The 57,671-nt window shown below is 63.4% G+C and carries 46 protein-coding genes and 1 riboswitch (1 of these 47 running past the window's edge); of the genes, 31 read left to right on the forward strand and 15 right to left on the reverse strand.

All coding sequences use genetic code 11. The features are described from left to right. Positions 1 to 224 precede the first annotated feature (224 nt). The 4 genes from U873_RS0122605 to U873_RS0122620 form a co-directional block, all read right to left on the reverse strand. The gene (locus U873_RS0122605; RefSeq protein ID WP_025130403.1) at positions 225 to 1,649 is read right to left on the reverse strand and encodes a glycerol kinase; all 1,425 of its coding nucleotides are present in this window, start codon (positions 1,647 to 1,649) and stop codon (positions 225 to 227) included. A gap of 27 nt (positions 1,650 to 1,676) precedes the next feature. Next, a complete protein-coding gene (locus U873_RS0122610) occupies positions 1,677 to 2,912 on the reverse strand; it encodes an NAD(P)/FAD-dependent oxidoreductase (RefSeq protein WP_025130404.1) in 1,236 nt (411 codons plus the stop codon). Then, positions 2,899 to 4,305, reverse strand: a complete 1,407-nt coding sequence (locus tag U873_RS0122615) for an NAD(P)/FAD-dependent oxidoreductase (protein ID WP_025130405.1) — start codon at positions 4,303 to 4,305, stop codon at positions 2,899 to 2,901. The genes U873_RS0122610 and U873_RS0122615 overlap by 14 nt, the downstream gene beginning before the upstream one ends. Before the next feature lie 176 nt (positions 4,306 to 4,481). Beyond that, complete coding sequence (locus U873_RS0122620) at positions 4,482 to 5,246, reverse strand: DeoR/GlpR family DNA-binding transcription regulator (RefSeq protein ID WP_025130406.1); 765 nt, start codon at positions 5,244 to 5,246, stop codon at positions 4,482 to 4,484. Positions 5,247 to 5,625: 379 nt separating this feature from the next. On the opposite strand from U873_RS0122620, the gene eutH reads away from it, so the two are divergent. The 3 genes from eutH (at position 5,626) to U873_RS0122635 (ending at position 8,194) form a co-directional block, all read left to right on the forward strand. After that, positions 5,626 to 6,861 carry an ethanolamine utilization protein EutH gene (gene eutH / locus U873_RS0122625; RefSeq protein WP_025130407.1) on the forward strand — a complete coding sequence of 412 codons (1,236 nt, stop codon included), beginning with the start codon at positions 5,626 to 5,628 and terminating at the stop codon, positions 6,859 to 6,861. Positions 6,862 to 6,897: 36 nt separating this feature from the next. Then, positions 6,898 to 7,254, forward strand: a complete 357-nt coding sequence (locus U873_RS0122630; RefSeq protein WP_025130408.1) for a DUF1937 family protein — start codon at positions 6,898 to 6,900, stop codon at positions 7,252 to 7,254. Positions 7,255 to 7,357: 103 nt separating this feature from the next. Next, on the forward strand, positions 7,358 to 8,194 hold the full coding sequence (locus U873_RS0122635) for a 23S rRNA (adenine(2030)-N(6))-methyltransferase RlmJ (RefSeq protein WP_025130409.1): 837 nt from the start codon (positions 7,358 to 7,360) through the stop codon (positions 8,192 to 8,194). Between the two features lie 77 nt (positions 8,195 to 8,271). On the opposite strand, the gene msrA is transcribed toward U873_RS0122635, so the two are convergent. The 4 genes from msrA to aceE all read right to left on the reverse strand — a co-directional run bounded on the left by msrA (position 8,272) and on the right by aceE (position 16,613). Then, complete coding sequence (gene msrA / locus U873_RS0122640) at positions 8,272 to 8,922, reverse strand: peptide-methionine (S)-S-oxide reductase MsrA (protein WP_025130410.1); 651 nt, start codon at positions 8,920 to 8,922, stop codon at positions 8,272 to 8,274. A 73-nt stretch (positions 8,923 to 8,995) separates the two neighbouring features. Next, positions 8,996 to 11,689 (reverse strand): GGDEF and EAL domain-containing protein, encoded by a 2,694-nt coding sequence (locus U873_RS0122645; RefSeq protein ID WP_025130411.1) that lies wholly within the window; start codon positions 11,687 to 11,689, stop codon positions 8,996 to 8,998. 311 nt (positions 11,690 to 12,000) lie between these two features. Further along, complete coding sequence (aceF, locus tag U873_RS0122650) at positions 12,001 to 13,956, reverse strand: dihydrolipoyllysine-residue acetyltransferase (RefSeq protein WP_025130412.1); 1,956 nt, start codon at positions 13,954 to 13,956, stop codon at positions 12,001 to 12,003. 11 nt (positions 13,957 to 13,967) lie between these two features. Beyond that, the gene (aceE, locus tag U873_RS0122655; RefSeq protein WP_025130413.1) at positions 13,968 to 16,613 is read right to left on the reverse strand and encodes a pyruvate dehydrogenase (acetyl-transferring), homodimeric type; all 2,646 of its coding nucleotides are present in this window, start codon (positions 16,611 to 16,613) and stop codon (positions 13,968 to 13,970) included. A 383-nt stretch (positions 16,614 to 16,996) separates the two neighbouring features. Here aceE and glnE point away from each other — a divergent pair, with 383 nt between their 5' ends. The 15 genes from glnE to U873_RS0122730 all read left to right on the forward strand — a co-directional run bounded on the left by glnE (position 16,997) and on the right by U873_RS0122730 (position 35,425). Then, positions 16,997 to 19,936 carry a bifunctional [glutamate--ammonia ligase]-adenylyl-L-tyrosine phosphorylase/[glutamate--ammonia-ligase] adenylyltransferase gene (gene glnE, locus U873_RS0122660; RefSeq protein WP_025130414.1) on the forward strand — a complete coding sequence of 980 codons (2,940 nt, stop codon included), beginning with the start codon at positions 16,997 to 16,999 and terminating at the stop codon, positions 19,934 to 19,936. A gap of 133 nt (positions 19,937 to 20,069) precedes the next feature. Next, entirely contained in the window at positions 20,070 to 21,104 is a 1,035-nt protein-coding gene (gene waaF, locus U873_RS0122665; RefSeq protein ID WP_025130415.1) for a lipopolysaccharide heptosyltransferase II, read from the forward strand. A 1-nt stretch (position 21,105) separates the two neighbouring features. Further along, positions 21,106 to 22,167, forward strand: coding sequence for a lipopolysaccharide heptosyltransferase I (waaC, locus tag U873_RS0122670; protein WP_025130416.1), 1,062 nt, complete (start codon positions 21,106 to 21,108; stop codon positions 22,165 to 22,167). Next, entirely contained in the window at positions 22,167 to 23,291 is a 1,125-nt protein-coding gene (locus tag U873_RS0122675) for a glycosyltransferase family 4 protein (protein ID WP_025130417.1), read from the forward strand. Before waaC ends, U873_RS0122675 begins: the two co-directional genes overlap by 1 nt. After that, a complete protein-coding gene (gene rfaP, locus U873_RS0122680) occupies positions 23,288 to 24,094 on the forward strand; it encodes a lipopolysaccharide core heptose(I) kinase RfaP (protein WP_025130418.1) in 807 nt (268 codons plus the stop codon). The genes U873_RS0122675 and rfaP overlap by 4 nt, the downstream gene beginning before the upstream one ends. Further along, the gene (locus U873_RS0122685) at positions 24,094 to 24,828 is read left to right on the forward strand and encodes a lipopolysaccharide kinase InaA family protein (protein WP_025130419.1); all 735 of its coding nucleotides are present in this window, start codon (positions 24,094 to 24,096) and stop codon (positions 24,826 to 24,828) included. Before rfaP ends, U873_RS0122685 begins: the two co-directional genes overlap by 1 nt. Continuing rightward, positions 24,825 to 25,577: a lipopolysaccharide kinase InaA family protein gene (locus U873_RS0122690; protein ID WP_025130420.1), complete on the forward strand. Its 753-nt coding sequence runs from the start codon at positions 24,825 to 24,827 to the stop codon at positions 25,575 to 25,577. The genes U873_RS0122685 and U873_RS0122690 overlap by 4 nt, the downstream gene beginning before the upstream one ends. Beyond that, positions 25,577 to 27,031, forward strand: coding sequence for a lipopolysaccharide kinase InaA family protein (locus tag U873_RS0122695; RefSeq protein ID WP_025130421.1), 1,455 nt, complete (start codon positions 25,577 to 25,579; stop codon positions 27,029 to 27,031). Before U873_RS0122690 ends, U873_RS0122695 begins: the two co-directional genes overlap by 1 nt. Positions 27,032 to 27,265: 234 nt before the next feature. Further along, a complete protein-coding gene (locus U873_RS0122700; protein WP_025130422.1) occupies positions 27,266 to 29,023 on the forward strand; it encodes a carbamoyltransferase in 1,758 nt (585 codons plus the stop codon). Beyond that, on the forward strand, positions 29,007 to 30,137 hold the full coding sequence (locus U873_RS0122705; RefSeq protein ID WP_025130423.1) for a glycosyltransferase: 1,131 nt from the start codon (positions 29,007 to 29,009) through the stop codon (positions 30,135 to 30,137). Before U873_RS0122700 ends, U873_RS0122705 begins: the two co-directional genes overlap by 17 nt. Continuing rightward, positions 30,137 to 31,033, forward strand: a complete 897-nt coding sequence (locus U873_RS0122710; RefSeq protein ID WP_025130424.1) for an antimicrobial resistance protein Mig-14 — start codon at positions 30,137 to 30,139, stop codon at positions 31,031 to 31,033. The genes U873_RS0122705 and U873_RS0122710 overlap by 1 nt, the downstream gene beginning before the upstream one ends. Before the next feature lie 8 nt (positions 31,034 to 31,041). Beyond that, on the forward strand, positions 31,042 to 32,454 hold the full coding sequence (locus U873_RS0122715; RefSeq protein ID WP_025130425.1) for a PIG-L deacetylase family protein: 1,413 nt from the start codon (positions 31,042 to 31,044) through the stop codon (positions 32,452 to 32,454). Between the two features lie 54 nt (positions 32,455 to 32,508). After that, positions 32,509 to 33,393, forward strand: a complete 885-nt coding sequence (locus U873_RS0122720; protein ID WP_025130426.1) for a DUF6625 family protein — start codon at positions 32,509 to 32,511, stop codon at positions 33,391 to 33,393. Continuing rightward, positions 33,390 to 34,541, forward strand: coding sequence for a glycosyltransferase family 4 protein (locus U873_RS0122725; protein ID WP_025130427.1), 1,152 nt, complete (start codon positions 33,390 to 33,392; stop codon positions 34,539 to 34,541). Before U873_RS0122720 ends, U873_RS0122725 begins: the two co-directional genes overlap by 4 nt. Further along, positions 34,541 to 35,425: a glycosyltransferase gene (locus U873_RS0122730; protein ID WP_025130428.1), complete on the forward strand. Its 885-nt coding sequence runs from the start codon at positions 34,541 to 34,543 to the stop codon at positions 35,423 to 35,425. The genes U873_RS0122725 and U873_RS0122730 overlap by 1 nt, the downstream gene beginning before the upstream one ends. A gap of 90 nt (positions 35,426 to 35,515) precedes the next feature. On the opposite strand, the gene U873_RS0122735 is transcribed toward U873_RS0122730, so the two are convergent. Then, positions 35,516 to 37,375, reverse strand: coding sequence for a bifunctional O-antigen ligase/aminoglycoside phosphotransferase family protein (locus tag U873_RS0122735; RefSeq protein ID WP_025130429.1), 1,860 nt, complete (start codon positions 37,373 to 37,375; stop codon positions 35,516 to 35,518). A gap of 158 nt (positions 37,376 to 37,533) precedes the next feature. On the opposite strand from U873_RS0122735, the gene msbA reads away from it, so the two are divergent. The 4 genes from msbA (at position 37,534) to hldE (ending at position 42,374) form a co-directional block, all read left to right on the forward strand. Further along, on the forward strand, positions 37,534 to 39,339 hold the full coding sequence (msbA, locus tag U873_RS0122740; protein ID WP_025130430.1) for a lipid A export permease/ATP-binding protein MsbA: 1,806 nt from the start codon (positions 37,534 to 37,536) through the stop codon (positions 39,337 to 39,339). A 190-nt stretch (positions 39,340 to 39,529) separates the two neighbouring features. Continuing rightward, complete coding sequence (locus U873_RS0122745) at positions 39,530 to 40,234, forward strand: sulfotransferase family 2 domain-containing protein (protein WP_025130431.1); 705 nt, start codon at positions 39,530 to 39,532, stop codon at positions 40,232 to 40,234. Beyond that, complete coding sequence (gene cysC, locus U873_RS0122750; protein WP_025130432.1) at positions 40,227 to 40,838, forward strand: adenylyl-sulfate kinase; 612 nt, start codon at positions 40,227 to 40,229, stop codon at positions 40,836 to 40,838. Before U873_RS0122745 ends, cysC begins: the two co-directional genes overlap by 8 nt. 102 nt (positions 40,839 to 40,940) lie before the next feature. Next, entirely contained in the window at positions 40,941 to 42,374 is a 1,434-nt protein-coding gene (hldE, locus tag U873_RS0122755) for a bifunctional D-glycero-beta-D-manno-heptose-7-phosphate kinase/D-glycero-beta-D-manno-heptose 1-phosphate adenylyltransferase HldE (RefSeq protein ID WP_025130433.1), read from the forward strand. Positions 42,375 to 42,424: 50 nt separating this feature from the next. Here hldE and U873_RS0122760 read toward each other — a convergent pair whose 3' ends face one another. From U873_RS0122760 to U873_RS0122775, 4 genes are all read right to left on the reverse strand, one after another. After that, positions 42,425 to 43,396 carry a hypothetical protein gene (locus U873_RS0122760; protein WP_025130434.1) on the reverse strand — a complete coding sequence of 324 codons (972 nt, stop codon included), beginning with the start codon at positions 43,394 to 43,396 and terminating at the stop codon, positions 42,425 to 42,427. Between the two features lie 207 nt (positions 43,397 to 43,603). After that, complete coding sequence (locus U873_RS0122765; RefSeq protein ID WP_025130435.1) at positions 43,604 to 44,425, reverse strand: aldo/keto reductase; 822 nt, start codon at positions 44,423 to 44,425, stop codon at positions 43,604 to 43,606. Continuing rightward, positions 44,422 to 45,597: an FAD-binding oxidoreductase gene (locus U873_RS0122770; RefSeq protein ID WP_025130436.1), complete on the reverse strand. Its 1,176-nt coding sequence runs from the start codon at positions 45,595 to 45,597 to the stop codon at positions 44,422 to 44,424. Before U873_RS0122770 ends, U873_RS0122765 begins: the two co-directional genes overlap by 4 nt. Before the next feature lie 118 nt (positions 45,598 to 45,715). Then, the gene (locus U873_RS0122775; protein WP_025130437.1) at positions 45,716 to 46,048 is read right to left on the reverse strand and encodes a multidrug efflux SMR transporter; all 333 of its coding nucleotides are present in this window, start codon (positions 46,046 to 46,048) and stop codon (positions 45,716 to 45,718) included. A 109-nt stretch (positions 46,049 to 46,157) separates the two neighbouring features. Between U873_RS0122775 and U873_RS0122780 the strand changes: the two genes are divergently transcribed. Then, positions 46,158 to 47,042, forward strand: coding sequence for a LysR family transcriptional regulator (locus U873_RS0122780; protein ID WP_177330306.1), 885 nt, complete (start codon positions 46,158 to 46,160; stop codon positions 47,040 to 47,042). Between the two features lie 22 nt (positions 47,043 to 47,064). Further along, positions 47,065 to 48,342, forward strand: a complete 1,278-nt coding sequence (waaA, locus tag U873_RS0122785) for a lipid IV(A) 3-deoxy-D-manno-octulosonic acid transferase (RefSeq protein WP_025130439.1) — start codon at positions 47,065 to 47,067, stop codon at positions 48,340 to 48,342. Positions 48,343 to 48,472: 130 nt separating this feature from the next. Here the strand turns inward: waaA and U873_RS0122790 are convergent, their stop codons facing one another. Further along, positions 48,473 to 49,903: a TolC family outer membrane protein gene (locus U873_RS0122790; protein ID WP_025130440.1), complete on the reverse strand. Its 1,431-nt coding sequence runs from the start codon at positions 49,901 to 49,903 to the stop codon at positions 48,473 to 48,475. Between the two features lie 196 nt (positions 49,904 to 50,099). After that, a riboswitch (TPP riboswitch) is annotated at positions 50,100 to 50,204 on the forward strand. 164 nt (positions 50,205 to 50,368) lie between these two features. Between U873_RS0122790 and thiC the strand changes: the two genes are divergently transcribed. Continuing rightward, positions 50,369 to 52,258 (forward strand): phosphomethylpyrimidine synthase ThiC, encoded by a 1,890-nt coding sequence (gene thiC / locus U873_RS0122795; RefSeq protein ID WP_025130441.1) that lies wholly within the window; start codon positions 50,369 to 50,371, stop codon positions 52,256 to 52,258. Positions 52,259 to 52,370: 112 nt separating this feature from the next. After that, complete coding sequence (cytX, locus tag U873_RS0122800) at positions 52,371 to 53,663, forward strand: putative hydroxymethylpyrimidine transporter CytX (RefSeq protein ID WP_025130442.1); 1,293 nt, start codon at positions 52,371 to 52,373, stop codon at positions 53,661 to 53,663. On the opposite strand, the gene U873_RS0122805 is transcribed toward cytX, so the two are convergent. After that, complete coding sequence (locus U873_RS0122805; RefSeq protein WP_025130443.1) at positions 53,632 to 54,378, reverse strand: RsiV family protein; 747 nt, start codon at positions 54,376 to 54,378, stop codon at positions 53,632 to 53,634. The genes cytX and U873_RS0122805 overlap by 32 nt on opposite strands. 224 nt (positions 54,379 to 54,602) lie before the next feature. Between U873_RS0122805 and U873_RS0122810 the strand changes: the two genes are divergently transcribed. The 5 genes from U873_RS0122810 to parE form a co-directional block, all read left to right on the forward strand. Continuing rightward, positions 54,603 to 55,220 (forward strand): NUDIX domain-containing protein, encoded by a 618-nt coding sequence (locus U873_RS0122810; protein ID WP_025130444.1) that lies wholly within the window; start codon positions 54,603 to 54,605, stop codon positions 55,218 to 55,220. Beyond that, positions 55,211 to 55,663, forward strand: a complete 453-nt coding sequence (locus tag U873_RS0122815) for a DUF1249 domain-containing protein (RefSeq protein ID WP_025130445.1) — start codon at positions 55,211 to 55,213, stop codon at positions 55,661 to 55,663. The genes U873_RS0122810 and U873_RS0122815 overlap by 10 nt, the downstream gene beginning before the upstream one ends. A gap of 100 nt (positions 55,664 to 55,763) precedes the next feature. Next, entirely contained in the window at positions 55,764 to 56,579 is an 816-nt protein-coding gene (gene cpdA, locus U873_RS0122820) for a 3',5'-cyclic-AMP phosphodiesterase (RefSeq protein ID WP_025130446.1), read from the forward strand. Between the two features lie 72 nt (positions 56,580 to 56,651). Next, positions 56,652 to 57,260: a YqiA/YcfP family alpha/beta fold hydrolase gene (locus U873_RS0122825; protein WP_025130447.1), complete on the forward strand. Its 609-nt coding sequence runs from the start codon at positions 56,652 to 56,654 to the stop codon at positions 57,258 to 57,260. A gap of 42 nt (positions 57,261 to 57,302) precedes the next feature. Continuing rightward, positions 57,303 to 57,671: the start of a DNA topoisomerase IV subunit B gene (parE, locus tag U873_RS0122830; protein WP_025130448.1), read on the forward strand. Its footprint extends 1,539 nt past the window's final position; 369 of the gene's 1,908 nt are visible here — the first part of the coding sequence; it begins with the start codon at positions 57,303 to 57,305; its stop codon lies off the right edge, out of view.

The following is a 57,671-nucleotide window of genomic DNA, read 5'->3' on the forward strand; positions in this document are numbered from 1 at the left end:
CACCAAGCGGTAACGGACCCTGGTTAATCCATTAATGAGTGCAGCAGGCAGGGTGGGCGCCCGCGCAGCAGTCAGTGGTCCCGTGTGTCTGAGTCGCCAGCAACCGCTTGATGTACCTGCTGCTTGGCCGCAGGCAGGCGCGCCAGTGTCCAACAGGCGTGGCGGATCGGCAAGGGGCAGCCGGCCGCGGGAACGCCAGGGCCATCCTTGGCCCTGGGGTGTTTTCAGCGCGGTTGCGACCAGCCCTGGGAGCGGCTGACCGCGCCGCTGAAGGTCTGGCGCCAGGCAGCGGCGGTGGCCGGGTCGATGCGTGGCCGATAGTCGGTACGGGTGTTGTCCAGGGCCGGCAGCTCCAGGCCCAGGCCGCGGGCGGCAAGGCCGGCGCACCCCAGGGCGGTGAGTTCGTCGAAGCGCTGGGTGACGATGGTGCGCTGCAGGATGTCGGCCAGGAACTGGGCGAAATACGGGCTGCGGGCCAGGCCGCCGTCGATCGACAACTGGTCGGTGACGCTCAAGTGCTCGTCCATGGCGCTGATCACTTCGGCGCTGCGCAGGGCCACGCCTTCCAGTACCGCCTGGCACAGGTCCAGGCGGCTGGTGGCGGCGTTCATGCCGATCCATACCGCGCCGGCGCTGCGGTCCCAGTGGGGGCAGGCGAGCCCGGAGAGCGCAGGCACAAAGGCCAGGTCGCGGGAGATCGCCGGGGGCTGGTCGAAGCTCGCCAGTTCCGAGAAGTCGCTGAACAGGCCCAGGCGCCCGGCCCATTCCACTGCCGCGCTGGCGTCGTACACGCCACCGTCCATGGCGTACACCGGTTGGCCGTCGGCCTGCCAGGCGATGGTCGCCAGCAGGCCTTTTTCCGGGGCGCGGATGATCTGCTCGCCGGTGACGGTCAGGGCGAAGGCGCCGGTGCCGAAGGTGATCTTGGCGTCACCGGGGCGGCGGCAGCCGTGGCCGTAGAGCGAGGCCTGCTGGTCCACCACCGAGGCGTTGATCGGGGTCTGGCCGATGCGCCCGAAGTCGCCGACCGTGGCACGGATCTCGGGCAGTGCCTGCAAGGGAACGCCGAACAGCTCACAGAGTTCGGGGTCCCACTGGCCGGTGGCGAGGTTCATCAGCGAGGTGCGCGAGGCGGTGGTGATGTCGGTGGCGTAGACCCCCGCCAGGCGGTCGAGAAAGTACGCATCGGTGGTGCCCAGGCGCAGGCGTCCGGTATCCAGGGCGGCCTTTGCGGCGGGCAGGTGCTCCAGGATCCAGGCCAGCTTGCTGGCAGAAAAGTAGGCGTCCAGGGGCAGGCCGGCCCGTTCCAGGGTCAAGGCCTCGGCGCCGTTGGCGCGCAACTCCTCGATGCGGGCGGCGCTGCGGTTGTCCTGCCAGACGATCACCGGTGACAGCGGTGCGCCACTGATGGCGTCCCAGGCCAGGCAGCTTTCACCCTGGTTGGCCAGGCCGATGGCATCGACCCGGCCGGTGGCTTCCAGGCAGCGTTGCAGGTTGGCCAGCAATTCCAGCGGGTCGTGCTCGACCCAGCCGGGGCGCGGGTGGTGCTGCTGGTGACGCAGCGACAGTTGGATATCGGCTCGGCCCTGCATGTCCACCACCAGCACGCGGGTGCTGGTGGTGCCCTGGTCAAGTGCGGCTATTCGCATGGTCTTCTCTCTTGTTGTGGGACGGGCCTAGTCGATGCAAATGTCCAGTTGGTCGATGTGCGCCGGCAACTGCAACTCCTTGAGGGGGATCAGCAGGCGGCGCTCAGGCAGGGCGGACACCGGCCGGCTCCAGAGCTCCTTGCCCTGGGCGCTGACCCGCAGCGTGCCGCTGACCGCCCGGCTGACCCGCAGTTGCAGGTGCGCCAGGCCGGGGAGTTCGCCGCGCACCAGTTGCGCCGGCACACCGAGCTTGATCGGCGCGGCGTATTTCAGGCTCAGGGCGTCATGGGCATCAGGCAGTTGGCCACGCAGGGCCAGGGCCATCAGGGCGCCGATGCGCCGCCCCTCACGGTAGGACCAGCCGGCGGTCTCGATGGGCCGCAACAGGTTGCCGGCGGCAAAGTAGGCCGGGTCCGAACAGCGGCCGAACTGATCGATCCTGGGCCCGCCACTGCCGCTGTCCAGTTGCAGGTGGCTCAGGCGCACCAGGCTCGACTCCGGGGTGAACTGGCCGGTGAGCAGAACACCGTCACAGGGCATCTCGCGAACCTCGCCGTCGGCCATGCGCACGGTGGCCGACTCCACGCGGCCGGTGCCGTTGATCGCCAGCAGTTGCGCGCCCAGGTGCAGGGGAATGCCCAGCAACCGTGGGAACAGCGACAGCGGCCAGCGGGCGGTGGCACGGCTATTGGCCTCCAGCACGGCCACCGGGCGGATACCGGCGCGCCGGCAACTGAGCACGGCGGACAGGCTGACCAGTTCGGTGCCGATGATCAGTGGCCGTTCGAAGGGCTTGAGGCGCTGTACATAGAGGAAGTTCTGCAGGGCGCCGGTGTTGATCACCCCCACCGGCCGGTCACCGGACAGCAGGCGTGCCGAGCGCGGGGTTTCCCGGGCACCGGTGGCGATCAGCACCTGCTGTGCCTGGATCGTCAGCGGCCCCTCGGGGCTGGCCAGGCGCAGCAGGCCACCGGGTTCGAGGCTGACCACGCTATGGCGCAGCAGGATCACCACCCCCGCCTTCAGGGCGGCCGCGACGTTGCGCCGGGCATAGGCCGGCCCGCTGAGAATGCGCTGGTACTCGCGCATGCCGAAGGGCGGGTGAGCGCAATGCCGGGGGATGCCGCCGGCTTCGTTCTCACGCTCGATGACGATGACCGGGCCTACGCCCTGGCGCCGTAGCTCGATGGCCGCGGCGAGTCCCGCCGGGCCGCTGCCGATGATGGCCGCTTCGGCCTGGCGCAAAGTTTCAGTGCTGTTCATGGCAACGACCTGTGGCAAGGGGGATGGCCAGGCGACTGGCGCTGAGTTCGGCGACCTGGGCCGAGCAGTAGAAACCCTGGCAGCGCCCCATGCAGGCCCGGGTGCGGCGCTTGAGGCCGCCCAGGTCGCCGGGGGCCAGGGGGCCGTTCAGGGCTGCTTCGATCTCGCGCCGGGTAACCAGCTCGCAGTGGCAGACGATTTCGCCATAGCCGGGCTGCTGCCAGTCACGGGGCAGGTGTTCGGCCAGGTTGGGCAACTGCGGCCAGACCGGCTCGCGCACCGGGTAGTGCTGGCAGCGCTGGCTATAGAGTGAGTAGACATGCCGGGCAATGCCCAGGGCGGCGGTGAGCCCGGTGGAGCGGATACCGCCGACGGTGATCCAGTGCCGGGAGTGGTCGGCCGAGATCCGGTATTCCTTCTTTTCGCTGGCGGGGCGCAACCCGGCGTAGGTGGCGGTCACGGGGATGCCGGCAAGCGCTGGAATCCGTTCCACGGCGGCGTCGATCAGGCTTTGCAGGGTCGCCTGGTCGAGGCCGGCGTGGATCCGGTCCTCCTGTTCTTCGGCAGTCGGGCCCACCAGCAGATTGCCGTACACGGTGCGGGTCAGGACGATGCCCTTGGTCCGCTCGTTGGGCACTGGCAGGACGATGCGCTGCAGCAACTGGGCCGCGGCCTTGTCGAAGACCACGAACTGGCCCTTGCGCGGCATGATCCGGAACCCGCTGTGGCCCAGCAGGTTGTGCTCCAGGGTGTCGCCGAACAGCCCGGCGCAGTTGACCACCTGGGCTGCGCGCAGGGAGCCGAGGCTGGTGTGCAGGGTCCAGCAATCGCCGTCGAACTGGCCTTGCTGCACCTCGCATTGCCGGTGCACCCGGGTGCCATGGGCCATGGCCTGTTGCAGATAGCCCAGGGGCGCGGACCAGGGATCGATCAGGTGTTCATCCGGCACCAGCACCGCGCCGACGGCATGGTTGGCCAGCTGCGGTTCCAGGGCCAGGAGCTCGCCGGGTTCCAGCAGGCGCGCGTTATCGACCCCATTGGCCTGGGCCTGGGCGAGGATGCCGGGAAGCTTGGCCTGGTCCTCGGCGTTCCAGGCCACCACCAGGGCCCCGCTCTTGAGCAGCGGCAGGTTCATCGCGCCGTGGATCTCCAGGTACTCCTGGTACCCGGCCTGCATGCACTGCAGTTCCAGGCTGCCGCTGGGGGCATCGAAACCGGTGTGCAGAATGGCGCTGTTGGCCTTGCTCGCGCCCGAGAGGATGTCGCTGCCTTTTTCAAGCAACACCACCCGTGCCCCCTCCAGGGCAAAGCGTCGGGCCATGGCGCAACCGACAACACCGCCACCGACGACGGCCACATCGAAAGTCACATTGTTCGGATAAAGCTCGGTCATATAAATGCCTGTTTCCTGCGGTAGCACCCAAGGATCGGTGCGACAAGCAAAGCATAATATGGGCCATATTTGTTGATTTAATTTGTTATTCGGTCACTAGTCGGTCATTTATTGTGGTTTTAAGGGCCCCGGCCTGTGCGCTACCCGCTGCCGGCCAGCCTTGCCCAGGCGGCGCTTCAGGCGGGGTTGACCACGTGCACTTCGACCTTGGCCTTTTCCAGCGCGGCCTGCAGTTGCGGGCCGGGCTGGCGATCGATCACCAGGCGGTCGATGCGCTCCAGCGGGAATACCTTGAACAGGCCGCGGCGCTCCAGCTTCGACGAGTCGGCGATCACTGTCAGCTGGCGGGCCTGGGCAATCATCCCGCGGGCGATCTCGGCTTCTTCGATGGAGAAGTCCATGGCGCCGTCTTCATTCAGTGCGCCGATGGTGATCACGGCATGTTCAGCGTTGAACCGGGTGATCTGCTCCAGGGCCAGGGTGCCGACGTTCTGGGTCGAGTCGGGGCGGTATTCGCCGCCAATCATGAACACCCGATTGCCTGATTCGCCAATGCAGCCAGCGATTGGCAGGGAGTTGGTGATCACCGTCAGGCGCGTGTGCTGCGCCAGCTCCCGGGCGAAGAACAGGGTGGTGGTGCCGGTGTCGATGAAGATGCTGTCGCCGGCGCAGAACAGCCCGGCGGCATAGCGGGCAATCGCGCGTTTCTCCTGGGCATGCTCGTTCATCCGGGTCTGGAAGGTGTTCTCGTGTTCGCCAGTGGGAGGCAGTGCGGCGCCCCCGTGAAACTTGGTGACCAGGCCGCTTTCCGCCAGTTCGCTGAGGTCGCGGCGGATGGTTTCCTGGGAGGTGGCGGTGATGCGAGCCAGCTCCTCCACGGAGATCCGTTCGCGCTGGCGCAGGAGTTCGAGAATGTGCTGTCGGCGTTCGTTGGGGCGCATGGTGGTTTTCCGTCAGTGGTACTTCGCCACACAAATGGGCAGTTTCTGTTACTTACGCACACCTTTGGCGCAACAGGATGCGGATTCGGTCAAGTTCTCTGGAAAAGTTAAGCATTTAGTTGCCCATTTAACAATGGGTCGCGGTCACCATCCAAGCCATTGCTAGCGGATATCATTGAAAGAACTCAAGATTTTATTGACCGTTACTGAGTTGTTTTTCGGTAATAACCACAACTAATACACATTGTGGCACAGGAAATGCCCTGTATTTCGTTACCGGATCCATCACTTGCCTGTGCGCAGGGGTGGCCGGGCTGGCCTCAACAAGAACGTCCCCGGCGGGGGAACTTATAAATGACGCTCAGAGAGATGAACCCACATGGCTGAATTTGGAAACTACGTCATTTACCTGATCATGCTCGGCGCGGTGCTCGGCGCCCTGTCATCCATCATCAAGCCCGAGAGTGGCCTGGGTAAGGAGTTCGTCAACGGCATCCACTCCATCGGCCCGGTGTTCCTGGCCCAGGCCGGGATCATGGTGGCGATTCCCTACCTGTCCCAGGGTATTTCCCACGCCCTGGGGCCGTTCTTCAACGCCCTGGGCTCGGACGTCTCCATCGCCGCGCTGTCGATCATCGCCGTGGACATGGGCGGCTACCAGTTGGCCAATGCCCTGACCGCCAACCGCGACCTGTGGATCACCGCGATGCTGGTGGGCTACACCTCGGGGGCGACCATCGTCTACCTGATCCCCGTGGGCCTGACCATGCTCGAGCGCAAGGACCACAAGTACCTGGCCCTGGGCGCCATGGCCGGGCTGATCAGCATTCCGTTCGCGGTGCTGATGTCGCTGCTGATCATCACCGCCACTAATCTGCCGGTGCGGGATATCGTTTCCACCAACTCCGAGGCGCTGTACTACCTGTCCCTGGGCTTCGTCGACATGCTCAAGCTGCTGGCGCCGCTGTTCGTGTTCTGCTTCCTGCTGGCGGCGGGGCTGCGCTACCGGCCGCAGATGATGGTCAGGGGCTTTCTGGTGTTCGGCAAGATCATGGATGCGGCGATCAAGCTGATCCTGGCCCTGAGCATCGTCGAGCACTTCACCAAGTTCTTCAGCATCACCTTCGGCGGCTGGGGCTTCGACCCGATGTTCGCCGATGAAAAGGAGCTGTTCCGGGCCATCGAGATCGCCGGCTACATCGGCATCATGCTCGCCGGCACCTTCCCCATCTGCTACCTGTTCCAGCGCTACTGCAAGAAGCCCATGGCGCTGCTGGGGCGCCATCTGAACCTGTCGAGCACCGGTGCCGCGGGGTTCATCATGGTGTTTGCCAACATCATTGCCACCTTCCACCTGTTCAAGCACATGACCGCCCGCGACAAGGTGCTGTGCGTGGCCCTGGGGGTCTGCGCCCAGGCACTGATCGGCGACCACCTGGCGTTCACCGCGAATTTCCAGCCGAGCCTGATCCTGCCGATTCTGCTCGGCAAGCTGTTCGGCGGCTTGCTGGCGGTGGCGATCGCCATCCGCATCTCGGTGCCGGCCGCCCAGCGCTATGAGCAGCAAGAGCAGGAGCAGGCCGCGGCCTTTGCCCTGCAACCTGCGCGGGCCTGACGGCCCGCGTCACCTATCCCTGAAGTCGAGGTAACGATGCGCAAGATTTTCCTGGCCTGCCCCTACAGCCATTCCGAGCCGGCCGTCATCAACGAACGTTTTCTCCAATGCAACCAGGTCGCGGCGCAGATACTGGAAGCCGGCCATGCGGTGTTCAGCCAGGTGAGCATGTCCCACCCGATCAACCTGTGCCTGGCGGGCAAGGACAATGCCGCCATCGGCAAGCTCTGGGCGCCGGTGGATGCCTTGTACATGGCGATGATGGAGGAGCTGATCGTGCTCGACCTGCCGGGCTGGAAGGACAGCGGCGGGATCAAGCGCGAGATCGAGGTGTTCGAAACGTCCGGGCGGCGGGTCAGCCTGTGGTCGCAAGTCCGCCACGAGTTTGCCTGAAGCCCTGGCCGTGCCCGTCGTCGCCTGCGCCGGGTGCGGCCCCGCTCTGAACTGACGACAGCCTGCGCACAGGGTAAACTTGCCCCCCTGCGCAGGAGCAACCATGAACTATCGTCACGCCTTCCACGCCGGCAATCACGCCGACGTCTTCAAACACCTGACCCTGACCCGCCTCATCGCCCTGATGTCGCGCAAGGAACAGCCGTTCGCCTACCTCGACAGCCATGCCGGCATTGGTCTGTATGACCTCAAGGGCGACCAGGCCACGCGCACCGGCGAGTACCTGGAAGGCATCGCACGGCTGTGGGGTGACGAGGATCTGCCGGCACTCACCGCCGACTACATGGCGGTGGTGCACAAGATGAACCCCGATGGCGAGTTGCGTTACTACCCGGGCTCACCGGAGCTGGCGCGGCGCCTGACCCGTTCCCAGGACCGGGTGCTGCTCAACGAGAAACACCCGGAAGACGGCGTGCTGCTCAAGGACAACATGAAGGGTGATCGTCGAGTGGCGGTGCACCTGGGCGAAGGCTGGCACCTGGCACGGGCCCTGCTGCCGGTGGCGGAGAAGCGTGCAGTGATGCTGATCGACCCGCCTTTCGAACAGCTCGATGAGATGCAGCGTTGCGCCGCGTCGTTGAAAGAAGCCATCGGCCGCATGCGCCAGACCGTGGCGGCCATCTGGTACCCGGTCAAGGACCAGCGCGCGCTGCGGCGTTTCTACCAGGACCTGGCCGGCACCGGCGCACCGAAATTGCTGCGGGTGGAATTGCTGGTGCATCCCCTGGACACCCCCAACAGTCTCAACGGTTCGGGCCTGGCGATCGCCAACCCGCCTTGGGGGCTTGAAGAAGAACTGCGCGAGCTGCTGCCCTGGCTGTCGAAGAAGCTCGGCCAGACCCAGGGCGGCTGGCAAATGGACTGGCTGATCGCGGAGTAGCAGCCACAAGCTATAAACCTCAAGCCTCAAGCCTCAGCCGACCACTTGCAGCTTGAGGCTTGCCGCTTGTAGCGGCGTCAGATAGGGCAGGTGACGCCAGTGCCGCCGATGCCGCAGTAGCCCTCTGGGTTCTTCGCCAGGTACTGCTGGTGGTACGCCTCGGCGAAGTACACGGTCGGGGCTTCTTCGATTTCAGTGGTGATGGTGCCTAGGCCAGCCTTGGTCAGTTCGGCCTGGAACACCTCCTTGCTGTGCAGCGCCTGCTCCAGCTGGGTCGGATTGGTGGTGTAGATCACCGAGCGGTACTGGGTGCCGATATCATTGCCCTGGCGCATGCCCTGGGTCGGGTTGTGCAGCTCCCAGAACATTGCCAGCAGTTCTTTGTAGCTGACCTTGGCCTTGTCATACACCACGAGCACCACTTCGGTGTGGCCGGTTAAGCCCGAGCAGACCTCTTCATAGGTCGGATTCGGGGTGAAGCCGCCGGCGTAACCGACAACGGTGCTGACCACGCCCTCGCGCTGCCAGAAACGGCGTTCGGCGCCCCAGAAACAGCCCAGGCCGAAGATCGCGAAGTCGACGTCCTGGAAGAACGGGCCAAGCAGCGGGGTGTCTTCGAAGACAAAGTGCTTTTCAGGCAGAGTCATCGGGGTTTCGCGGCCAGGCAGAGCTTGTTCTTTGGTCGGTAGCACGTTTTTGTTCACCAGAATTTCCGAGCGTAGAACCATGATCAGTCCTCTCAGTCAGGGTGGGATCGAGTAATTAATCAGACACGCAGTTTGCCCGAGTGTTACAGCGCTGTCAGGCAATTGGACCACGAGGATAACGCTTGAGCTTGGCAATCAGCTCGGAGCCGGGAATCGGCCGGTCGAACAGGTAACCCTGGCCGACGTCGCAGCGATGGCGGCGCAGGAAGGCCAGTTGCTCGGCGGTCTCGATGCCTTCGGCCACCACCTTGATCTTCAGGTTGTGGGCCATGGCGATCACCGCGGAGGTGATTTCCATGTCGTCCTGGTTGTCGGGGATCTCGTGGATGAAGCTGCGATCGATCTTGATGATGTCGATGGGGAATTTTTTCAGGTAGCTCAGGGACGAGTAGCCGGTACCGAAATCGTCCATGGCCAGGGTCAGGCCGAGTTTTTTCAGCTGTTCGAGCTGCTGGTGGGTGTCGTCGGTGGCTTCCAGCAGCAAGCCCTCTGTCAACTCAAGTTCCAGCAGTGAAGAGGGCAGCTGCTCTTCCTTGAGGATGCTGGCAATGGAGGCCACCAGGTCCGGGTCGGAAAACTGTTTGGGCGATAGGTTGATCGCCACGTGCAGATTGCCCATGCCGGCAGCCGTCAGTTGCTTGCTCATGCGGCAGGCCTGGCGGGCGATCCATTTGCCGATGGGGATGATCAGGCCGGTTTCTTCCGCCACGCTGATGAACTGGTCGGGGCGGATCATGCCTTTTTCCGGGTGGTTCCAGCGCAGCAGCGCCTCCATGCCCAGCAGGCGACCGCTGCGCAGGCACAGCTTGGGCTGATAGAACACATCCAGCTCGTTCTGGGTCAGGGCGCGGCGCAGGTTGTTCTCGACGAACAGCTTGTAGCTGGCCTCGGCGTTCAGGGCTTCGGTGAACACCTGCACCTGATGCTTGCCGTTGGCCTTGGCCTTGTGCAGCGCCAGGCCAGCGTTGCGCATCAGGGTCTGCGGGTCGCGGCCATGCAGCGGCGCGCTGGCCAGGCCCACGGACCCCGTGACGCTGATCAGCTGGTTGTCGACGAACATCGGCTTGTCCAGGGTCATCAGCAATTGGCTGGCGATCTGCTGGCCGGTTTCCAGGTCGGTGTTGTCCAGCAACACGGCGAACTCGTTGCTGGCGAAACGCGCCAGGCTGCCGCTGGGGCTCAGGCTGTTGCGCAGGCGTCGGGCCAGGCTGATCAGCAGTTTGTCGCCGGTCTGATGGCCGAGGCTGTCGTTGATCCGCTTGAAGTTGTCGATGTCCACCAGCAACAGGCTGATCGGGGTATCGCTGTCTCGGGCAAAGCGCTCGTCGAGATTGCGGATGAACGCCGGGCGATTGCCCAGGTTGGTCAGGTTGTCGGTGTAGGCCAGGCGCTCGATGCGCTGCTGGGCGAGCTTGGTCTGGGTGATGTCTTCGTAGATGCCGATGTAGTGGGTCAGCTCGCGATTGTCGCCATACACCTTGGAGATCGACAGCTGGCCCCAGTAGGGCTCGAGGTTCTTGCGCCGGCTCTTGAACTCGCCCTGCCAGCTGTTGCTCTTGGCCAGGCTGGAGGGGGCGTCGAACAGCAGCTCGCTGAGGTTCTCCAGGGCCGGCAGCTCGGATAGCCGGTGGCCGTGGACCTCTTCAGTGCTGTACTGGGTGATGGCGGTAAAGCTTGGATTGACGTATTCCACCACGCCGTCGCAATTGACCAGCAGAAAGGCGTTGGCGCTCTGTTCCACGGCGCGCTGGAACAGGTGCAGGGCGCTGGTGGCGGCCCGTCGGTTGTGGTTGTTGATGACTTGGGCGAACTGGTCGGCCAACTCGCCGGCGAAGGCGATCTCGTCGGACTGCCAGGCCCGAGTCATGCCGGTCTGTTCCAGGCACAGCACGCCGACCACCTGGCCGTCGATGCGGATGCTGGCGTCGAGCATGGCGTTCACATCCCGCGGGCGCAGGCTCTCGGCCATTTCCCGGGTGCGCGGGTCGCGCATGGCGTTCTGGGCGTCGATGGCACGGCAACTGTGCAGGGCTTCCAGGTAGTCGGGAAAGTTGCTGGCGTCGATGGGCTCCGGCATTTGGTATTCCTGGGTGCCGCGATGGTAGGCGGCAATCGGCACCAGTTGCTGCTCTTCCAGGTTCCAGATGCTCGCGCAATCGATCTGGTAGATGTCGCAGGCGCAGCGAGTGATCAGTTCGGCGGCCTCCTTCAGGGAGTTGCCGCTGCTGTAGCGCTGGCGGGTCAGGAGCAGGATCAGGTCCTGCTGCGCACGTACCCGCTCCAGGTGCTGCAGTTGTTCCTGCTGCGCCCGCTGGTTGAGCTCCAGGGCGATCTGCAGGCGGGTGTTCTGAGTCTCGAGGTCCAGGGTCGGCAGGGGCGAGGCGTTGCTGAACAGCCCTTCGACCACCAGCAGATAACCGCGCAGCAGGTGCCGGTTGTGCTGTTTGTAGGCCTCGCCCAGCTCGAGGATGCTCAAGGGGCCCTGGCCGGTATGCAGGGTATAGCGGATCAGGTAATGGGGGTTGTGGCTCAGTTGCTCCTGGATGGCGTCATGCAACTGATAGCGCGCCTCGGGCTCCATCAGGCTGGCATAGGGAGAGCCGACCAGGGCGCAGAGTTCGACGGCGGGCAGGCCGAACTGGCGTTCGCAATTGGGATCGAGAAACAGCAGCGCCCAGCTCGCTTCATTCAGCCGCTCGAAACGCAACATGCCGAGCCGCGAGGGCACGGGCAACTGCGTCACTACCTCGGCCGCCATACGGCTGGCGGCATCGGGTTGGCTTTTCATGGGGAAACTCGCTTCGAAATTGCTGATCGCGCCGGGCTCACGCCCTCTTTACTGTTGCCTGCGGCAAGGTTGCATCATGGCGCATCGACTGACAAGTAAGATGAAGGCTAAGTGCTATAAACCTGTATCGGCAGGCCGAAGGATTTCTGAAAAGTAACTTTTCAGTGCTTTTGGCTCGGCGACCGGCGGGCAATTGGCGGCGTTTTTCTGGCAAAAAAAGCCCCGCCAAATTGACGGGGTTGAGGTACGAGCGTGGCGCTCGGAAAGGGTGCGCAACCGGCCCGCCCATGACGGGAGGGCCGGCTCGCGGGTTACAGCAGGATGGTGCGGATGTCTGCCAGCAGGTCGCTCAGGCGCTTGGTGAAGCGTGCGGCGGCCGCGCCATTGATCACGCGGTGATCGTAGGACAGCGACAGGGGCAGCATCAGCTTCGGCTGGAAGGCCTTGCCGTCCCAGACGGGCTGGATGGTGGCCTTGGAAACACCGAGGATCGCCACTTCCGGCGCGTTGACGATCGGCGTGAAGCCGGTGCCGCCAATGTGGCCGAGGCTGGAAATGGTGAAGCAGGCGCCTTGCATGTCGTCAGCGGTAAGCTTCTTGTCGCGGGCCTTGGCGGCCAGCGCAGCGGCTTCGGCTGCCAGTTGCAACAGGCTCTTCTGGTCGACGTTCTTGATCACCGGTACCAGCAGGCCATCCGGGGTGTCGACGGCGAAGCCGATGTTCACGTACTTCTTGCGGATGATCGCTTTGCCGCTGGGCGCCAGCGAACTGTTGAAGTCCGGCAGTTCCTTGAGCAAGTGCGCGCACGACTTGAGCAGCAGCGGCAGGATGGTCAGCTTGACGCCGGCCTTCTCTGCAACGGCTTTCTGCGCAACACGGAACGCTTCCAGCTCGGTGATATCAGCCGAGTCGAACTGAGTCACGTGCGGGATGTTCAGCCAGCTGCGGTGCAGGCTCGACGCGCCGATTTGCATCAGGCGGGTCATCGGCACTTCTTCGATTTCGCCGAAGCGGCTGAAGTCGACGGCCGGAATCGGCGGGATGCCCGCGCCACCGGTTGCGCCAGCAGCAGCGGCTGGTGCTTCCTTGGCCTTCTGCATCATTGCCTTGACGTAAGCCTGCACGTCTTCTTTCAGGATGCGACCGTGGGGACCGCTCGGGCTCACCGCGTTCAGCTCGACGCCGAACTCGCGAGCCAGCTGACGCACGGCTGGGCCCGCGTGCACTTTCGCGCCCGGCTTGGCAGGCGCGGCAGCCGGGGCTGCAGCAGGTGCAGCAGCGGCCGGAGCAGCGGCTGGAGCGGCGGCGGGTGCCGGAGCGCTGGCAGCAGGGGCCGCCGGGGCAGCAGCAGGCGCCGCGCCTTTGACTTTCAGCTTGAGGATCAGGTCGCCAGTACCGACTTCGTCGTCCAGCTTGATCAGTACGCTTTCCACGATACCGGCGGCGGGCGATGGAATTTCCATGCTGGCCTTGTCGGATTCGAGGGTGATCAGCGACTGGTCGGCTTCAACGCTGTCGCCGGCCTTGACCAGTACTTCGATGATCTTGGCCTTGCCGGCCGAGCCGATGTCCGGAACGTGGATGTCCTGGACGCTGTCGGCCACAGGCGCTGCCGGGGCTGCGGCCGGAGCAGGCGCAGCGGCAGCGGCTGGAGCCGCAGCCTGGGCTGGCGCGGCAGCAGGAGCTGCAGCCCCGGCCACTTCCAGGTCCAGGATCAGATCGCCGGTGCCGACTTCGTCGTTGAGCTTGACGTTGATGGCCTTGACCACGCCAGCGGCAGGCGACGGGATTTCCATGCTGGCCTTGTCGGATTCCAGGGTGATCAAGGATTGATCAGCCTCGACGGTATCGCCGACCTTGACCTGAAGCTCGATGATCTGGGCCTTGCCCGACGAACCGATGTCCGGCACGTGCACCTGCTGCACCGAAGCGGCAGCAGGGGCTGCTGGCGCAGCGGCCGGAGCCGGCGCGGCAGCGGCTTTTTCAGCCTTGGCGGCAGGAGCGGCGGCAGGCGCAGGGGCCGCAGCTGCGGCGCCCTCGACTTCCAGTTCCAGCAGTTCGTCGCCTTCTTTCAGGCGATCGCCCAGCTTCACTTTCAGGCTCTTGACCACACCGGCCTTCGGCGCAGGGATTTCCATGCTGGCCTTGTCCGACTCCAGCGTCAGGATGCTCTGGTCGGCTTCGACACGGTCGCCGACCTTCACAAACAGTTCAATTACTTCACCTTCACCGCTGCCGATGTCAGGTACGCGAATGAGTTCGCTCACAAAAAGTCTCCTCAGCAGTCCAGTGGGTTGCGTTTTTCCGGGTTGATACCGAACTTCGTGATGGCTTCAGCCACGACCTTAGGTTCGATGTCACCACGGTCAGCCAAGGCTTCCAGGGCTGCCAACACCACGAAATGACGATCGACTTCGAAGAAGTGACGCAGTTTCTTGCGGCTGTCGCTGCGGCCGAAACCGTCGGTGCCCAGGACCTTGAATTCCTTGGACGGGACCCACTGGCGGATCTGTTCGGCAAACAGCTTCATGTAGTCGGTGGAGGCGATGACCGGACCTTTACGGCCGCTCAGGCATTCCTCGACATAGCTCAGCTTCGGTTTCTGGCCAGGGTGCAGGCGGTTGCTGCGTTCTACGGCCAGGCCGTCGCGACGCAATTCGTTGAAGCTGGTCACGCTCCATACGTCAGCGCCGACGTTGAACTCTTCACGCAGGATCTTCGCTGCTTCACGGACTTCACGCAGGATGGTGCCGGAGCCCATCAGCTGCACGTGGTGCGCGGCTTCCTTGGTGTCTTCCTCGAGCAGGTACATGCCCTTGACGATGCCTTCTTCGGCACCGGCCGGCATGGCTGGCTGCTGGTACGACTCGTTCATCACGGTGATGTAGTAGAAGACGTCCTGCTGCTCTTCGGTCATCTTCTTCATGCCGTCCTGGATGATCACCGCCAGCTCATAGCCATAGGTCGGATCAAAGGTGCGGCAGTTCGGAATGGTGGCCGCCAGGATGTGGCTGTGACCGTCTTCGTGCTGCAGGCCTTCACCGTTGAGGGTGGTACGGCCGGCAGTACCGCCGATCAGGAAACCACGGGTGCGGCTGTCGCCGGCAGCCCAGGCCAGGTCGCCGATACGCTGGAAGCCGAACATCGAGTAGAAGATGTAGAACGGCAGCATCGGCTGGTTGTGGCTGGAGTACGAAGTGCCGGCAGCGATGAAGGAGCTCATGGCGCCCGCTTCGTTGATGCCTTCTTCGAGGATCTGGCCCTTCTTGTCTTCCTTGTAGAACATCACCTGGTCTTTATCGACTGGCTCGTAGAGCTGGCCGACGGACGAGTAGATGCCCAGCTGGCGGAACATGCCTTCCATACCGAAGGTACGGGCTTCGTCCGGGATGATCGGCACGATGCGCGGGCCGATGTCCTTGTCCTTGACCAGTTGTGCAAGGATCCGCACGAAGGCCATGGTGGTGGAGATTTCACGGTCGCCCGAGCCGTCCAGGATAGCCTTGAGGGTATCGAGGGGTGGGGTCGGAATGCCGAAGCTTTGAGCGCGGCGTTGTGGCACGAAACCGCCCAGGGCAGTGCGGCGCTCGCTGAGGTAGCGGGCTTCGGCGCTGTTCGGCTCCGGCTTGAAGAACGGCAGGTTTTCCAGTTCTTCGTCCTTGACCGGAATGTCGAAGCGGTCACGGAACAACTTCAGGCTGTCGACATCGACTTTCTTGGTGTTGTGCGCAGTGTTCTTCGCTTCGCCGGCGCCGGTGCCATAACCCTTGATGGTCTTGGCCAGGATGACGGTTGGCTGCTCTTTGTGGTTGACCGCTTCGTGGTAGGCCGCATAGACCTTGTACGGGTCGTGGCCGCCACGGTTGAGTTTCCAGATCTCGTCGTCGGACAGATCGGCAACCATCGCCTTGAGTTCAGGGGTGTTGAAGAAGTGCTCGCGGACGAACGCGCCGTCCTTGGCCTTGTAGTTCTGGTACTCGCCGTCGATGACTTCGTCCATGCGGCGCTGCAGGATGCCGTCGACGTCCTTGGCCAGCAGTGGGTCCCAGAAACGGCCCCAGATGACTTTGGTGACGTTCCACTGGGCACCACGGAACACGCCTTCGAGTTCCTGGATGATCTTGCCGTTGCCGCGAACCGGGCCGTCGAGGCGCTGCAGGTTGCAGTTGATGACGAAGATCAGGTTGTCCAGCTTCTCGCGGCCGGCCAGGGAGATTGCGCCCAGGGATTCCGGTTCGTCGCACTCGCCGTCGCCCAGGAAGCACCAGACTTTCTGCTTGCCTTCCGGGATGAAGCCACGGGCTTCCAGGTACTTCATGAAGCGTGCCTGGTAGATCGCCTGGATCGGGCCCAGACCCATGGATACGGTCGGGAACTGCCAGAAGTCAGGCATCAGCCAAGGGTGCGGGTAGGACGACAGGCCCTGACCGTCGACTTCCTGGCGGAAGTTGTTCATCTGCTCTTCGGTGATGCGGCCTTCCATGAACGCACGGGCATAGACGCCTGGCGAGGTGTGGCCCTGGAAGTAGATCAGGTCGCCGCCGTGTTCGTCGGTCGGGGCCTGGAAGAAGTAGTTGAAGCCAATGTCATACAGGGTTGCGCTGGAGGCGAAGCTGGAGATGTGACCGCCCAGGTCAGAATCTTTCAGGTTCGTGCGCATAACCATGGCCATCGCGTTCCAGCGAACCAACGAGCGAATGCGGCGTTCCATGAACAGGTCGCCAGGCATGCGTGCTTCGTGGGTGACGGGAATCGTGTTGCGGTACGGCGTGGTGATGGCGTAGGGCAGTTGCGAGCCGCTGCGGGTCGCGAGTTCGCCCATACGGGTCATCAGATAGTGAGCACGGTCTTCGCCTTCTTTATCGAGAACCGATTCCAGGGCGTCCAGCCATTCCTGGGTTTCGACGGGATCGAGGTCTTGCATGGCTTGCTCCAGGGCGGAAAGGCTTCCAGAATCGGTTGCCTGAGTTTGCGACTGGCCTTGTGGGCAGACGATTATAAATTCTTGGATTGCCGGAGGTTGATCCGGCGGCGTGTAGTTTTACTACAAATCGTCGGCCATTTCAGCCTTTCGAATGTATATACGAGTAGTAAAACTACAGAAGAGCGGCTTGTGGCCTCCAGCTGCGTTGTGAGAATAATCGTTACTGTTGGTCGATGACTAACGGGAATAGGTAATAAATTAATGCCAGCTGCTAAAAAAAACCTATTTTCAGCTATTTCTAACTTTTGTTCGACAGTCCATCACGCCGCCTGCCCTCGACATCCGTTCCCGCCCGCGTTTTCCACGCCGATCAAGGATAGCCCATGAGCCTGCCCGCGCTTGCCCCAGTCCCCGCGATTCTCCTGCCACTGGTCAGCCGTGGCGAGCAGTCGTTTCGCAGCGCCGTCGAGGCCCTCGAGGGTGACCCCGGCGTAGCGGACTGGAGCGTCGAGCGCTGGGCCGAGTTTGCCCGGGTGGCGGCCGCCAGCGACTTTTTCATTGAACAGACGCTGCGTGACCCTTTGATGTTGCTGGAGCTGGTACGTTCCGGAGAGTTGGATCGCCGTTTCGCCCCTGGTGAGCTGTGCGGGCAGATTGCCGCCGCGGTGCAGGCCGCCGAGACCGAAGATCAACTGGGGCGCGTGCTGCGCCGCCAGCGTACCCGGCAGCAGGTGCGGATCATCTGGCGCGACCTGACCCGCCAGGCGGACCTGGTGCAGACCTGCCGCGACCTTTCCGACCTGGCCGATGCCTGTATCGATCAGGCCTATCAATGGCTGTACCTGCGTCACAGCCAGCAGTTCGGCATTCCCACCGGTGGCCGCAGCGGCGAGCCGCAGCAGATGGTCATCCTCGGCATGGGCAAGTTGGGGGCGGTGGAGCTCAACCTGTCTTCGGACATCGACCTGATCTTCGCCTACCCCGAGGGCGGCGAGACCGTGGGGGTCAAGCGGCCCCTGGATAACCAGGAGTTCTTCATCCGCCTGGGGCAGCGTCTGATCAAGGCCCTGGATCCGATGACCGTCGATGGCTTTGTGTTTCGTGTCGACATGCGCCTGCGGCCCTATGGTTCCGCCGGCGCCCTGGTGCTGAGCTTCAATGCCCTGGAACAGTACTACCAGGATCAGGGTCGCGACTGGGAACGCTACGCGATGATCAAGGCGCGGGTGGTGGCCGGGGACCAGGTCGCCGGGGCGCAGTTGCTGGATATGCTGCGGCCCTTCGTCTATCGGCGCTACCTGGACTTCTCCGCGATCGAGGCGCTGCGCACCATGAAGCAGCTGATCCAGCAGGAAGTCCGGCGCAAGGGCATGGCCGACAACATCAAGCTGGGCTCGGGAGGCATTCGCGAAGTCGAGTTCATCGCCCAGGCTTTCCAGCTGATCCATGGCGGCCGTGATCTGAGCCTGCAGCAGCGTCCTCTATTAAAGGTGCTTGGCACCCTGGAGGGGCAGGGTTACTTGCCGGCGGCGGTGATTGATGAATTGAGGGACGGCTACGAGTTCCTGCGTTACACCGAGCATGCGATCCAGGCGATTGCCGATCGCCAGACCCAAATGCTTCCGGACAACCCCCAGGATCAGGCGCGGATCGCCTTCATGCTGGGCTTTGCCGACTGGAACGCCTTCCATGAACAACTGATGTACTGGCGCGGCCGGGTGGAGTGGCACTTCCGCCAGGTCATTGCCGACCCGGATGAGGACGAAGGCGCGGAAAGCGAGGTGGTGGTGGGCGGCGAATGGCTGCCGCTGTGGGAGGAGGCCCAGGACGAAGAGGCGGCCTGTCGCCAACTGCAGGAGGGTGGTTTCATCGACGCGCCCAAAGCCCTACGGGCCCTCGCCGGACTGCGCGGCAGCCCGCAATTGCGGGCGATGCAGCGCTTGGGACGTGAGCGCCTGGACGCCTTCATTCCGCGTTTGCTGGCCCAGGCGGTGGAACATGCCAATCCGGACCTGGTGCTGGAGCGGGTTCTGCCGCTGGTGGAAGCCGTGGCGCGGCGCTCGGCTTACCTGGTGCTGCTGACGGAAAACCCTGGTGCCCTGCGGCGCTTGCTGACCCTGTGCGCCGCCAGCCCATGGATCGCCGAGCAGATCACCCGCTTTCCCTTGCTGCTGGACGAGTTGCTCAACGAGGGGCGTTTGTTCAAGCCGCCGCAGGCCCCGGAGCTGGCGGCCGAGTTGCGCGAGCGCCTGACGCGCATTCCCGAGGATGACCTGGAACAGCAGATGGAGGCTCTGCGCCACTTCAAGCTGGCCCACCGCTTGCGGGTGGCCGCCTCGGAGATTGCCGGCAGCCTGCCGTTGATGAAGGTCAGCGACTACCTGACCTGGCTCGCCGAGGCGATCCTGGAGCAGGTACTGGCCCTGGCCTGGCGCCAGACGGTGGCCAAGTACGGCGCGCCTCTGCGTACCGATGGCACCCTGTGTGACCCGGGGTTCATCATTGTCGGCTACGGCAAGGTGGGGGGAATCGAGCTCGGACACGGTTCCGACCTGGACCTGGTGTTCATCCACGATGGTGATCCCCAGGCGGAAACCGACGGCCCCAAACCCATCGACGGTGCGCAGTTCTTCACTCGGCTCGGGCAGCGCATCATCCATCTGCTGACCACCCAGACCAACTCCGGCCAGCTGTACGAAGTGGACATGCGCCTGCGGCCGTCCGGTGCCTCGGGCCTGTTGGTGAGTTCCCTGGGGGCCTTTGCTCGCTACCAAGAGAACGAAGCCTGGACCTGGGAACACCAGGCGCTGGTGCGGGCCCGGGTGCTGGTGGGCAGCCAGGATGTGGGCCAGGCCTTTGAAAAGGTCCGGGCTGCGGTGCTGGGGAAAAGCCGCGACCTGCCCAAGCTGCGCCAGGAAGTCAGCGAGATGCGGGCCAAGATGCGTGACAACCTGGGCAGCCGCCTGACCGCCGCCGGAACCGCGGCCAATGCCTTCGAGGCCACGGCGCCGTTCGACCTCAAGCAGGACGCCGGAGGTATCGTCGATATCGAATTTATGGTGCAATACGCGGCCCTGGCGTGGTCCGAAGAGCACCCGTCATTGCTGCGCTACACCGATAACATCCGCATCCTGGAAGGTCTGGAGCACGTCGGGCTGATGCCGGCGAGCGATGCCAGCCTGCTGCGCGAGGTCTACAAGGCCTACCGCTCCGCGGCTCACCGACAGGCGTTGCAGAATGAGGCCGGAATCATTGCCGGTGATCAATTTGTGACCGAACGACGGGAAGTGTTACGGATTTGGCGTGAGCTGGGGCTAAGCTAATCGGCATAATGCGGCCGCAAATGTATTCGGCGAGCCGCGAAGCTCGCCCCAACCGAACCGACGGTGAAGGCCGCGGTGCTGGATTCTCGAGGCGGGGAGGCGTATGCCTCCCCGGTTCGTTTATGGAAACCACATGAATATTCTGATCGTTGGGCCCAGTTGGGTCGGTGACATGGTGATGGCGCAGACACTCTTCGAGTGCCTGAAACAGCGCCATCCGCAATGCGAGATCGACGTGCTGGCCCCCGAGTGGAGCCGGCCGATCCTTGAGCGCATGCCCCAGGTACGCCAGGCCTTGAGTTTTCCCCTCGGTCACGGCGCCCTGGAACTGGCGACCCGTCGGCGCATCGGCAAATCCCTGGTCGGTCAGTACGATCAGGCGATCCTGCTGCCCAACTCGCTGAAGTCGGCGCTGGTGCCGTTTTTTGCCGGCATTGCCAAGCGCACCGGCTGGCGCGGCGAGTTCCGCTACGGCCTGCTCAACGACGTGCGCAAGCTGGACAAAGAACGCTATCCACTGATGATCGAGCGTTTCATGGCCCTGGCCTATGAGCCGGGCGCCGAGCTGCCCCAGCCTTACCCTCGCCCGAGCCTGCAGATCGATCCGCAAAGCCGTGATGCGGCCCTGGCCAAATTCGGCCTGAGCCTGGACCGGCCGGTGCTGGCGCTGTGCCCGGGAGCCGAGTTCGGTGAAGCCAAGCGCTGGCCGTCCGAGCACTACGCCCAGGTTGCCGAAGCGAAGATCCGTGAAGGCTGGCAAGTCTGGCTGTTTGGTTCGAAGAACGATCATGGCGTCGGCGAAGAGATTCGCGGGCGGCTGATCCCCGGGTTGCGCGAGGAGTCGAGCAACCTCAGTGGCGAGACATCCCTGGCCGAGGCCATCGACCTGCTGTCCTGCGCCGATTCGGTGGTGTCCAACGATTCCGGGCTGATGCACGTGGCCGCGGCGCTGAATCGCCCGCTGGTGGCGGTGTACGGCTCCACCTCGCCGGGCTTCACTCCGCCCCTGGCTGACCAGGTCGAAGTGGTGCGCCTGGGGATCGAGTGCAGCCCGTGTTTCGACCGTACCTGTCGCTTCGGTCACTACAACTGCCTGCGCCAGCTCCTGCCACAGCCGGTGAACGAAGCCCTGCAACGGTTGCAGGGCTCTGTGGTCGAGGTTCAATAAGTTGCGGGTACTGTTGATCAAGACCTCTTCCCTGGGGGATGTGATTCACGCGCTGCCAGCGCTGACCGACGCCGCGCGAGCGATTCCGGGGATCAAGTTCGACTGGGTGGTGGAAGAAGGCTTTGCCGAGATTCCCAGCTGGCACCCGGCAGTGGGCAAGGTGATTCCAGTGGCGATCCGCCGCTGGCGCAAGAACATCTGGCAGACCATCAAGAGCGGTGAATGGCGGCGTTTCAAGCAGAGCGTGCGTTCGACCAAATACGATCTGGTGATTGACGCCCAGGGCCTGCTGAAGAGTGCCTGGCTGACCCGTTATGTCCGTGCCCCGGTGGCGGGCCTGGACAAGGACTCGGCGCGCGAGCCCCTGGCTTCGCGCTTCTATTCCCGGCGCCTGGCAGTGGCCCGTGGGCAGCACGCTGTGGAGCGGGTACGCCAGCTGTTTGCCGTGGCCTTGGGCTACGACCTGCCCCAGGGCCTGGGCGATTACGGGCTGAATGTCGACAAGCTGGTGGAACTGCCGCGCAAGAATCCCTTTGTGCTGTTCTTGCACGGCACCACCTGGGACACCAAGCACTGGCCTGAAGCCTATTGGCGCGAGTTGACCGAGCGCATGGGCATGCTCGGGGTCGAGGTCAAGCTGCCCTGGGGCAATCCTGCGGAAAAGGCCCGTGCCGAGCGCATCGCCAGCGGCCTGAAAAACGCCACGGTCCTGCCCAGGCTGAACCTGGCCGGGGTCGCCCGGGTACTGGCCGATGCCCAGGCCTGTGTGGCCGTGGACACCGGGCTTGGGCACCTTGCCGCGGCCCTGGATGTGCCGACCATCTCACTGTTTGGGCCGACCAATCCGGGGCTGACCGGTGCCTACGGCAAGGTGCAGATCCACCTGGGGAGCAACTTCCCCTGTGCGCCCTGCCTGCAGAAGAAGTGCACCTACCAGCCCACCGCTGTGGACCAGCAGCGTCATGACCTCAAGCGTGAGTGGCCGCTGTGCTTCACGCGCTTGAACCCCGAGCGTGTCGCCAGCCGACTGAGCGCCTTGTTACTGGCTGAGGAGCCGCGCTGATGCAATTGGCTTTTGTCCTTTATAAGTATTTCCCCTTCGGTGGCCTGCAGCGTGACTTCATGCGCATTGCCCTGGAGTGCCAGAGCCGCGGCCATCAGATCCGTGTCTACACCCTGATCTGGGAGGGCGATGTCCCTCCGGGTTTCGAAGTGCTGGTGGCGCCGGTCAAGGCGCTGTTCAACCATCGCCGCAATGAAAAGCTCAGCGCCTGGATGGAGGCCGACCTGGCCAAGCGTCCGGTGGACCGGCTGGTGGGCTTCAACAAGATGCCGGGGCTGGACGTGTACTACGCCGCCGATGGCTGTTTCGAGGACAAGGCGCAGAACCTGCGGCACTCGCTGTACCGTCGCTGGGGCCGCTACCGGCACTTTGCCGAGTACGAGCGGGCGGTGTTCGCCAAGGACGCCAAGACCGAGATCCTGATGATCTCCGAGGTCCAGCAGCCACTGTTCATCAAGCATTACGACACCCCGCTGGAACGCTTCCACCTGCTGCCGCCGGGGATCGCCCAGGACCGTCGGGCACCGGCCAACGCCGCCGAGATCCGGGCGGATTTCCGCCGTGAGTTCAAGCTCAAGGATGATGACCTGTTGCTGGTGCAGATCGGTTCCGGGTTCAAGACCAAGGGCGTGGATCGCAGCCTCAAGGCCCTGGCGGCACTGCCGTCAGCGTTGAAGAAGCGCACCCGGCTATTTGTAATCGGCCAGGACGACCCCAAGGTATTCCAGGTACAGAGCGCTGCGCTGGGCCTGAGCGACCAGGTGCAGTTCATGAAGGGCCGCAGTGATATTCCGCGGTTCCTGCTGGGGGCCGACCTGCTGATTCACCCGGCCTACAACGAAAACACCGGCACCGTATTGCTGGAGGCCCTGGTGGCCGGGCTGCCGGTGCTGGTCAGCGCGGTCTGCGGTTATGCCCATTACATTGCCGAGGCGCAGAGCGGCCTGGTCCTGGATGAGCCGCTGGAACAGTCGCAGCTCAATCAATACCTCACCACCATGTTGACCGACGACGCTGCACGCGCGACCTGGAGCCGTAATGGCCTGGCGTTCGCCGAGACGGCCGACCTCTATAGCATGCCGCAGCACGCTGCGGATGTGATTCTGGCGGAGCAACACCGATGAAGTTGATGCTTGCCGAACCCTTCAAGACCCTCTGGGCCGGACGCGATGCGTTCGCCGAAGTCGAGGGGCTCAAGGGCCAGGTCTACCGCGAGCTGGAAGCGCGCCGTACCTTGCGTACGGAAGTCGACGGCCGCGGTTATTTTGTCAAGATCCACCGCGGTATCGGCTGGGGCGAGATCGTCAAGAACCTGATCACCGCCAAACTGCCGGTGCTCGGCGCCGGCCAGGAGTGGCAGGCCCTCGAGCGCCTGCATCAAGTCGGTGTGCCGACCATGACTGCAGTGGCCTACGGCGAGCGCGGCGCCAATCCGGCAGACCAGCACTCGTTCATCGTCACCGAGGAGCTGGCTCCTACCGTCAGCCTTGAAGACTTCAGCATCGACTGGGTCAAGCAACCGCCGCTGCCTGCGCTCAAGCGAGCGCTGATTGCCGAAGTGGCCCGCATGACCGGGATGATGCACCGCGCCGGGGTCAACCATCGCGACTGCTACATCTGCCACTTCCTGCTGCACACCGACCGGCCGATCACCCCTGCGGGGCTCAAGCTCTCGGTGATCGACCTGCATCGGGCCCAGACCCGGCCGAAGATCACCCAGCGCTGGCGCAACAAGGATCTGGCCGCGCTGTATTTCTCGGCCCTGGACATAGGCCTGACGCGTCGCGACAAGCTGCGTTTTCTCAAGGGCTACTTCCAGCAACCGTTGCGCCAGATCCTGGCCGAAGAGGCTGCGCTGCTGTCCTGGCTGGAAGGCAAGGCGGAAAAGCTCTACGCACGTAAACAACGGTACGGAGACGCGCTCTGATGGCGAGCTGGAACCTGGATCCTGCTTATCAGGCATTGGCGCACGATTTTGGCAGTCTGCAAGCGGTGTTTGAACTTGAGGGCGAGCGCCTGACCCGTGATCCGTTGTCCGAGGTGGTTCGCGTCGAGCGTGATGGGGTCAACTACTACGTCAAGCGCTACACCGGCGCCGGCAAGAACCTGCGGCGCTACCTGGGCAAGCCTCGGGTCAAGTTCGAGTGGCAGAACCTCAAGCGCTTCGCCAAATGGGGCATCCCCACCGCCGATGTGGTGGCCTGGGGCCTGGAGCGGCGTGGCCTGGCCTACTCCCGTGGGGCGATGATTACCCGCGAACTGCCGCGCACCGAAGACTTGTCGGTGCTGGCCGAGCGCGACGATCCGAAGCTCAAGGACCGGCGCTGGGTCGATGGGGTCAGCCGGCAGTTGGCCAGCTACACCCGCATCATGCACGACCATCGTTTTACCCATAACGATTTGAAGTGGCGCAACCTGCTGGTCGACGATCAGGACCGGCTGTACCTGATTGACTGCCCGAACGGTGATTTCTGGCGTGGATTCTGGCTCAAATACCGGATCACCAAGGACCTGGCCTGCCTGGACAAGGTGGCCAAGTATCATCTGTCGGCGACTCAGCGCCTGCGCTTCTATCTGCAATACCGCCAGCGTGACCGTCTGAGCGCTGCCGACAAGGAGCGTATTCGTCACGTGGTGAGATTTTTCGAGGGGCGCGAATGACTGATTTCCTGGCGTCCGAGGAACGAGCGCTGCTGGAGCGCCACGGCCTTGGCACTTTTGACCAGTTGTGGGCGGCGAAGCTGCATGCGGTGGACGAACCCAATACCAGCCGCGGTGGCTACAGCACGGTCTTTCGCCTGGATCTGGAAGGGCAGGGGTTCTATCTCAAGCGCCAGAGCAACTACCTGACCCGGACCCTGCACCGGCCTTTTGGCGAGCCGAGTTTCGCTCGCGAATTCCGCAATATCCGCCGCTATCAGCAGATGGGCATTCCGGCGTTGCAGGCGGTGTTCTTCGGGATGCGCAAGGTGGCCGGAGAGTCCCGGGCGATTCTTTTGACGCGAGCGCTGGATGGCTGGGACGATCTGGACGCTCTGTTGCTGCGCTGGGAACAGCTCGACGAGGCGCAGCGCCAGGCGGTGCTCAAGGCCTGCGGCCTGCTGGCCCGGCAACTGCACGGCCTGCGGCAGGTGCATGGCTGTTTCTATCCCAAGCATATTTTCCTGCAGGCCAGCGGCGAGGGTTATCTGGCGCAACTGATCGACCTGGAGAAAACCCGCCCTTTGCTGTTCGGCCAGCGTGATCGGGTCAAGGACCTTGAGCCTCTGTTGCGCCGGGCCTCGGTGTGGCGTCCCGATGAGGTGCGCAGCCTGCTGGCGGCCTATCTGGATCAGCCGCTGGACAGTTCACTGGTGGATGCCTGGGGTACGCGCCTCAGTGCACGGAGCAGCCACAAGGAGGCCCGCTGATGCGCTTGTCCGAGTTGAAGAACAGCGGGCGCAGCCCGGCCCTGCCCCTGAGTCTGGACCTGGCAGACGCTGCCGGCCCGGCGCAGTTGCAGTTGTTGACCCTGCTGCGGGTATTGCCGGGCCAGCGTTATGTCGGCGCCGGAGTCTGGCGTGGGCGCCCGGTGCTGGCCAAGTTGCTGGTGGGGCCCAAGGCGGCCCGGCATTTCCAGCGCGAGCTTGCGGGGGTCAAGTTGCTGGCGGAGCAGGGGCTGACCACGCCGTTGCTGCTGGCTGATGGCTTGCAGGAAGGCGAGGGCGGCTGGCTGCTGTTCGAGTTCCTGGAGGGGGCGCAGAGCCTGGGTGACGCCTGGAAACAAGTGGAAACACTACGGGTGCTGGCGGATGAACAGGTCGCCGTGCTGGCAGAGGCACTGGGCGCGATCGCCGAGCTGCATGCCAAGGGCCTGTGGCAGGAGGACCTGCACCTGGACAACTTGCTGCGCCATGACGGCAAGCTGTATTTGATCGATGGTGCAGGCATCTGCGTCGAAGCAGCGGGCCAGCCCCTGTCGCGGCCCAAGGTGCTGGAGAACCTCGGGGTGTTCTTCGCCCAGTTGCCCAAAAGCCTGGAGCCCTTCACTGAAGAGTTGCTGGTGCATTACCTGTTGAGCAATGCCGAGCATGCCTTGCCCCTGGAAGCCCTGCAAAAGCAGGTGAACAAGGTGCGTGGCTGGCGCCTGCGGGATTTTCTCGCCAAGGTCGGCCGCGAATGCACGCTGTTCTGCGTGCAGCGGGGGCCGTTTGCCTTACGCGCGATTCGTCGTGAGGAGGCGTCGGCAATGTTGCCGGTACTCGAACAGGCCGATGCCCTGCTGGACCAGGGGCATTTGTACAAGACCGGTGGCGCAGCCAGTGTCGGCCGGGTCGAGGTGGCGGGGCGCAGCCTGGTGATCAAGCGCTACAACATCAAGGGGTTTGCCCATTGGCTCAAGCGCTTCTGGCGGCCAAGCCGGGCGTGGCACTCCTGGCGTGAAGGCAATCGCCTGGCGTTTCTGGGCATAGCCACGCCCAGGCCTCTGGCGGTGCTGGAGCAGCGTTTTTTCTGGTTGCGCCGGCGTGCCTACCTGGTGACCGAGTACCTGCCCGGGCCGGACATCATCGAGCGCTTTGCGCCGTTCGTGGCCAAAGGCGACGCGCCTGAGGCTGAGCTGCAGGCTCTGGACCAGCTGTTTGCGGAGCTGATCAAGGAACGCATCAGCCATGGCGACTTCAAGGGCCACAACCTGTTCTGGCAGGAAGACCGCTGGTCCCTGATCGACCTCGATGCCATGCGCCAGCATTCGAGCCTGGGCAGTTTCGCGCCGGCGTACGCCCGTGACCGCGCGCGCTTCATGCGCAACTGGCCCGAAAGCAGTGCCTTGTACCAGGTGATCGACCAGCGCTTGCCGAAGACGGCACACGCCTCCCAGGCTTGAGCCTGCGACCTGTCGTCGCTGGTTGAGCCGCTGAAACGGCCCGCAGGGGCATACCGAGGGCCGGCCGGTGCGCCTCCTGTACCGGCGGCCCCGACCCTTGCCGCTTGCCGCTAGAGGCTTGCCCCTGCTTTTACGTTATAATCCCGCCCTTTCGTTGTTTCTCGCCCCTTGCGAGCACACATCATTTTCAAGGCGCACTGCGCCCGCATGCAGACTAAACGAGGCTAGACCCCTGTGGCATTGACGATTCTTGGCCTGTCCGGCGCCCTTAGCCATGATCCTTCAGCGGCCCTGTACATCGACGGCAAACTGGTTGCCGCCGCTGAAGAAGAGCGTTTCGTGCGCGACAAGCATGCAAAGAACCGCATGCCCTACGAGTCGGCGAAGTTCTGCCTGGAACAGGCCGGGATCAAACCGTCCGACGTCGACGTGGTGGCGATTCCCTTTGCCCCGATCAGCCTGTTCGGCAAGGCGCGCTGGCACTATGCCAAGCGCTACTGGTACGCCCCGGATCGCGCCCTGGATGCGATCCTGATGGGCAACCGTCGCTACAAGCGCTATCGCAACAAGATCGTCTGGTGCCTGGAGCAACTGGGTTTTGACCCGAAGAAGATCAAGATCGAGCCGGTGGAGCACCACCTGGCCCACGCCTCCAGTGCCTACCACTGCTCGGGCTTCAAGGAGAAGACCGCGATCCTCGGGATCGACGGCAAGGGCGAGTACGCCACCACCTTCTTCGGCTACGGCGAAAACGGCAAGATCCACAAGATCAAGGAATTCTTCGACCCGGACTCCCTGGGCGGCCTGTACGGTGCGATCACCGAGTTCCTCGGCTTCGAGATGCTCGACGGCGAGTTCAAGGTCATGGGCATGGCGCCGTATGGCGATGCCAGCAAATACGATTTCTCGCGCCTGGCCAGCTTTGAAAACGGCGAGCTGGTGATCAACACCGACTACGCCAACGTCATCGGCCTGCGTCGCTACAAAGAGAAAGGCAAGGGGTTCTACTTCTCGCCAAAACTCATCGAGTGGCTGGGTCCCAAGCGCGAAGGCGACATCGCCGACGAGCCTTACATCCACTACGCGGCGAGCATGCAGGCCTTGTTCGAGAAGCTGGCCCTGCAGATGATCGACCACTACCTGGGCGACATCCTCAAGGAAACCGGCAAGCTGGCCTTCGCCGGCGGCTGTGCGCTGAACGTCAAGCTGAACCAGAAGATCATCGCCCGTCCCGAGGTCAAGGAGCTGTTCGTGCAGCCGGCTTCCGGTGACGCGGGTACCGCAGTCGGTGCCGCGGCCTATGTGTCCCACGCTCGCGGTGTGCCGGTAGAGAAGATGGAGCACGTCTATCTCGGCCCGTCCTACAGCAACGAAGACGTGATCGCCGCCTGTGCCCGTCACCCGCACAAGCCGGCCTGGCGCCAGATCGACAACACCCCGGAGCGGATCGCCAAGATCATGGTCGACGGCAACCCGGTGGCCTGGTTCCAGGGCCGCATGGAGTTCGGTCCGCGGGCCCTGGGCGGTCGTTCGATCATTGGTTGCCCGAGCGCCGCAGGCGTGGCCGACCGGATCAACGAGCAGATCAAGTTCCGCGAGCGCTGGAGGCCTTTCTGCCCGTCGATGCTCGACACCGTCGGCCCGCAAATGATCAAGGTCGACCACCCGGCGCCCTTCATGACCTTCACCTTCGAAGTGGCTGAAGAGTGGAAGACCCGAGTGCCGGAAGTGGTCCACGAGGACGGTACGTCCCGGGCCCAGGTGCTCAAGCGCGAGTACAACCCGCGCTACTACGACATGATGAAGGCCCTGGAAGTCCTGACCGGCAACGGCGTGTCGCTGAATACTTCGCTGAACCGTCGTGGCGAGCCGATGATCTGCTCGCCTACCGATGCCTTGAACATGTTCTACGGTTCCGATCTGCAGTACCTGATCATGGAAGACATCCTGGTGGTCAAAGACGGCGTGGATCCTTATGACACGCTCGGCTGAGCGCCATGTGCTGCAGTTCTGCCACGGCTATGACGGGCCGTTCCTGGACTGCGCCCGGCAATACGCCAGCCTCTTCGCGGGCAGCGGCTATCGGGTGACCACGGTGTTTCTCACCGGGGCCGCCGATGCCGATGTCGCCGCCGGTTGCGCGTCCGACGAAGTGCTGTTCATGGAGTACAGCTCCAAGGCCATTCGTGGCCTGAAGCTGGGCGCCATCCGCGACCTGCGCAAGATCGCCGCATCACGCAATTTCAGCTTCTGCATCGCCCACCGGTTCAAGCCGATTTACATCGCCTTGCTGGGCACCGGCTTGCCGGTGATCGGTGTCCATCATGCGTTTTCCGATTACAAGCGCGGCAGCCGCAAGCTCTTCGCCCAGCTGTTCCGCAAGCGCCTGAGCCTGCTCGGGGTGTCCGATGCCGTGCGTGACGACATGCGCACCTGCCTGCCGAAATGGCCGGCGCAGCGGATTCAGACCCTGTACAACCGCATCGACCTGGAGGCCTTGCAGGCCGAGCAACTGAGCGCTGCCCAGGCCCGCAGCGAGTTGGGGCTGTCCGCCGATGCCTGGATTGTCGGCAACGTCGGGCGCCTGCACCCGGACAAGGACCAGGCCACCTTGCTGCGTGGCTTCGCCGCGGCCGTGCCACAGTTGCCGGTACACAGCCAACTGGCGATTCTTGGAACCGGGCGCCTGGAAAAAGACCTGAAATCCCTGGCCCGGGAACTGGGGATTGCCGATCGCGTGTTGTTCCTTGGGCAGGTGGCCCAGGCCCGACGCTATTTCCGCGCCTTCGATGTGTTCGCCCTGAGCTCCGATCACGAGCCATTCGGCATGGTGCTGCTGGAGGCCATGGCCGCTGGCGTGCCGCTGCTGGCCACCGCCTGTGGCGGTGCCCGGGAAGTGGTCGAGGGAGTGGGCATCCTGTTCCCCCTGGGCGACGTCGAGCATATGGCCCAGGGGCTGCAGCACCTGGCCGCGATGGACGATCACCAGCGCCGGGTCTGTGCCGAACTGATGCTTGATCGCCTGCGCGAGCGCTTTTCCGATCGCGCCGTGCGCGACGTATTCTGGCGTTTGCCGCACGTCATCGACCTGACCGCGAGGGGCTGATGCTCAACCGATTTCAAGGCTGGCGCGAACGTGGCTGGTCAGTCATTGACGCCTCGACCTATGCCGATGCCTGGCAGCGTTTCGGGGGCAGTGTGGCCACCCATCCGCTGGTGGTCGAACAACTGGCGGACCTGGCACAGATCCCGGTGCGCTACCTGGCCTGGGAGCACAATGGCCAGTTGCAGGCCGCCATCGCCACCTGGGGACGGGACTTGGCCCTGTCCAAGGATGTGCTCAAGCGTGCCGGCAAGAAGGGTTTGTTCGACATCGGCAATGCCGAGTTGATCCTCCCGGCCGCCGCCGATGCCCAGGCGCCGTTGCGCCATCGCGGGCGTTATCTCTCGGCATTGAACCAGGGCCGTTTCGGCACCCTCAAGCCACAGGCCGAACAGTTGGCCATGGCCCGCACGCCGGAAGAACTGTCGAAAAAGTTTCGCTACAACCAGCGTCGTGAATTGCGCCTGCTGGAAGAGGCGGGCGGTGTGGTGCGTGGGGTCGGAGATTTCACCAGCGCGGAACTGGCAGCTATCTACTGTGACCTGTTCCAGCGCCGCTGGGGCTTTGCCGCCACCGGCGCCGAGCGTATGGCCGAAGTACTGGAGCGCTTGCGCGAGCTGCTGATAGGTTCGGTGATTTTCCTCAATGACGCACCGATTGCCGTGCAGTTGATCTATCGGGTTGAAGCGCCGGAGTGGATCAGCGTCGAATACGTCAATGGCGGGGTCGACCCTGAGACCCGTGAATTCAGTCCGGGTAGCGTGCTGAGCTTTCTCAACACCCAGGGTGCCTGGGAGCAGGCCCGGGCCTTGAACAAGCCGCTGCGTTTCTCCTTCGGTCGTGCCGACCGTGAATACAAGGACCGTTGGTGCAATCCTGTGCCGGTTTTCCAGGTATGAGTCAGCCCATGAGTCGCAAGCAGCAATTGCTCAAGCGCCATCGCCGGAATAAGCGCATTGCCCTGTTGATCGGGCTGGTGCTGTTGCTGCTGGCCGGCGTGCTGCTGGCCTGGTGGCTGCCGATCCTGCTGGCCGTGCTCGGCTGGCTGGCCCATGAAGCCTGGTTTGCCGATCACCTGTTCTACTCGCCCAAGGATGACTACCACTACGACTTCGGCAGCGAGGCGCAGCAGGTGGCGGTGCGTCTGGAGGCGGGGCGCTTGTTGCTGGATTCGGCGCCGCAATGGGCGGGGGACGAGACCCTGGTGCTTGGGGTGCAGGTCAAGAGCTCATGGCTGGGGCGCTTCCTGGATCCGGCCATCGAGGTGCTGGGTGGCCCGAGCGCCGATCGCCAGGCATTCGAGCGCGGGGTCAACGGCCTGCGCTATCTCAATCTCAGTGGTTTGGCGGGCCCCCTGGGCCGTGGCGAGCTGCAGTTGCGCGGGCGTTTCTGCCGGATCCGGATCCAGCCTCAGTTGATGGCCTGGTGTGATCCGGATTATCGGCGCCAGCGGGTGATGGTGATCGCCCCCCATGCCGACGACGCCGAGCTGGCGGCATTCGGCCTTTACAGCCAGGCCGATGAAACCTGGATCGTGACCCTGACCGCCGGGGAAATCGAGGCCGAGCATTACCAGGCCATGGGCCTGGAGGCGGCCGAAGCATCGCGGCTCAAGGGCCGGCTGCGGGCCTGGGACAGTATTGCCGTACCGCACTGGGCCGGCGTCCCGCAAGCCCAGTGCGTGCAGCTGGGGTACTTCTGCCTGCAATTGTCCGCGATGCAGGCTGCGCCAGAGCAGCCGATCGCCTCCCGCGAGGCCCAGCTGAGCGATATCCGCCTGTTCCGCCAGTTCAATCCGTTTGCGCTGCCGGCCGACCAGGATGGATTGCCGACCTGGAACAACCTCCTGGCCGATCTGCGTGCGCTGCTGCTCAAGGCGCGTCCGCAGGTGATCGTGCTGCCACACCCGTCACTGGACCCGCACCCCGACCATATCTGTGCCCAGGCAGCGGTGATGCAGGCCCTGCAAGGGCTGGAGTGGCAGCCGAGCACGGTGCTCGGTTACGCCAATCACCTGCACGACAATGATCGCTGGCCGATGGGTGATTCGGGGGCGGGCATCGCATTGCCGCCGGTATTTGCCTCGACTGCGGTCCTGCGCCCCTGGTGCCTGGCGCTTTCCCCGGCCGAGCAATATGACAAGGCCATGGCCTTGGGCATGATGCATGATTTGCAACCGAGAATGCCGTTCAAGCGCCGCCTGCGCAGGTCGATACAACGGCTTCTGGCTGGTAGGGTGCCCTCGGCGCTGGGGGAGAATGAGTTCTTTCGCAAGGCGGTCAGGCGCCATGAGCTGTTCTGGCTATTGCAACAGCGATAAACCGACATAACCATAGGGGCATTTTGTGCCCCTAATCACGACAGTGAGTCCTTTGTGATCAATCCTCGCCCGCGAATCTTGTTTCTCATGCCCTACTTCGGGCGCTGGCCTTTCTGGCTGCCGTTCTTCCTCGAGAGCTGCCGGCGCAATCCGGATATCGACTGGCTGTTTTTCAGCGACTGCGGGATCCCGGATAACCTGCCGCCGAACGTCATTTATGAAAGCATGAGCTTTGCCGATTACTGCGCCCTGGTATCCCAGCGCCTGGACATCGACTTTGCCCCCGATGCGGCCTACAAGATCTGTGACATCCGGCCGGCAATGGGGCTGATCCATGCTGACCGGCTGGAGGGCTACGACTTCTGGGCCTTCGGCGATATCGACCTGGTCTACGGTGATCTGCGGGCCTATTTCACGGATGACCGCCTGGCACAGTACGACCTGTTCTCCACCCACGAGCGGCGGGTTGCCGGGCACTTGTGCCTGATACGCAACAATGCACGCCAGCGGGAGCTGTTCAGGCAGATCAAGAACTGGCAGGTACGCTTTACCGATAAGCAGCATCACGCACTGGATGAGGGGGCGTTCAGCCGGATTTTCCTCTGGCGCAAGAACTTCCCGGAGCCGCTGTTCAAGCTGGTGGGCAAGTTCAATCCGGCACGCCGTCGCAGTGAGTTCACCGAGGCGTTCAGTACCCCGGGTGGAGTGATCAAGTGGCATGATGGCAGTCGGGATTTTCCCTCGTGCTGGTACTGGAAGGATGGGCGCCTGACCAATGACCGCGACGCCGACCGCACCTTTGCGTATTTCCACTTCGTGTGCTGGAAGCGCAATGAATGGGCGGCCCTGCCGGACCCTGATCCGCAAGCGGTCCAGGCCCTGGCCAGCGAATCGTCCTGGGTCATCGATGCCACAGGTTTTCACCGGGGAGAGTCATGAGCCAGCGCTTCAAGGTCCTGCAATTGCAGCCGGACTACAACGTCAAGTCCCACGACTTCGCAGACCTGGCGGAGCAGATCGTCAAGGCATTGCCGGCGGAACGCTACGAGGTCACCGCGGCCTTTCTGCGGGGGCGCCCTGGGCCTTCCGATCCGGTGAGCCGGGCTGATCATTCGGTGTATTTCGAGTTTTCCGACAAGTCCCTCAAGGGCATGCGCCTGCGGGCCATGTGGCGGCTGTACCAGTTCTGCCGCAAGGAAAAGTTCGATGTGGTGATCTGCAACCGCTTCAAGCCGGTGAACATGATGCTGACCCTCAACCGCTGGTTGAAGGTGCCGCTGTGCATCGGCATCTCCCATGGGTTCGGCGAGTACGATCGGCTGTACCGTCGCCGCCAGACCCAGCGCCTGATCGACCGGCACTGGCGTTTTGTCGGGGTGTCGCCGGCAGTCAAGCAGTACCTGCTGGATTGCCAGTGCGGCTTCACCGACCAGAATACCTGGGCGATCACCAACGCCATCGATATCGAACAGGCCGAGGCCCTGCAGCATTCCCGCGAGCGTTCCCGGGAGTTGCTGGGGCTGGATCCGTCGGTGCGCCTGATCGGCGCCCTGGGTCGCCTGGTGCCGGTGAAAGGCCAGACCTACCTGTTGCAGGCCTTTGCCCAGCTCAAGGACAAATACCCCGAGGCGCAACTGGCGATCATCGGTGCCGGGCGTGAAGAGGCCAATCTGCGTGCCGAGATCGAGCGCCTGGGGCTGCAGGGCCGGGCACACCTGCTGGGGTTCAAGGAAAACGCCCTGCAATACGTGCGGGCCTTCGATATCTGGACCATGCCGTCATTGGCCGAAGGCCTGGGCCTGGCATTGCTGGAAGGCATGAGCGGGCACCTGCCGGTGATTGCCTCGAATGTGCCGGCGATGTTGCCGCTGATCGAGGGGGCTGGCGGCCTGGCGGTGGAGCCGGCCAATGTGCCGGCCCTGGCAGCGGCCCTGGACAACTACCTGGGGCTTAGCGACGAGGCACTGGCCGCCAAGGGTGAGCAGGCTTATCGCTATCTGCAGAACGAACATGATATCGAGGTGTTCCGCGAGGAATACCGGCAATTGATCGACTCGGGATTGAGTCAGGCGGGCAAGGGGCAGTAATGACGGACCAGCAACCTGTGGTGACAGTGATCATCGCTTCCTACAACCACGCGCCCTACATTGAGCAAAGCATCCTCAGCGTGCTCAACCAGACCTATTCGAACATCGAATTGCTGGTGGTCGATGACGGTTCCAGCGACGACAGTGTCGAGCGTATCCGGCGCTTGCAGGAACAGCATGGTTTCGATTTTCGGGTCCAGCAGAACCAGGGCCTGACCAACACCCTCAATGGCGCCATCGCGCGCGCCAAGGGCAGCCTGATCGTGCCCTTCGGCTCCGACGACATCATGCTGCCCGAGCGCATCGCGACTCAGGTGGCCCATATGGACGGCAAGCCCGAAGTCGGGATCTGTGCCGGCAATATCGAGTTGATCGACAGCGAAGGCAATCTGTTTCCCGAGAAACGCCAGCGTCGGGACGTGCCGTTTCGGCGCCTGGACTTCGACGACATGTTCCTTGAGCGCAAGCCTTACCCGCCGGCACCGACCCTGATGATTCGCCGCGAGGCGCTGGACAAGGTCGGTGGTTTCGACCCGAACATCCGCCTGGAAGACTTGCTGATCGAGTTGAAGATCACCCATGCGGGTTATTTCATCGATGGCTTGAATGTGGTGATGGCGCGCTATCGCAAACACGCCACCAACTCCTACAAGAACCACCGCTTCATGATCGACAACATCCTGCGGACCTATGCCCTGTTCAGCGATCACCCGCTGTACGACGAGGTGCGCTACAAGTTCCTCAGCTCGATGTTCCTCAAGGTTTCCAATCGTGATCGCAAGCTGGCCCGCGAGCTGCTGGCGCAGATTCCGTTCAAGGCCTGGAACAAGAAGACCTGGCGTGGTCTGGCCCGCCTGTGCTTCTCGCCTCTGGAAAAAGACTGAGGCAAGGCCCAGCCTCGAAGCGGGGGCGATCCGGATCTACACAACAAGACAGCCCCTCGGGGCTGTCTTGTTGTGTGTCGGGTCTTGATGTCAGTGAAGGCCTTTGGCGGCGCTGGCGGGCATCAGTGGTTTGAGCAGCCCCAGTGCCTGGACCATGGACGTCTGCTGGGCGTAGCCCGCCTGCAATGCCGGCAGATGCTCCTGGAACAGCCATTGGCTGTCTTCGGCATAGCGTTGCATGTGACGCAGGTTGCGCTGGCGCAACGAGGTTCGCAGCGCCGACGGATAAACCCGCAGGTCGGCCAGGTCGATCAGACCGAACTCTCCATTTTCCAGAACCAGCACATTGGCCAGGTGCAGGGAGCGGAAATACACCCCGCGTTGGTGCAGGCTGGCCATGAACGCGCCAAAACGCTCAATCAGTGCACTGCGCTCCTGCGCTGACGCCGCCGACTGCAGGCTCTGGCGCAGGGTCTGCCCCGGCAGTGGCTGATAGCGCACGGCGCTGCTGCCATCGGCGAGGCGGTACAAGGCCAGAGTGGTCGGCGTGACAATGCCCAGGTCGCGCAGTTGTTCGCTGTTCTCGGCGAAACGTTGGGAATAGGGGTTGAAGCCCCCGGAGGTATACCAGCGCCGAGGACGGAACAGTTTGAGGAAGCTGCCGTCTTCCAGGCGCAGGACCTTGGGCCCTAGGCCATCGGATTCGATGACGTGAGCGTTGGCAGTGAGTTGCTCCAGGGCGGCCGGAGTCAGCGCCTGCTGGGGCAGGGGAGGCGAGCGCCGGGCTCTCTGGCTGATGCACAAGGCGGCAATCAGGGCCAGGGGGATCCACAGCAGGAACCAGTGCTCCTTGGGACGAGAAAGGATTCCGCCGCCTTCTGTCAGGCCGGCGCCTATACCGAATATGAGCCAGGTCGAGGCCAGGATGAGCAGCGGGGTGCTACGCAGTTGCCAGCTTTTGAACAATCCCCAGGCTTGCATGAACAGCCAGGGAAGCAAGCCTATGATACCGACGTAGTACAGCACGCCCAGCGTGAAGTTATGAGGTTCCGCCAGCAGATAGCCAATGCCGGCGTCCACTACCAGATCGGCGTTGTAGCCGTGACCAATCCAGGGATGTTCTGCAATGTAGCCAAGCATCAAGGTCCAGATTTCGATGCGATAGGAGTTACGTTCGCCCAGCATATGAGAGAACAGAAACAGCACGGTTGTACCGCAAATCAGCATTGCCGCGATTAAAATTATCGAGCGGCGATTCCAGCAGATGAAGCTGATCCAGGCGGCTGCTAGCGTCAAGGCCACCAATGGTGTTCGTGAACCGGTAGCCAGGACCGTGGCAAACATGATGCCCATGGCCGGAATGGTCAGGAAAAGAACGCGCATGCGCTGACAGGTCATGCTCAGCCATAGCCAATAGACTAAGTAAAAACCGAATAGGTGAGAGCTCAGCAGTGGGTTGTCGAAGGCGCCGCCACCAATCATGCGGGCTCCATGGGTATATACCTTGCTGAATGCATACAGATTGAGAACAGATGCAATGAGCGCCACGGTTGCCGCGCAGAAGAGCAGTGGCTGCAACATCTCCCTACGGTAGTTGACCAGGAGGCTGCAGCCGGCAAAGAGCATCAGCAGGTGCAGAGGTGTTTTGAACTCGCCGGCCACGCTATCGACTGGCGGGCTCCAGGCCAGGCTGATCAGGGCCCAACTGCAAAACAGCAGAACGGCGATGAAAATCGGTTCACGCAACAGGTTCTTGAGTTCACTTGGACGCATGCACAGGGCAATCAAGGTCGGGATACTGAATAGCCCGTAATACAGCTTGTGCAATCCACTGCGCCCTGGAAGGAAGAACAGCGCGCACAGCAGGAGCAGATAGCCGATCGGCAGAATCCACAGGCAAATGAAATCGAATACTCGATTGGACGTATTGCGAAGAGCATTGAGTTGCATGCTTAGACGTTCATCCCGGAAGTTAAGCTGGCCATCATAACGACTATTGTCGGGCCCTGTCGTTTGTCCGTTGAACAATAATCAGCCGTTCGGGGATTCTCGGTGCCGTAGGCAAGCTGTGCTAAAGTCAGCCTCCTTTTTGACGACATTCGCGTGATATGACCGACTCCAGTCCCAGCGCAAGCCCCTCGAGCTTGAAAATCTACTTCCGTCTGCTCGGCTATGTGCGGCCATATATTGGTCTGTTCCTCATCAGCATCGTCGGGTTCCTGATCTTCGCCTCAACCCAGCCCATGCTCGGCTACATTCTCAAGTATTTCGTCGACGGTCTGTCCAATCCCGAGGCGGCGCTGTTCCCCACGGTTCCCTACCTGCGAGACATGCGCTTGCTGCAGGCGGTGCCGCTGCTGATCGTACTGATCGCCGCCTGGCAGGGGCTGGGCTCCTACCTGGGCAACTACTTCCTGGCCAAGGTTTCCCTGGGGCTGGTGCACGACCTGCGGGTGCAGTTGTTCAACAACCTGCTGACCCTGCCCAACCGCTACTTCGACAAGCACAACTCCGGGCACCTGATCTCGCGGATCACCTTCAACGTGACCATGGTCACGGGGGCGGCAACGGATGCGATCAAGGTGGTGATTCGCGAAGGCATGACGGTGATCTTCCTGTTCGGCTCGCTGCTGTGGATGAACTGGCGCCTGACCCTGGTGATGATCGCCATCCTGCCGCTGATCGCCATCATGGTCCGTACCGCCAGCAAGAAATTCCGCAAGCAGAGCAAGAAGATCCAGGCCGCCATGGGCGATGTGACCCACGTGGCTTCGGAAACCATCCAGGGCTATCGCGTGGTGCGCAGCTTCGGTGGCGAGACTTATGAGCAGCAGCGTTTCCTCGCGGCCAGCCAGGGCAACACCGACAAGCAATTGCGCATGACCCGCACCGGAGCCATCTACACCCCGCTACTGCAGTTGGTGATCTACAGCGCCATGGCGGTGCTGATGTTCCTGGTCCTGTACCTGCGCGGCGACGCTTCGGCGGGCGAGATGGTGGCCTACATCACCATGGCCGGCCTGCTGCCCAAGCCGATCCGCCAACTGTCCGAAGTCAGTTCGACCATCCAGAAGGGCGTGGCCGGTGCGGAAAGCATTTTCGAGCAACTGGACGTCGAGCCGGAAATCGATCGTGGCACCGTGGAACATGCGAGCATCAGTGGGCACCTGGAAGTGCGCAACCTGAGCTTCACCTACCCGGGAACCGAGCGCCAGGTGCTCGACGACATCAGCTTCAGCGTCGAGCCCGGAAAAATGGTGGCCCTGGTGGGCCGGTCCGGCAGCGGCAAGTCGACCCTGGCCAACCTGATTCCGCGTTTCTATCACCATGACAAGGGCCAGATCCTCCTGGACGGCACCGAGGTCGAAGACTATCGCCTGCTCAACCTGCGCCGGCATATTGCCCAGGTTACCCAGCATGTCACCTTGTTCAGTGACACCGTGGCCAACAACATCGCTTACGGCGATCTGGCTGGCGCGCCGCGGGCGGACATCGAAAAAGCCGCGACCGATGCCTACGCCATGGACTTCATCAGCCAGTTGCCCGAAGGCCTCGATACCCAAGTGGGGGAGAACGGCGTGCTGCTTTCGGGTGGCCAGCGCCAGCGCCTGGCGATTGCCAGGGCCTTGCTGAAGAACGCGCCGCTGTTGATTCTCGATGAGGCCACTTCGGCCCTGGATACCGAATCCGAGCGGCATATCCAGGCCGCCCTGGACAAGGTCATGAAAGGCCGTACCACGTTGGTCATCGCTCACCGTCTGTCGACCATCGAGAAGGCCGACATGATCCTGGTCATGGATCAGGGACGGATTGTCGAGCGTGGCAGCCATGCCCAGTTGCTGGCGCAGAACGGCTATTACGCGCGCTTGCATGCCATGGGCCTGGATGAGCCCGCACCGAGCGGGATCGCCTGATCCACGACGGGGAGCGAGCAGGCTCGCTCCCCGCAGCTCTCAAGGGGTTCAAGGCTCCTTGCCATCATTTGTAGCGCCCTCCTTACAGTCTTGACCAAGGCTAAATATTTCTGCGTTTCACGCTTGTTATGGTTCCCGCCTGAATCGTCGAATGGATCGAGAAGGCCAATCTTCTCGTGCGAGTGCCGGAATGCTGCAACGCTTTGTGTGGAAGCTATTACCCAAGACCCAGCGCAATTTCCTGCTGGGGCGCCTGTCGGTGGTGGACCGCCAGGTCGTGAACAAATCGATGTCCGCAAACCTGCGCTTTCCAGATGCCTTCGCCCGTCGCTCCTGCCTGTTCATCCATGTACCCAAGTGTGCCGGCAGCAGCATCTGCTCGGCCCTGTTCGACGGCTGGATGCCCGGGCACCTGCCGCTGTACTGGTACGAACAGCAGTTTCCCCAGGCTTTTGCCAGCAGTTTCAAGTTCGCGTTCGTGCGCGATCCTCTGGAACGTGCCTATTCGGCTTACACCTTCCTGCGGGGCAATGCGTTGGGGCGACGGGACCAGGCCGCCCAGGAACTGGTGAGGCATTACCGGGACTTCGATGACTTCGTCGGTCGCTGGCTGCATGCGGAGACCATCCACAAACAGATGCACTTTGCCGCCCAGAGTGACTTTCTCACCGACTCCCTGGGGCGCCTGTGCCTGGATTTCGTGGGTTACCAGGAACATCTGGGACGGGACTTCCAGCTGCTGTGCGAGCAGTTGCAAATCAGCGCCTGCCTGCCGCACGTCAACAGCACCCAGCAACGCCAGGACACCCCCGTCAGGAATTTCTGTTCGGTACGTACCCGGCGCCAGGTGCGTCGTGTCTATCAACGCGACTACGAGATGCTCGGTTATGAATAAGCCTGCCTGGGTAGCTGCAGACCAGCCGCAGATCCGGCCCTACACGCTCTCGCTGTCCAGCGATGCCCGGGCGGCGCTCAAGCATCAGCAGCCATGCTGCCTGTGGTTGACCGGCCTGTCGGGAGCGGGAAAGTCGACCCTGGCCAATCTGCTGGAGTTGCGGCTCAACGAACTGGGGATGCACACCTTCGTGCTGGATGGCGACAACGTGCGCAGCGGGCTGTGCCGCGACCTGGGCATGGGCGCCGAGGCGCGCAAGGAAAATATCCGCCGCATGGCCGAGGTGGCGCGGTTGATGGTGGATGCCGGGTTGCTGGTGATCGTCTCGGCGATCTCGCCCTTTCGTGGTGAGCGCGACGCCGCCCGGGCGCTGTTCGATCCCGGACAGTTTCTCGAGGTGTACATCAGCACCCCGTTCGACACCTGTGCCCAGCGTGACCCCAAGGGGCTGTATCAAGCGGCGATGGCGGGCCGGATCAAGGACTTCACCGGGCTCGATAGCCCTTACGAGGCGCCGCTGTACGCCGAGTGCGAGATCGATACCGCGAGCGTGGCGCTGCCGGAGGCGATCCAGCGCTTGCTGCAGCTTTTGCCGCGTAAATAAGCCGCAAACAATCTTCGTCGGCACCACACAAGGCATAGAACTAGGCAGCGCCCACCCTGTGTTAATATCGCGCCCCTGTTCATTTTGTATGTGGGATGCTCCATGAAGTTGTCCATGCCGCGATTCGATCAAGCCCCTGTCTTGGTGGTCGGCGATGTCATGCTCGACCGTTACTGGCATGGTGGTACCTCACGGATTTCCCCTGAGGCGCCGGTGCCGGTGGTCAAGGTCGAGCAGATCGAGGACCGCCCGGGTGGTGCCGCCAACGTTGCCCTGAATATCGCCGCCCTCGGCGCGCCAGCGTCCCTGGTGGGAGTGACCGGCGATGACGAGGCCGCTGACAGCCTGGCCAACAGCCTGCAAGGCGCGGGCGTGCGTGCCCTGTTCCAGCGCATCAAGCACCAGCCGACCATCGTCAAGCTGCGGGTCATGAGCCGTCACCAGCAACTGCTGCGCATTGATTTCGAAGAACCCTTCGCCACCGATGCCCTGGCCCTGGCGGCCGAGGTCGATGCCCTGCTCGACGGGATCAAGGTGCTGGTGCTGTCCGACTACGGCAAAGGCGCCCTGCGCAATCACCAGGTGCTGATCGCGGCGGCGCGGGCCCGTGGCATTCCGGTGCTGGCGGACCCTAAAGGCAAGGATTTCTCCATCTACCGTGGGGCGAGCCTGATCACGCCGAACCTCAGCGAGTTCGAAACCATCGTCGGCGGCTGCGCCGATGAGCACGAACTGGTGAGCAAGGGCGCCCAGCTCATGCACGACTTGGAACTGGGCGCCTTGCTGGTGACCCGTGGCGAGCATGGCATGACCCTGCTGCGTCCCGATCACCCGGCCCTGCACCTGCCGGCCCGTGCCCGTGAAGTGTTCGACGTCACCGGCGCCGGGGATACGGTGATCTCCACCCTGGCGGCGGCGATCGCCGCCGGCGAGGAGCTGCCGCACGCGGTGGGCCTGGCCAATCTGGCGGCCGGGATCGTGGTCGGCAAGCTGGGGACGGCTGCCATCAGTGCGCCCGAGCTGCGCCGGGCGATCCAGCGCGAGGAAGGTTCCGAGCGCGGTGTGCTGAGTCTCGACCAGTTGTTGCTGGCCATCGATGACGCCCGGGCGCACAACGAGAAGATCGTCTTCACCAACGGCTGCTTCGACATCCTCCACGCCGGACACGTGACCTACCTCGAACAGGCGCGGGCCCAGGGTGACCGGCTGATCGTGGCGATCAATGATGATGCTTCGGTCAGCCGCCTCAAGGGCCCGGGGCGTCCGATCAACAGTGTGGATCGGCGCATGGCGGTGCTCGCAGGATTGGGGGCGGTGGACTGGGTGATCAGTTTCCCTGAAGGCACTCCGGAAAACCTTCTGTCCCAGGTTCGCCCGGATGTGCTGGTCAAGGGCGGCGACTACGCCATCGATCAGGTGGTGGGCGCCGATATCGTCAGTGCCTATGGCGGCACCGTGAAGGTGCTGGGCCTGGTGGAGAACAGCTCGACCACGGCCATCGTCGAGAAGATCCGCAAGACCGACACGGCTCAATAGCCGTACTGGCCATGGCGATCGGCATCCGCCCGGGTGCCGATCCCTGTGGCTCAGCCTTGGCGCCGGGCCTTGGCGGGCACGATCTTGTGCAGGATCTGCCGGGCCTTGCCGGTCAGGCGCGACAGCTTTGAATCCTTTGGTGGCTCGCTCAGGCCACGTTCGCGCAGCCAGTCCTTCCAGCGAATCCTTTCATCACGTACCACCCAGCCATCCTGCTGGGCGAAGCTTTCTGCCAGGTACAGGCCGCGGGTGCTGGCCGGGTGCAGTTGATCCTTCTTCAAGGTATACAGCTCGGCACAGGGCTGGCCGTTGTCCAGGGGCATCAGGTACAGGTCAGGCCGCTTGCGGTCCAGGCGTGCCACCAACTGGTCGCCCTCCAGGCGCTCGTCGACATGGAACAGGCTCAGGGACTTGGCTTCCTTGGGCACATCCAGGCGCAGGTCATAGATCAGTTGCAGCGAGGCCGTGGGCAAATGCACGTAGGCCTGGGGGCGTTCGAGCAATTGCAGGTTGGCGCAGCGAACCGGGCGCGCGGCGCCGGACAGCGGCGTCAGGCGAAAGGGCAAGGCCTCTCGGTAGTGCAGGGCGCCGGCATAGGGCGCAGGCAGCCAGGTGTCGTTGAAGCGTCCGCCGAGCCAGCCTTCCGGGGTTTCCAGCAGGCATTCCTCGGCGATTTCCTGGATGGCGGTGTGCAGCGGCAGGTTCAGCTCGTGGGCCGGCACGTAGCCGGAGATCAGCTTGAGCACCACATCGCCGCGGTCCTGGCGCCGTTGGCGCACCAGCACCCAGTAGTCGCGGTTCTGCCAGTGCAGGGTCAGGCGCACCGAGACCCCGAGGTTGGCCAGCTCCAGGGCGAAACGCTGGTTGTCGGCCACCGTCACGGCGCGCCTGCGCTGCAGGGTCTGGGCGAAGTTCAGCGGCATCCCCACGCTCTGGTAGCTGAGGCCTTCGGGAGTCGCTTCGACGAACAGAGGCAGGGTCTTGAAGTTGCTGGGGTTCTTTCTAATGAGCGGTCGCGACATCTCGGCTCCTTCTTGCGTCGGGGTCGGCCGCGTCGGCGGCATCAGTTGTTGCTTAGGGTCTGTTCCTGTTTGCTGACGAGCCGCGTTGCTGGGCCAAACGGGGCGAGGCAAGGCGCGGGATGGCGCTAATGGTGTGCCCTTGGCAAATCCCGCAACACCGCCTCGTGCCGTTTGGCACCCAACCCGAAGGGCCGCCGTCGCGGCCTGTCACCAACCGGAAGCAGCCCCTATAACCTGTGCCACGGTTGCCACGTTATGGGCCAGGTGCAACGGATTGATGGTCCCGACAATAGCACTGGCGACACCGGGCCGGTCAAACAGCAGTTCGAAGCTGGCCCGCACGGGGTCGGTGCCGGGGCTCAGGCAGGCATGGCCACTGGCGAGGGCCTTTTTCACCAGGATGCCCTTGTGGTGGGCAGCGGCATAGTCAATGACCGCCCGCTCCGCCTGTTCGTTCAGATTGTAGGTAACCATGGCGCAATCGCCTTGCTCCAGAGCCTTCAAGCCGCCATCGACGGTCTTGCCGGAAAAGCCGAAGCCGCGGATCTTGCCTTCTTGCTTGAGCTGCGCCAGGGTCTGGTAGACCTCGCACTGTTCGAGAATCGCCAGGTCGTTGCCGTCGGAGTGCACCAGCACCAGGTCGATGAAGTCGGTTTCCAGGCGTTGCAGGCTGCGCTCCACGGAGCGCCGGGTGTGTGCGGCGCTGAAATCGTGGCGGGAGACGCCGTCGCTGAACTCCTCTCCGACCTTGCTGACGATCACCCACTCCTGGCGCTGGCCCCGCAGCAGCGGCCCCAGGCGTTCTTCGCTGCGGCCATAGGCGGGGGCCGTGTCGATCAGGTTGATGCCCAGGTCGCGGGTCAACTTGAGCAGCATGCGGGCTTCCTGGTCGTCCGGGATCTGGAAACCGTTGGGGTATTTCACCCCCTGGTCGCGGCCCAGCTTGACCGTACCCAGGCCCAGGGGTGAAACCATCAGGCCGGTGCTGCCGAACGGGCGATGCAGGTCGTGCAGGGTTGGCTGGCTCATGGCAGCAGTTGCTCCCAGGCCGGTTGCCCCAGGGGCGGCTTGGGCAGGGAGGGCAGGGCGTCACCGTGGAGCGGGCGGACGCCATCGCGCTCCAGCGCGCTCAACACTCGGTCGGCGAAGTCCGGGGCCAGGGCCAGTTTGGTCGGCCAGCCCACTAGCAGGCGCTCCTGTTCGGCGAGGAAGGCGTTGTCCGGGCGCGTCAGGCCCGATTGCGCGGGCTCGGCACGGTCGACGCGCAAGGTGGCCCATCGGGCGCTGCTCAGATCGATCCAGGGCAGCAACTGGCCCAGTTCCTTCTGTGCTGCGGCGATCTGCTGCGCCGGCTCGCGGGCGACGCCTTCGGCCTCGGCGATGTCCCCGCCCACGTACCAGACCCATTGGCCATCAGCCGCGGGGTGGGTGGTGACGGTGATCCGCGGCTTTGGCCCGCCGCCCAGGCAATGGGCGTACAGCGGTTTCAGGCTCGGCCCCTTGACCAGCACCATGTGCAAGGGTCGCCGCTGCATGGCCGGCTGGCTCAGGCCCAGGGTATCGAGCAGCGCGGCATTGCCGGCGCCGGCACTGAGGACGATGCGTTGCGCGCGGACTTCCCGTCCATCGACGCGCAATCCCAGCAACTGGCCATTTTCCAGCAGCGGCTCGATCTGCTGTCCGGCCAGCAGGCTGTCACCGCCCAGGTCGGCCAGGCGCTCGATCAGGCTTGGCACATCCACCACCAGTTCCGCCAGGCGATAGACCTTGCCCTTGAAGCGCTTGTCCTGCAGGGCCGGGGGCAGTTGCTCGCCCTTGACCTGATCGACCCGGCCACGCACGGCCTTGCTGGCGAAAAAGCTGGTGAGGTTGCCGGCCAGGGTGCCGGGAGACCAGAGGTAGTGGGCTTCAGACAGCAGGCGCACCCCGGACAGGTCCAGCTCGCCCGTGCCTGCCAGCGCTTCGCGCCAGCGCCGAGGCATGTCGGCGATGGCTTCCGAGGCACCGGTGAGGGCGCCATGCAGGGCGTACTTGGCGCCGCCGTGGATGATCCCCTGGGACTTCACGCTCTGCCCGCCGCCGAGGCTGGCGCTTTCCACCAGCACAGTGGAGAAACCCTGGCGGCGCAGACGGGCATTGAGCCAGAGCCCGGCGACGCCGGCGCCGACAATCAGCACGTCAGTGGAAATAGCGGATGGCATGCACGGACCTCGGAGAACAAATCGAAGTCGCAAGTTTCAAGCTTCAAGCCTCAAGCTGCAAGCAACAACCGGTCATCGCGTCCTCTTGCCGCTATCGGCTCAACGCTTGCAGCGGCTTTCAATGGCCTGCGGTTTTCGAGAACAGCTGGATCACCACCACGCCGAGGACGATCAGGGCCATGCCGAGCATGGCCGGGACATCCAGCTTCTGGCCGTACAGGAACAGCGCGGCGATGCTGACCATGACAATGCCCATGCCGGCCCACACGGCGTAGGCCACACCCACTGGAACCGTGCGCACCACCAGGGTCAGCATCCAGAAGGCCACGCCGTAGCCGACGATGATCAGCGCCAGGGGCAGCGGAGTGCTCAAGCCCTTGACCGCTTTCATTGAAACAGTGGCAATCACTTCCGCGCAGATGGCGATAGCCAGGTAGTAGTAAGCGTTCATGGGAGGTTCCTCGTGTCTTGGACTGCTTTCTGAGGTCGGCATTCTAGAGCTTGTTCAGATGGGGTAAAGTCATTACCTATCTGAATTGAAGATAGGTTGGTTCATGAACATGCAGTGGAACCTGGAGCAGTTGCGGCTGTTTGTCAGTGTCGCCGAGTTGCGTTCGTTTTCTGCGGTAGCCCGCCAGCAACGCAAGGCCCAGTCGGCCATCAGCAGTGCCATTGCGTTGCTGGAGGAGGACCTGGGGGTGGGCCTGTTCGAGCGTAGCAGTGGTCGCCAGCCGAAACTGACCGAGGCGGGCAGTGCATTGCTGCAGGAGGCGCGGGAGATCTTGCGTCAGTGCGACCGACTCAACGGCCGGGCACTGGCCCTGATGCGCGGCCAGGAGGCGCGCCTGCGCCTGGCCCAGGACGAGGCGATGCCCTATCAGCCGGTGCTCGATGGCCTGGAAGCCCTGGCGGAACGATTTCCCAGCCTGGAAGTGCAACTGGCCAGCGGCGCCCAGGGTGATGTGGCGCGCAAGCTGGTGGAGCGCCGGGCGGACCTGGGGTTGCTGTTTCACCATGAGCAGATGCCCGAAACCCTGGAGCGTCGGGCCCTGGGCAGCGTTGAAATGGTCACTGTGTGCGGCGTAGGCCATCCGCTGGCCAGCGAAAAGCGGGTCAACCGTCAGTTGCTGGCCCTGCACCGCCAGTTGCTGATCGCTCCGCAACTGAGCGGTTATCCCGGGGGCGAGCAGGTCAGCCCCCAGGTCTGGCGGGCCGACAGCTTCTACGTCATGGCCGAATGGTTGATGCGCGGCCTGGGCTGGGCCTGGCTGCCACGGCATGTGGTGCAGTACCCGGCCTATCAGCAGCAGATGGTGGAGCTGGTTAGCGAATGGACCCCGCCAGCGCTGGTGGTAGAGCTGGTGTGGCGACGTGATGAGCCACTGGGGCTGGCGGCGCGCTGGCTGGCGGAACGTTTTGCGGTGCACTTGAAGGCGATCGGCTAAAAAACCGATAAACTCCGCCGCCATGAATAGAACTCTCTACACCGCACTGTTTTACCTGGGGCTGCCGCTGGTAGCGATTCGGCTGTGGTTGCGCTCGCGCAAGGCGCCGGCCTATGCCAAGCGCATTGGTGAGCGTTTCTCCATCGGCTTGCCACCGCTGCAGAGCGGTGGCATCTGGGTGCATGCGGTGTCGGTGGGCGAAAGCATTGCCGCCGCACCGATGATCCGCGCGCTGCTGGCTCGCTACCCGGGGTTGCCGATCACGGTGACCTGCATGACGCCCACCGGCTCCGAGCGTATCCAGGCGCTGTTCGCCAATGAACCGCGGATCCAGCATTGCTACCTGCCCTATGACTTGCCTTGCGCCGCGGCGCGCTTTCTCGAGCGGGCGCAGCCCAGGCTGGCGGTGATCATGGAAACCGAGCTGTGGCCCAACCACATCGACCAATGTGCCCGCCGCGGGATCCCGGTGGCCCTGGCCAATGCCCGGCTGTCCGAGCGCTCGGCCAAAGGGTATGGGCGCTTTGCCGGCCTGACCGCACCAATGCTGGCGCAGATGAGCCTGTTCGCGGTGCAGACCGAAGCCGAGGCCGAGCGCTTCCGTCAGTTGGGCGCGCGCCCCGAGACCGTGGAAGTGACTGGTTCGATCAAGTTCGACCTGAGCATCGATCCGCTGTTGTTGGCGCGGGCCACCCAGTTGCGCGAGCAATGGCAGGCCATGGAGCGCCCGGTGTGGATTGCCGCCAGTACCCATGAGGGTGAAGACGCGGTGGTGCTCGAGGCCCACCGGCTACTGCTGAGTCAATACCCCAATGCCTTGCTGATTCTGGTGCCGCGGCATCCGGAGCGCTTCAACTCGGTATATGAGCTGTGCCTGCAGCAGGGCTTCGCCACGGTCCGCCGCTCCGCTGACGAGCCGGTGCTTGCCACCACCTCGGTCTTGCTGGGGGACACCATGGGCGAGTTGCTGTTTCTCTATGCCCTGGCCGACAGCGCCTTTGTCGGCGGCAGCCTGGTGCCCAATGGCGGCCACAACCTGCTGGAGCCGGCAGCCCTGGCCAAGCCGGTGATCAGCGGGCCGCACCTGTTCAACTTCCTGGAGATTGCCGCGATGCTGCGTGAAGCCGGGGCCTTGCAGGAAGTGGATGATGCCCAGGGACTGGCCGTGGCGGTACAGCGTCTGTTCGAACTGCCCCAGGATGCACGCAAGATGGCCGACGCCGGGCTCAAGGTACTCAAGGCCAACCAGGGCGCCTTGCAGCGATTGCTCGACGGCCTCGATCGTCTCTTGAAGCACTGATCAGCAGCGCTCTGTAGCCGCTGGCGCAGTCTGCAAACGGCTGCAGAGCCGCCGCAAAGAGCCATGACAGCAGCGCCCTCACGATGCAAAAGGCCACCGGCAAAGGTGGCCTTTTTCATTCCCGCAATCTTCAGGGGCGAGCTTTGAGCTGCTCCTGCGCGGCCTTGGCCAGGTCCGGTGGCAGGAAGTCACGGTCCGGGTTGTAGTCGGCCTTGAGGAAGCGCGACAGGTCCTGCAGGTCCCCGGGGTTGAGGGTGCCGGCCGCCTGCTTCAGGCGCAGGTTGTCGAGGATGTAGTCGTAGCGGCTGTTGTTGTAGTTGCGCACCGAGGTGTACAGCTGGCGCTGGGCGTCGAGTACGTCGACGATATTGCGCGTGCCCACCTGGTAGCCGATTTCAGTGGCTTCCACCGCGCTCTGGTTGGAGATGATCGATTGGCGCCGGGCCTGGACCTGCTCGACATCGGTGTTCACCGCGCGGTGCAGGTTGCGGGTGTTTTCCACCACCTGGCGACGCAGGGATTCGCGTTGCTGTTCGGTCTGGCTCAGGCGCGAGTAGGACTCGCGGACCTGGGAGCTGGTCAGCCCGCCGCTGTAGATCGGAATGTTCAACTGCAGGCCGATGGAGCGCTGCTCGACATCACTGCCGTAGCGCGTCAGCGGGTTGGGATTGCTGAAGCCCAGGGCGTCGTTGTCGCCTTTCTTGTATTGGGCCACGGCGTCCAGGGTCGGGGCGTGCCCGGCCTTGCGCTGCTTGAGGGTTTCCTCGGCGGCGCTGACCGCGTAGTTGCTGGCCAGCAGGTTGAGGTTCTGCCGGGCGGCGGTGTCGACCCAGGCCTTGGCGTCGTTGGGGGTTGGAGCGAGGACGGGCAGGGTATGGACGATGCCCTGGATCGAGTTGTATTCACGGTTGGTCAGGGTGATCAGGGCCTCGAAGGCATCGTCGACCTGGCGCTGGGCGACGATCCGGTTGGCCCGGGCGGTGTCGTAGCTGGCCTGGGACTGGAGCACGTCGGTCTTGTCCGAGAGGCCCACGTCGAAGCGTTCGTTGGACTGATCGAGCTGGCGCTTGAAGGCTGCTTCCTCGGCCTTGGTCGAGGCCAGGTTGTCCTGGGCACGCAAGACTGCGAAGTAGTTCTCGGCGCTCTGCAGGATCAGGTTCTGCTCGGTGGCCGAGAGTTGCAGCGAAGCCTGCTCGTTGATGTCCTTGGCGGCCTGCAACTGGAACCAGCGGTCGGCGCGGAACAGCGGCTGGGCCAGGGTGGCCTGGTAGACGTTACCGCTGCGGGTAGAGGTCATCGAGGGTTCATCGAACTTGGTGCGGGTGTTGTTCATGTCCGCGCCGGCCGACAGGTTGGGCAGCAGCCCGGCGCGGGCCTGGGGTACCACTTCCTTCTGGGCGCCGTACTGGGCGCGCGCAGCGGCCAGATCGGCATTATTGTCTACCGCTTCCTGGTAGACACTGACCAGGTCGGTCTTGGTGGTCAAAGGCGCTTCTGCTGCCCATGCCATTCCATTGGACGCACAAGACACGGCAACAGCCAGTGAGAGTTTGCGCAGCATTCGGCGATCCCTAGAGTTGATATTACGGAGATAATCCAGGCGCCAAGGCTAAGGCGCGACCCACAGAGCGTCAAGGTTCGACACAGGGCAACGAGTGTAGATGCGCTGGGGGGTGGCAACAATCCTGCAATTACGCCATTCATCATGCTGATCGTACGGGGGTTGGCGTTCTGCTGCGGCTTTGTCTAGACTGGCCCGGTTCTTGTCGGGGTGCCTTGCTATGAGGCTGAGATCGGATAATCCGGATCCCGTTGAACCTGATCAGGTTAGCGCCTGCGTAGGGAACAAGATTTCTCGTCACCCGGCGAGTCCTCTTGTGCTTCGTCCGGGATGTTGTTCGACAATCGAACACCCCTCGCGTACCAAGCACTGCACTCCACTAGTTGCTTAGACAGGGTGCGTCCGTCCGTTACAGGTTCACTCCGACAAAATTCCACTGCCTGGATGCTGTCTGGAGAGCCCGTGATGACTACAAAATTAAAAAACGCTAGCAACCTCAGTGAGTCGGCCCAAGTCGACCAACAATCGGTTCAGCCCTTTACCCGCTCGCAAAAAGTCTATGTCCAGGGTTCCCGCCCGGACATCCGCGTGCCCATGCGCGAAATCACCCTGGACGTGACCCCCACCGATTTCGGCGGCGAGATCAACGCACCGGTGACCGTGTACGACACCTCGGGCCCCTACACCGATCCCAACGTGGTGATCGATGTGCGCAAGGGCCTGGGCGATGTGCGCTCGGCCTGGATCGAGGACCGCGGCGACACCGAACGCCTGGCGGGCCTGAGCTCCAATTTCGGCCAGCAGCGCCTGGCCGATCCGGAGCTGACCAAGCTGCGTTTTGCCCACGTCAACAACCCGCGCCGGGCCAAGGCCGGGGCCAACGTCAGCCAGATGCACTACGCGCGTCAGGGCATCATCACCGCCGAGATGGAATACGTTGCCATCCGCGAGAACATGAAACTGCAGGAGGCCCGCGCCGCTGGCCTGTTGAAGCAGCAACACGCCGGCCACAGTTTCGGTGCCAGCATCCCCAAGGAAATCACCCCTGAGTTCGTGCGTGAGGAAATCGCCCGTGGCCGGGCGATCATCCCGGCCAACATCAACCACGTCGAACTGGAGCCGATGATCATCGGCCGCAACTTCCTGGTGAAGATCAACGGCAACATCGGCAACAGCGCCCTGGGTTCGTCCATCGAGGAAGAAGTGGCGAAGCTGACCTGGGGCATCCGCTGGGGTTCGGACACGGTGATGGACCTGTCCACCGGCAAGCACATCCACGAAACCCGCGAATGGATCATCCGCAACTCGCCGGTGCCGATCGGCACCGTGCCGATCTACCAGGCCCTGGAGAAGGTCAACGGGGTGGCCGAGGACCTGACCTGGGAACTGTTCCGCGACACCCTGATCGAGCAGGCCGAGCAAGGCGTGGACTACTTCACCATCCACGCCGGGGTGCTGCTGCGCTATGTGCCGCTGACCGCCAAGCGGGTCACCGGCATCGTGTCCCGGGGCGGCTCGATCATGGCCAAGTGGTGCCTGGCGCACCACAAGGAGAACTTCCTCTACACCCATTTCGACGAAATCTGCGAAATCATGAAGGCCTACGACGTCAGCTTCTCCCTGGGAGACGGCCTGCGCCCGGGATCGATTGCCGACGCCAACGACGAAGCCCAGTTCGGTGAACTGGAAACCCTGGGCGAGCTGACCAAGATCGCCTGGAAGCACGATGTGCAATGCATGATCGAGGGCCCCGGCCACGTGCCGATGCAGTTGATCAAGGAGAACATGGACAAGCAGCTGGAGTGCTGCGACGAGGCGCCGTTCTACACCCTCGGCCCGCTGACCACCGACATCGCTCCGGGCTACGACCACATCACTTCGGGGATCGGCGCGGCGATGATCGGCTGGTTCGGCTGCGCCATGCTCTGCTACGTCACGCCCAAGGAACACCTGGGCCTGCCGAACAAGGATGACGTGAAGACCGGGATCATCACCTACAAGATCGCCGCCCACGCCGCGGACCTCGCCAAAGGTCACCCTGGCGCGCAGATCCGCGACAACGCCCTGTCCAAGGCACGTTTCGAGTTCCGCTGGGAAGACCAGTTCAACCTCGGCCTGGACCCGGACACCGCCCGTTCGTACCACGATGAAACCCTGCCCAAGGACTCGGCCAAGGTCGCGCATTTCTGCTCCATGTGCGGGCCGAAGTTCTGCTCGATGAAGATCACCCAGGAAGTGCGTGAGTACGCGGCCAACCAGCGCATCGAAGCGGTGGATGTGGACGTCGCCAAGGGACTGGCGGAACAGGCCGAGCGCTTCAAGCAGGAAGGCAGCCAGCTGTACAAGAAAGTCTGACCCCCCTGTAGGAGCGGGCTTGCCCGCGAACCAGGCGCCGCGCCCTCACCGGTGCGACGCCTTCGCCGGCAAGCCGGCTCCTACAAGGCCCCATTTCTTCGAGAGATCAACATTGAGCACTTCAACCAGTACCTACTCTCCCGAACTCGCGGTGCCGGCCGACAAGCGCGTATTCGGTGCTCGCGATCTGTTTTCCCTGTGGTTCTCCCTCGGTATCGGCCTGATGGTGCTGCAGACCGGCGCCTTGCTGGCGCCGGGCCTGGGGCTGGCCCATTCGCTGCTGGCGATCCTGCTCGGCACGGCGGTCGGCGTTTTGCTGCTGGCGGCGGTGGGGGTGATCGGCAGCGACACCGGCCTGTCGTCCATGGCCGCCCTCAAGCTCAGCCTGGGGCAGCGCGGCGCCAGCCTGCCGGCATTGCTCAACCTGCTGCAGTTGGTGGGCTGGGGCTCGTTCGAGATCATCGTCATGCGCGATGCAGCGAGCCTGCTGGGCACCCGGGCCTTCAGCGAGGGCAGCCTGTGGGCCAACCCGCTGCTCTGGACCCTGTTTTTCGGTGCCCTGGCCACCTTGCTGGCGGTCAGCGGGCCCCTGACTTTCGTGCGTCAGATCCTGCGCAAGTGGGGCATCTGGCTGTTGTTGGCGGCGTGCCTGTGGCTGACCTGGAACCTCTTCGCCCGGGCCGACCTGGCGGCGCTCTGGGCCCAGGCCGGGGATGGCTCGATGCCGTTCGCCGTGGGTTTTGATATCGCCATCGCCATGCCTTTGTCCTGGTTGCCACTGATCGCCGACTACTCGCGGTTCGGCAAGCGTGCCAAGAGCGTGTTCGGCGGCACGGCCCTGGGCTTTTTCATCGGCAATTTCTGGTTGATGAGCCTGGGCGTCGCCTACACCCTGGCGTTCGCTCCCAGTGGTGAAGTCAATGCCTTGCTGCTGGCGCTGGCCGGGGCCGGGCTGGGGATTCCGCTGCTGCTGATCCTGCTGGACGAGTCGGAGAATGCCTTTGCCGATATCCATTCGGCGGCGGTCTCCAGCGGCATCCTGCTGCGTCTGAAGGTCGAGCACCTGGCCTTGGCCATCGGCGTGCTCTGCACCCTGATCGCCTGCCTGGCGCCGTTGGCCCAGTACCAGAACTTCCTGTTGCTGATCGGCTCGGTATTCGCGCCGTTGTTTGGCGTGGTGCTGGTGGATCACTTCATCCTGCGTCGGCGCTTGGGGCAGAACTCGGTGTCGGCCTTGCGCTGGCCGGCGCTGCTGGCCTGGCTGGGTGGGGTGAGCACCTATCATCTGCTGGCCAATCTGTACCCGGATATCGGTGCAACCCTGCCGTCACTGGTGCTGGCAGGGCTGCTGCAATGGCTGCTGGGCCGGGCGTTCAGTTACCGCCAGGAAACAGCTCGGGCTTGAGTACGCCCTTGAGGCGGTCGTAGGGGATCTGCAGCTCGACGTGGCCTAGCACCGAGGGGGCGATGGTGGTGACGTCGTACTTGAGGGTCACGGCGTTGCGGGTCAGCGCCACGTTCTGGGTCTTCTGGAAGGGCCAGGTCTTCACGAATTCGGCCTCGCGATCCAGGTGGGTGCTGATCAGCCAGTTGTTGTGGGCGACCCGTGCGGCCTTCCAGAACATGTCTTCCTGGCCGGGCAGCAGCATGTCTGACAGGTTCAGGGCCTTGTGCTGCTGACGCGAATAGTTGACGAAGCCGCGGCCCGGGGTGCCGTTGGCGGCGCCGGTGTCCAGGTAGCTGGCCAGTTCGATGATCACCAGGCCGTCATGCTGCTCGCGTAGCTTGGATTGCAGGTACATGCCGTGGCGGTCCGGCGCGCTTCGCAGGAACTGCTCGCGGTAGGCCGCCAGGCTGGCCGGCAGCGCTGCATCAGGGCTGGTGCGAGTCATTTGCAGCAGGCGCTTTTCGACGATGGCATCCAGTTGCGGCTCGGCAGGGAAGTGCACGGTGTCGAGGTTGACCAGCGGGCATTCGGCGCCGCTGCAGCCGGGCTTGAGTTGCTCGGACTTGTCCCGGGTGGTTTCCAGCGGAGTCATGTAGCTGGGTTGAAACAGGCTTTGGCAGGCGCCCAGGGTCAGGGCGATACAGGCCACGGAGGCGATTTTGACAAGCGACATGGGCGTCCTTCATAAACCAGGGGGAGGCAAAAGTTACCGGCTTCGACTGCCTGCGGGGCAGTCGGTTCGCCACTAAGCTCAATGGAGGCAATTAGAGTAGGTTTCGCCCCCCGCCGTCTATCCCGCTGAGGGTAAAGGGGCTGCATGATCCACCGCGAGCACGTTAGGATGGCGCGAAGTCGAGGGGGATCCTCGGGTCGAATACGTTGTACACGAGGATTGTTATGACTGACTTTGCCAACTCCACGCCGAGTGCCGTCGAGATCATCCAGCGCGAAAACTGCTTTCAGGGTTTCTACCGGCTCGATCGCCTGCAACTGCGTCATGAGCTGTTTGCCGGTGGCATGGGGCGTGAAATCAATCGTGAAGTCTTTGTTCGTCACGATGCGGTCTGCGTACTGCCGTACGACCCGCAACGCGATGAGGTGGTGCTGATCGAGCAGTTTCGCGTTGGCGCCATGGGCAAGACGGCTTCACCCTGGCTGGTGGAACTGGTGGCCGGGCTGATCGACAAGGACGAGCAGCCGGAAGAAGTTGCCCGCCGCGAGGCACAGGAGGAAGCTGGCCTGGACATCGCAGCGCTGTGGCCGATGACCCAGTACTTCCCGTCGCCCGGAGGCAGCACCGAGTTCGTCCACCTGTACCTGGGACGGTGCGACAGCAGCGGTGCCGGCGGGCTGCACGGGCTGGAAGAGGAGGCGGAAGATATCCGGGTTTCAGTGATGGCCTACGAGGATGCCTTGCAGGCTGTGCGTGATGGTCGGATTTGCAATGCGGCAAGCATCATTGCCTTGCAGTGGCTGGCGCTCAATCGCGCTGAAGTGAGGGGGTTATGGTCGTAAACAAGGTACGCGACCGCTATCGGGTGGATCTCGCGGGGCTGCAAGCTTCCTGCGAGGCCAACTACGCCCGGTTGATGCGCCTGTTGCCCGACATGCGCAACCAGCCCGTGGCGCGTCGGGTCGCGGTGACCCAGGGCGACCAGATGCTCGGTGTGCTGGCCCTGGAAGTGGTCCTGGCCTGCCCGTACACCACCACCTTGCAGGTGCGCCAGGAACACAGCCTGCCGTGGCTGCCGGTGCCGCAGCTGGAAGTGCAGGTCTATCACGATGCGCGCATGGCGGAGGTGGTGAGTGCCGAACATGCCCGGCGTTTTCGCAGCATCTATCCCTATCCCAACGCCTTCATGCATCAGCCGGATGAAAAGGCCCAGCTCAATGTCTTCCTGGGAGAGTGGCTGAGTCACTGCCTGGCCTGCGGGCATGAGTTCGAAGCCGTGCGATAGATGTGAACTGGGTCCGCTTCCCAGGTTTCCTCTTTGTTGTTTCCCCCAGCATAATTGCCCCATTCTTCATGCCTTGTGACTCTGCCCCGGGAGAAACGCCGTGCCAAGCGTATCCGCTCTGACCGCCGACGACTCCGTGTTGCTGGTACAGCTGTCCGACAGCCATCTGTTTGCCGAAGCGGACGCTGCACTGCTGGGCATGAATACCGGCGACAGCCTGCAGCGGGTGATCGAGCTGGTGCTGGCGCAGCAACCGCGGATCGACTTGATGCTGGCCACCGGCGACCTGTCCCAGGACGGTTCACTGGAGTCCTATCAGCGTTTTCGCCAGTTGACCCGGCAGATCCCGGCCCCGGGCCGTTGGTTGCCTGGCAACCACGACGAGCCGCAAGTCATGCAGCAGGCCACGCGGGACAGTGATTTGCTGGAACCGGTGGTGGATATCGGCAACTGGCGCATTACCCTGCTGGATTCGGCGGTGCCTGGCTCGGTGCCCGGGTATCTGCAGGATGATCAACTGCAATTGCTGGCCCGCTCACTGAGCGAAGCCCCAGAGCGGCATCACTTGATCTGCCTGCACCATCACCCGGTGTCCATCGATTGCGCCTGGATGGAGCCCATCGGTCTGCGCAACGCCGAGGCGCTGTTTGCCGTGATCGAGGGGTTTGCACAGGTCCGGGCAGTGCTCTGGGGGCATGTGCACCAGGAGATCGATCGCCTGCGTGGCGATGTGCGGCTGTTGGCCTCACCCTCTACCTGCATCCAGTTCGAGCCCCTGAGCGACGATTTCAAGGTTCAGGAGCTTGCGCCAGGCTATCGCTGGCTGCGGCTGTTGCCCGATGGACGGCTGGAAACCGGCGTGCAGCGGGTCGAGGGCTACGCCTTTACCGTCGACTACGGCAGCAACGGTTACTGAACCGGCTTCGTTAGCCGCCTTCATCCCTGTAAACTGCGGCTTTTGCCCAGGCCCAATGCACAGGGAGTTCGCATGTCCGGTTCGATCCTCTATATCCATGGCTTCAACAGTGCTCCCGCGTCGATCAAGGCCACCCAGCTGCGCAGCGTCATGGAGCAGCTCGGCCTGGCCGGGCAATTGCGGGTGCCGGCCCTGCACCATCACCCGCGTCAGGCCATTGGCCAGCTGGAACAGGCGATTGCCGAGCTTGGTCGACCATTGCTGGTCGGCAGCTCGCTCGGCGGCTACTATGCGACTCACCTTGCCGAGCGCTACGGCCTGAAAGCCCTGCTGGTCAACCCAGCTGTCAGCCCGCACCGGATGTTCGACGGTTATCTGGGCACACAGAAGAACCTGTACACCGATGAAACCTGGGAGCTGACCCACGATCATGTCGCGGCCCTGGCGGCGCTGGAAGTCGCGCCGCCCCAGGACCCCGAGCGTTATCAGGTGTGGTTGCAGACAGGGGACGAGACGCTGGATTATCGCAGCGCGCAAACGTATTACCGTGCCTGCGCCTTGCGCATCCAGGCCGGCGGCGATCATAGTTTCCAAGGTTTTACCGGACAATTGCCGGCGATGTTGAATTTTGCCGGCATCACTGCCGATCAGTACCAGGCGATCGACTTCACAGCACTGTGAGCCTTCGCCCCATATTCATTGAACGACTAACGACGAGAACCCATGGCCACTCCCAGCGCTAGCTCTTATAACGCAGACGCCATCGAAGTCCTCTCGGGACTCGACCCGGTGCGCAAACGCCCGGGCATGTATACCGACACCACGCGGCCCAACCACCTGGCCCAGGAAGTCATCGACAACAGTGTCGACGAAGCCCTGGCCGGCCATGCGAAGTCGATACAGGTCATCCTGCACGCCGACCATTCCCTGGAAGTCTCCGATGACGGCCGCGGCATGCCCGTGGACATCCACCCGGAAGAGGGGGTGTCCGGGATCGAGCTGATCCTCACCAAGCTTCATGCGGGGGGCAAGTTCTCCAACAAGAACTACCAGTTCTCCGGCGGTCTGCACGGGGTGGGTATTTCCGTGGTC

It is taken from the genome of Pseudomonas sp. PH1b (assembly GCF_000633395.1).
Taxonomy (GTDB): domain Bacteria; phylum Pseudomonadota; class Gammaproteobacteria; order Pseudomonadales; family Pseudomonadaceae; genus Aquipseudomonas.

What these genes read in the sequence shown, in the direction of transcription:
- U873_RS0122790 (WP_025130440.1), bottom strand. Translation starts at nt 49,903, where the DNA reads ATGCTGCGCAAACTCTCACTGGCTGTTGCCGTGTCTTGTGCGTCCAAT.
- U873_RS0122770 (WP_025130436.1), bottom strand. Translation starts at nt 45,597, where the DNA reads ATGCCATCCGCTATTTCCACTGACGTGCTGATTGTCGGCGCCGGCGTC.
- U873_RS0122635 (WP_025130409.1), top strand. Translation starts at nt 7,358, where the DNA reads ATGAACTATCGTCACGCCTTCCACGCCGGCAATCACGCCGACGTCTTC.
- U873_RS0122760 (WP_025130434.1), bottom strand. Translation starts at nt 43,396, where the DNA reads ATGTCGCGACCGCTCATTAGAAAGAACCCCAGCAACTTCAAGACCCTG.
- hldE (WP_025130433.1), top strand. Translation starts at nt 40,941, where the DNA reads ATGAAGTTGTCCATGCCGCGATTCGATCAAGCCCCTGTCTTGGTGGTC.
- U873_RS0122615 (WP_025130405.1), bottom strand. Translation starts at nt 4,305, where the DNA reads ATGACCGAGCTTTATCCGAACAATGTGACTTTCGATGTGGCCGTCGTC.
- msbA (WP_025130430.1), top strand. Translation starts at nt 37,534, where the DNA reads ATGACCGACTCCAGTCCCAGCGCAAGCCCCTCGAGCTTGAAAATCTAC.
- U873_RS0122815 (WP_025130445.1), top strand. Translation starts at nt 55,211, where the DNA reads ATGGTCGTAAACAAGGTACGCGACCGCTATCGGGTGGATCTCGCGGGG.
- waaF (WP_025130415.1), top strand. Translation starts at nt 20,070, where the DNA reads ATGAATATTCTGATCGTTGGGCCCAGTTGGGTCGGTGACATGGTGATG.
- U873_RS0122745 (WP_025130431.1), top strand. Translation starts at nt 39,530, where the DNA reads ATGCTGCAACGCTTTGTGTGGAAGCTATTACCCAAGACCCAGCGCAAT.
- U873_RS0122715 (WP_025130425.1), top strand. Translation starts at nt 31,042, where the DNA reads ATGAGTCGCAAGCAGCAATTGCTCAAGCGCCATCGCCGGAATAAGCGC.
- U873_RS0122725 (WP_025130427.1), top strand. Translation starts at nt 33,390, where the DNA reads ATGAGCCAGCGCTTCAAGGTCCTGCAATTGCAGCCGGACTACAACGTC.
- glnE (WP_025130414.1), top strand. Translation starts at nt 16,997, where the DNA reads ATGAGCCTGCCCGCGCTTGCCCCAGTCCCCGCGATTCTCCTGCCACTG.
- U873_RS0122810 (WP_025130444.1), top strand. Translation starts at nt 54,603, where the DNA reads ATGACTGACTTTGCCAACTCCACGCCGAGTGCCGTCGAGATCATCCAG.
- waaA (WP_025130439.1), top strand. Translation starts at nt 47,065, where the DNA reads ATGAATAGAACTCTCTACACCGCACTGTTTTACCTGGGGCTGCCGCTG.
- U873_RS0122730 (WP_025130428.1), top strand. Translation starts at nt 34,541, where the DNA reads ATGACGGACCAGCAACCTGTGGTGACAGTGATCATCGCTTCCTACAAC.
- U873_RS0122685 (WP_025130419.1), top strand. Translation starts at nt 24,094, where the DNA reads ATGGCGAGCTGGAACCTGGATCCTGCTTATCAGGCATTGGCGCACGAT.
- U873_RS0122630 (WP_025130408.1), top strand. Translation starts at nt 6,898, where the DNA reads ATGCGCAAGATTTTCCTGGCCTGCCCCTACAGCCATTCCGAGCCGGCC.
- U873_RS0122775 (WP_025130437.1), bottom strand. Translation starts at nt 46,048, where the DNA reads ATGAACGCTTACTACTACCTGGCTATCGCCATCTGCGCGGAAGTGATT.
- cysC (WP_025130432.1), top strand. Translation starts at nt 40,227, where the DNA reads ATGAATAAGCCTGCCTGGGTAGCTGCAGACCAGCCGCAGATCCGGCCC.
- U873_RS0122675 (WP_025130417.1), top strand. Translation starts at nt 22,167, where the DNA reads ATGCAATTGGCTTTTGTCCTTTATAAGTATTTCCCCTTCGGTGGCCTG.
- U873_RS0122735 (WP_025130429.1), bottom strand. Translation starts at nt 37,375, where the DNA reads ATGCAACTCAATGCTCTTCGCAATACGTCCAATCGAGTATTCGATTTC.
- msrA (WP_025130410.1), bottom strand. Translation starts at nt 8,922, where the DNA reads ATGGTTCTACGCTCGGAAATTCTGGTGAACAAAAACGTGCTACCGACC.
- U873_RS0122765 (WP_025130435.1), bottom strand. Translation starts at nt 44,425, where the DNA reads ATGAGCCAGCCAACCCTGCACGACCTGCATCGCCCGTTCGGCAGCACC.
- U873_RS0122825 (WP_025130447.1), top strand. Translation starts at nt 56,652, where the DNA reads ATGTCCGGTTCGATCCTCTATATCCATGGCTTCAACAGTGCTCCCGCG.
- rfaP (WP_025130418.1), top strand. Translation starts at nt 23,288, where the DNA reads ATGAAGTTGATGCTTGCCGAACCCTTCAAGACCCTCTGGGCCGGACGC.
- aceE (WP_025130413.1), bottom strand. Translation starts at nt 16,613, where the DNA reads ATGCAAGACCTCGATCCCGTCGAAACCCAGGAATGGCTGGACGCCCTG.
- U873_RS0122690 (WP_025130420.1), top strand. Translation starts at nt 24,825, where the DNA reads ATGACTGATTTCCTGGCGTCCGAGGAACGAGCGCTGCTGGAGCGCCAC.
- thiC (WP_025130441.1), top strand. Translation starts at nt 50,369, where the DNA reads ATGACTACAAAATTAAAAAACGCTAGCAACCTCAGTGAGTCGGCCCAA.
- U873_RS0122705 (WP_025130423.1), top strand. Translation starts at nt 29,007, where the DNA reads ATGACACGCTCGGCTGAGCGCCATGTGCTGCAGTTCTGCCACGGCTAT.
- U873_RS0122605 (WP_025130403.1), bottom strand. Translation starts at nt 1,649, where the DNA reads ATGCGAATAGCCGCACTTGACCAGGGCACCACCAGCACCCGCGTGCTG.
- U873_RS0122695 (WP_025130421.1), top strand. Translation starts at nt 25,577, where the DNA reads ATGCGCTTGTCCGAGTTGAAGAACAGCGGGCGCAGCCCGGCCCTGCCC.
- U873_RS0122780 (WP_177330306.1), top strand. Translation starts at nt 46,158, where the DNA reads ATGCAGTGGAACCTGGAGCAGTTGCGGCTGTTTGTCAGTGTCGCCGAG.
- U873_RS0122610 (WP_025130404.1), bottom strand. Translation starts at nt 2,912, where the DNA reads ATGAACAGCACTGAAACTTTGCGCCAGGCCGAAGCGGCCATCATCGGC.
- U873_RS0122645 (WP_025130411.1), bottom strand. Translation starts at nt 11,689, where the DNA reads ATGAAAAGCCAACCCGATGCCGCCAGCCGTATGGCGGCCGAGGTAGTG.
- U873_RS0122620 (WP_025130406.1), bottom strand. Translation starts at nt 5,246, where the DNA reads ATGCGCCCCAACGAACGCCGACAGCACATTCTCGAACTCCTGCGCCAG.
- U873_RS0122805 (WP_025130443.1), bottom strand. Translation starts at nt 54,378, where the DNA reads ATGTCGCTTGTCAAAATCGCCTCCGTGGCCTGTATCGCCCTGACCCTG.
- U873_RS0122710 (WP_025130424.1), top strand. Translation starts at nt 30,137, where the DNA reads ATGCTCAACCGATTTCAAGGCTGGCGCGAACGTGGCTGGTCAGTCATT.
- eutH (WP_025130407.1), top strand. Translation starts at nt 5,626, where the DNA reads ATGGCTGAATTTGGAAACTACGTCATTTACCTGATCATGCTCGGCGCG.